The organism is Streptomyces sp. NBC_00252 (assembly GCF_036187565.1).
GTDB lineage: Bacteria > Actinomycetota > Actinomycetes > Streptomycetales > Streptomycetaceae > Streptomyces.
In genome coordinates this window covers 10,060,465-10,118,135 of sequence record NZ_CP108087.1, presented here as the reverse complement: position 1 = coordinate 10,118,135, position 57,671 = coordinate 10,060,465, and the positions used below count along the sequence as shown (strand labels likewise).

Sequence of the window (57,671 nt, the reverse complement as noted above, 5' to 3'; positions counted from 1 at the left end):
ATCACCGCGGGCGGAACACGGCCGGACGGCGAGAGTGCGGGAGGGAGCGGGAAGGGGGCGGGCGCCGGTGACGCGGCGTCAGGCAGGCCGGGCCTGGGCGCGGGCGTGGGCGTGGTCGGTGAACGCCTTCAGCAGCGGCGGCGAGATCTGGTGGTACACCGCGAGGTCGAGATGGTCCCCGTCCGGCGACCACTTGACCGCCGAGGCGTTCACCGGCTCACCCGCATACGTGTAGGGGGCGCTGCGGACGAAGTGCTCCAGCCGCGGGTCCAGCCGGGCCGGCAGCGCCGCCGGGTCCAGGCCCGGGGAGGGCACCGGGGCGAAGGAGATCCGCCGGATGTCCGGGGAGTCCCAGCCGAGGGTCGCGTAGACCCGGTAGGACGTGCACGCGTACGCCAGCATCCGCTCGTCGGGCTCGGGCAGCCCCATCTCCTTCAGCAGCGACAGCACCGTGCGCGGGTCGAGGTCGCCGGCCACCTCGGCGGGCAGCTGGAAGTACAGGTTCAGCGTCCTGCTGCGGTAGTTGATGCCGACCAGCGCCACCTCCTCCAGGCCGTGGCGGGCGAAGAGCGCGGCGTTGTCGGCCACCGAGCGCGGCACCGACGGGATCCGGGCCAGCTCCGACACCTTCTGCAGGTCGCCGGGGAACTGCGCGTAGATCTTCTTGAACCCGCCGGCGACCCCGCAGTCGATGAAATAGTCCTCGACGGCGACCCGCTCCTCGATGTCGGAGAGCAGACCCGCCACGGGATGGTCCTGCCGGGGCAGGAGACCGCCGGCCAGCGCCCGCGCGTACGGGCCCTCGGACCCCGGCGACACCTGCACGGTGTATTCGAGTTCGCCCACCCGGCCCGCGTTGACCTGCGCGCTGAAAATGATCGCCCCGTCCGTCAGCGCGTCACGGAACGCCTCCAGGACCGGCCACACCATGTCACGCGAGAACGACGCCCCCACCAGCCGGGCCGCCTCCTCGATCGCTGAGTACAGCTTTTCCGCCTCAGTGCCTTCGGACATCAACACTCCAAGTAGTCTGCGCCGGTCATTGATTCCGCGGGAATCCGTACTCCGCCGCCTTCGGGAACATAGCGCGGGGCCGCTCGGGAACCGCCGGAGAATTCACTGACGCCAGGGCCGGTGACAAGCGTGAGAATGCGCGAGCAGATGGTGAACGGCCCCTCTCCTGAATCGGAGGGCCGGTGAATTGCGGGGTGATCCGCGTGCAGTGCGGGGTGACCCGCGGGGTGGCGACGGTGCACGCGGACGGTGGTGGAGTCCGCGGCGGGAGGGACGCCCCGGCGGGCCCGGCAGCACGCGGGCCCGGCAGCACGTGGGCTACGGCGTCCCCCGGGCCGCGCCACTCCCCCGGCGGGCCGGGAACCGGCCCGCCCGCCACGGGCGTTCGCGTCCGCCTCGTCGTCCGCGCCGGGGATTTCCCCCCGGGGTGCGGCCGTGCCGGGCGGCCCGCATCTCGTGACCTCCCCCGGGCCGGCCCGTCCGCCGGCCCGGCCGGGGCGCGCGCAGCGGGAGGGCTGCGGCTCCCCGGGCGGGGCCGGTGCGCGGAACGGGTGCGGAGCGGGTGCGGAGGCGGGGGCTACGGCGCGGCGGCTCCCCCGCGCCTTCGGGGCGGCGAGGGGACCGATCCCGTCTCCGGTCCCGCCTCCGGGCCCGGTTCTAGGCGGGGGTGCCCACGGTTCCCGCCGCGTGCTCGGTCCCGGTCCCGGTCGCGGGCGCGGTGGTCGTCGCGGACGGGGTGGTCGCCGTGGGGTGTGCGGGCGGGCGGGGTGCGTCGGGGTCGGTGGGGCGGCCGATGATCCAGCTCAGCAGGGGGCCCGCCATCGCGGTGGTGACCACGGCCATGACGACCATCAGCGAGTACAGGTCCCGGTCCAGGAAGCCCAGTTGGAGACCCACGTTCAGGACGATCAGCTCGGTCAGGCCGCGGGTGTTCATCAGCGTCGCCAGCGCGGCCGACTGCCGCAGCGGCATCCGGTTGAGGCGGGCCGCGGCGAACGCGCCGGTGAACTTGCCGCCGACGGCCACCAGCAGGATCAGCCCCAGCGCGCCCAGCCCGCCCGCGTCCAGCCCGGACAGGTCGACCTGCAGACCTGCGACCAGGAAGAACACCGGCAGCAGCAGCGTCCCGCTCAGGTGGCCCAGCCGCTCGTGGACGTCCGCGCGCAGCCGCTCGCTGCCCTCGCGCGGCAGGATCACGCCGAAGAGGAACGCGCCGAAGATGTAGTGCAGGCCCACCCACTCGGTGGCGGCGGCCGACAGCAGCAGACCCACCAGGACGGCCGCGAACACGGTCGGGGTGAGCGTCAGCGCCGGGCGGCGCGCGACGAAACGGCGCAGCAGGGGGCGTACGACGAAGAGCATGGCCAGCAGGTAGGGGACGGCCAGCAGGATGCGCCACTGGTCGGGGCCCGCCGAACCGCTGACGGCGATCACGGCGGCCAGCAGCGACCAGGCCAGCACGTCGTCGATGGAGGCGCAGGCCAGGGCCACCACACCGAGCGGGGAGCGGGACATGCGCCGGTCGGTGAGGATGCGGGCCAGGACCGGGAAGGCGGTGATCGACATGGCGATGCCCATGAACAGCATGAACGCCGTCCGGTCACCGGTGCCGTAGTCGTCCATCAGATACAGGGCCAGCAGCATGCCCAGGCCGAACGGCAGCAGGACGGAGCTGAAGGAGACGGTGGCGGCGAGGCTGCCGCTGCCGCGGATCATCGCGGCGTCCCACTCCAGGCCGACCAGGAACATGAAGGCCGCCACCCCGACCGCGGCCAGCGCGGCCAGCAGCGGGCGGATGCCGGCGGGGAAGAGGGCGTCGGAGAGCGCGCCGTGGAAGAGGGTCGGCCCCAGGGCGATGCCGGCGAGGACCTCGCCGATCACCGCCGGCTGGTTCAGGCGCCGGGCCAGCATGCCCAGCACACGGGCCAGGAACACGACGGCGGCGAGACCGACGAGCAGGGACGAGGTCTGATGAGTGGTCATGGCGAGGGGTCTTTCGTCGGTGGGATCCGGCCCGGGAGCGGAGCAAGGGGCGATGCCGCGGCGCACCGGCGGAAGAGAAGCGGCCGCACCGGCGCGGGAAGGTGCGCGGAGCCCGGCGGCCGCTGCGCGCGGCCGCCGGGCTCCCGAAAGGGGGGTGTGTTCAGTGCGGGTAGCCGCCGAAGCGGCGTTCGCGGCCCTTCAGGTCGGCGAGGGCGGCGTCGAAGTCGGCGCGGGTCATGTCGGGGAACAGGCACGGCGAGAAGTGCAGTTCGGCGTAGGGCGACATCAGCGGGAAGAACGACGACATGCGGGTCGCGCCGCCGGTGCGGATGAGGTGGTCGACCTGGGCCGGGACGTAGGCGTGGCGGGCCAGGATCTCCTCGGTCAGCTCCGGGATCTTCCCGTTGAGCCGGTTGAAGATGCCGATGACCTCGTGGGTGAGGGACATGCCCAGGATGTAGTGGAGCGTGAAGCCCGTGTCCTTGGCCGACTTCTCGCGCAGTTCCTCCAGTTCGGCCAGGTGCGGGGCGGACACCAGGTCGAGGGAGCCGGAGAAGTCGAAGGCACAGCTGTCGTGGACGCGGCGCACCACGTCGGTGAACGCGTTCATGAACGTGGTCACCGCGGGCTGGGGACGGCTGTGGTTGGCGGCGGAGGAGGCCGTGATGTAGAGGGTCGTCACGCCCTCCTCGCGGGCCCAGTCCATGAACTCGACGATCTTGTCCCCCATCGCCGCGTAGCCGTCGTCGAGGGAGACGCCGTTCGCCTGGGACCAGCGGCGCATTCCGTCCGGCAAAAGCATCAGGGTGGTCACCGGGATCTCCTTGTCGTTGCGGGTGAGAACGGGACGGGAAAAGTGATGGCGGTGGCGCGGGGCGGAAACAGGGGCGGGGGCGGGGGTCAGCGGGCGCCGTCCGCCCGGCTGCCGCTCGGCGAGGGCGAGGCGAGCAGGTGCGCCACCGAGGCCCACGCCCGTACGCCGTGCAGGGCGCCGCTGATCTCGGCCGTGCGCCAGGTGCCGGACGCGGAACGCAGCAGCCGGGCCCGGTCCAGACGGGCCGTCACCTCACCGCCCGCCCCCTCCGGCACACCGGTGCCGGCAGCGTCGCCGGCGCCGGTGGTGCGGGGGTCGTCGGTGGTGACGCGGGTGCGGCGCATCCACAGGTTGTTGCTGTCGGCGCGCTCGACGCCGTCCAGGGTGTAGAGCAGGACCTGGCCCAGCTGCATGGCCGCGACGAACGCGTCGATCATGGTGGCCGGGGTGCCGTCCCGGGGCGCCTGCGCACCGTCGGGGACCAGTGCGGCCCGGGCCGAGGCGTACGGCTCCTGCGTGCCGGCCGTGATCCGTACGCCGGTCAGCAGCTGGCTGCGGGCGCCGTGCGGAACGCCGTAGGGGGCGTCGTTCCAGGGGCCGGGCAGCTCCTCCGCCAGGTAGTACGAACGGGGGGCGGCGGGCGGGCGGCGGGCGGGGCTGTGGCGGGCGTGCACCCGGGCCGACAGCGAGCCGACCCGGCAGTCCAGGGTCGTCGACCACAGCGGCCCGGTGTCCTCGGCGGCGGCGAGCCGGCCGGTGACCGGGAAACTCTCCAGCCCCTCCTCGTCCGGGCGGGCGCCCGCCTTGATGTCGACGGAACACACCTCGAAGCGGTCACCGGGCCCCAGCGAGCAGGCATGGGCCGCGTACAGGCCGGTGAGGCGGGCGGCGAAGAGCATCACGTCGAGGGAGCTGAGATGCGGGGTCGGATACCGGTCGCCCTTGCGGGACCAGGCGGCGGGCAGGGCGAGGTGGGCGGTGGCACGGATGCAGGCGGTCCCGCCGGGGGCGTGGGCTCTGCCGGGGCCGCCCGCGGGGGCGGGGGCCGGGGTGATCGTGAGGTCGGTCAGCGAGTGGGCGACCCGTTTGAATCCCTCGCCGAGGAACCGGCCCTCGCGCGGGCCGAGGAAGTCGTCGATGGACGCGAGGTGCAGGGATGACACAGGTACTCCTGTTCCCGCCGCGTCCGCGGTGACGGGAACGGCGACGACACGGCCGTCCTGGAGGGGGCCGGCCTGATGCGGGTGCGGGGCGGCGCGGGGACGGGGGCCTGTGATGGCCGGGCATGCCGGACGGGGCCGCCCGTATGTTCCCCGGCAGCCCGGCGGGCGGGCGGTCGGGGTGGATGCCGTGGCACCTGTCGGGAGAAGGGCGCCGCGGAGCGCGGGGGGACTCCCCCGGGCGGGGCAGGTGTCCGTGCCCTCGCCGCCAAAGGCCGGGCGGCGGGGAAGCCGCGAGGAACCTGACTGCGGCTGCGCCGGTACTCCCCGGGCCGGCCCTCTGCGCTGGCCCGCGGCCCGGGGCCTGGTAGCCGGGGCGGTGCGGCGGGCGGACCGGAAAGGCCTCCCGGCCAGTGGCGGGGAGCGTGAAGAACGTGGCCTCTATCGTGCCGGTACTGCCCCGGGCCGCCCTCGGGTCGGCTCTCCGTGCGGACCGGCCGGCCGACGGGCCAGCGGGCGGGCCCGGCGGTGGGGCTGCCCGTGCGGGGTGTGGCCGGGGCTGTGCTCCGCCCCGGCCGCGCACTCCTGGCCCCGGGTCAGCTCTCCGTGCCGGGGCGCTGGCCTGCGGTCAGGAGGGCGCGGCCGGTGAGGTGGATCGCTGTCAGGTGGGTGACGCGTTCGCCGAGGTGTTCGGCGGTGGCGATGTCGGCCTTGTGGACGGCGTCGGGGGGCAGGTCGCCCGGTGCGGTGGCGGCGGCGCCGTTGAAGTAGCCCAGGCGGTTGAGGTCGTTGTCGCTCTCATGGCTGAGGTGCCAGCCCGGGAGGAGGCCGAGGCTGACCCAGATCATGCCGTGCTGGGCGCCCAGGGTCTGGAAGTAGCCGAGGGTGGAGTCCTTGTCGCCCGCCTTGCAGGCGCCGATGGTGAACCCCGAGCCGAGTTTGTCCTTCCAGGCCTGGCGCGCCCAGCGCCTGCTGGTCGACTCGGCGAAGGTGTGGAAGGCGCCCGACGCCGAGCCCATGTAGGTGGGCGATCCGAAGACGATCGCGTCGGCCGCGTCCAGGCTCTCCCACGCGGCGTCGTCCATGGCGCCGACCCCGACCATGGTCACCTCGGCGCCCGCCGAGACGGCGCCCGCCCGCACGGCGTGCGCCAGGACGTCGGTGTGGCCCCGGCCGGAGTGGTAGGCGACCGCCACGGCCGGCGGGCGCTGCAGTGGTCGTGGTGGTGTCTGCATCGGGTGTCCTCCTGCGGACGCGGAGCTGCTCACGGGGGTTCAGGGGTGGGCCGGGAGGCGTTCGTGCTCCATGCGGAAGTCCTGGCGGCCGTACTCCCGCCGGGCCCGTTCGATGGCCTCGGCCGTGGTCATGACCGGGGTCCAGCCGAAGAGGCCCGCGATGGTCTCCAGGCGCTGGGCCATGGGGCCGCCGACCACGTGGCAGGGGATCTGCAGTTCCTCCAGGGTGGCCAGCAGCATCCGGTCCACGCTCGCGCGGAAGGCGTCGTTCATCGGCCGGTGGCCGTCCGCGGCGAGCGGCAGTTCGTGGCGCAGGTGGACGTAGGCGTCGTAGGTGGCCTTGACGTGCTGTTTGAAGGCGTGCCCGTACTGCTCGACGACCTCGCCGAAGAACACCATCTGCGGCGAGGCCGGCGCGGTGGGCAGGCCGTCCGCGGGGGCGGCGCTGGGGTTCATGCCGTAGCGGCGGCGGCCCTCGCCGTAGAGCCACTCCTGCAGGGAGGAGCCGTCGGAGACGAAGTCGTCGCCGAGCAGGGCCTCCTGCACCGCGCGGCCGGTGTGGCGGCGCAGGGTGAGCTGGAGGAACTGTGCCGGTGTCACATCGGCCAGCCGCACCCCGGGCAGGGCCTGCGGCATGATCTCCCGGACGGTGCGGGCCAGTGAGCGCGGGATGCCGGTGTAGTGCGACAGCGCCATCACCGTCGAGGTCTTGCCCGAGGAGTAGGTCCCGGACACGGCTATCTTCATTGGCTCCTCCAGCCCCCTGTGCGGGTGGGCTCATGGCGTACGGGAACAGTCCCTCAGGCGGTCTTCACCGCGGTCAGGACGGCCTGGACGGGGATGACGTCGGGCGGGATCTCCGCGGCGTCCTTGGTGAGCGCCTTGGTCACCTCGAAGCCGCACTCGCGCAGCCAGCGCTCGTAGACCGACAGCTTCTGCGGGCCGCCCTGGCCCATGGCGGCGCCGATGAAGAAGGCCGGGAAGAAGTCGACGTTGTAGTTGTCGCGGTCGGTGATGTCCTCGGGGTAGACCGGCACCAGGATGTTCACCGTGCCGCCGGGCTTGAGTGCCTTGTGGACGCCCTGCAGGATCCTGACCACGTCGGCCCTGTCGAACATGTCCAGGAAGTGCTTGACCAGGACGACGTCGTAGCCCTGGGGGATCTCGTCGAAGACGTTGCCGCCGATGAACGACAGATGCTCCTCGAGGCCCGCGGCACGGAAGTTGGCCAGCGCCTCGCTCTCCTTGCCGGGCAGGTCGAAGGTGGTGACCGTCAGGCCCTCGGAGGCCTTGTGGCGGTAGGTGTGGATCGCGCCCAGGCCGGTGTTGCCGGCCACGTCCAGGACGCGGGAGCCGGCCGGGATGTCGATGTTGGCGAAGAACCAGGGGTCGATGTTGGCCGTGACGTTGTTCATCAGCTTCAGCCAGGAGTCATTGAGGTCCTGGTGGTCGGCGACCGCGTCGTAGAGGGTGCCCTCGGCGCCGTAGAGCTCCTTGAGGCCGACGACGGTGCCGGTGCGGGCGGACTCGGTGAGGTAGAACAGCTGGCGCAGCGCGGTGACCTTGATCAGGTTCATGTAGGCCAGGGCCCGGTCCAGGTCGGCGACGGGGACGTCGCCCAGCGCGTCCAGGGTGTAGGTGCCCGCCTCCTCGTCGTGGGCGACGAAGCCCTCCTTGACCAGGAGGAACAGAAGCTGTTCCACGGCGTCGGGGCGGGCGCCTGCGGCCTCGCCGAGCTGGACGGCGCTGGAGCCGGGGCGGGCGCGCAGGGTGTCGACCAGGCCGAGTTCGAAGGCGGAGAGCAGGCTCATGAACCGCGAGGGTCCGACCATGTACTCGCGCAGTCGGGCGAGCGTGGCGTCAGGTGTCACGGTGTCAGCCTTTCGAGTCGGTGGGGCCGGCCGCGGGGGTGTGTGCCGGCGGCTGGGTGAAACGGCGGGCCAGCTCCAGGCGCTGCACCTTGAGCGTGGCGGTGCGGGGCAGTTCGGCCTGCGGGATCTGGACGGGGTCGGCGAGCTGCGGGAAGGCGGTGGTGGCCGCCCGCCAGCGGGCCGGGTCCAGGGGGGCGTCGTCGTGGGTGCAGACCACCGGGACCGCTTCGCCGTTCGGGCCCTGGACGACGACCAGTTCGCTCAGTTCCGCCAGGCCGCCCAGGACGACGTCCTCGATCTCCAGGGAGCTGTGCACCCCGGGGATCATGTCGACCTCCCGGTCGAGCATGTGCAGGCAGCCCAGCCGGGTGCGGTAGCCGACGTCGCCGGTCCCCCACCACTGGCCGGTGCGGTTGCCGTCGTAGCGGTCCTGCTCGCCGTGGTAGGTCTTGGCCAGACCCGGCCAGGCGACCTCGATACGGCCGGGGTGGCGCCGGGTGGGGCGGCGGCCGTCGATGCCGACGACGCGGATACGGGCGGCGCCCCGGGGCATGGCCCAGCCCACGCAGCGGCCGTTGGCCTTGTGGGCGAAGGGACGGAAGTAGGCGCGGCCGACGGCCGGCCCGACCTCGCTCTGGCCGTAGATCTGGAAGAACAGGGCGCCGCGCCGGGTGGAGGACTTCAGCAGCCGGCTCATGGTGGCGGGGTGGATGGCGTCGAAGGTGCTGGAGAAGACCTTCACCGAGGCGAACGGCATCCGGGGGTCGTCGGTGAGCTGTTCCCATTCCATGAGGGAGTTGGGCAGCGCCTCCACGAACGCGGGGCGGTGGGCGAGGAAGTGCTCGGCGACGACGGCCGGGTCCGTCTCACGCAGCAGCAGCACCGGGTACTGCTTGAGCAGGGCCAGGGACATCGCGGCGACCATCCGGGAGTGCACGAACGGCACGTGGATGGCGACGGTCTCCTTCCTGCGCTTGAGGGCCAGCAGCCGCCACTGCGGCACCAGGCGTATCGCCTGGGTGCGGGGGGTGTGGACGACGAGCTTGGGGATGCCGGTGGTGCCGGAGGTGTGGGTGATGACGGCGGCCTCGTCCAGCGGCCGCAGCACCGGCCGTACCCGGGGCGCGCCGGCGAGTTCGGCCAGCGAGACGGCGCCGGGCCGGTCGGCGGCGGAGGTGATGACCCGGCGGGTGAGGTCGGCCAGCGGCACGCCGTCCAAGAGGTCGAGCTTGTGGCCGTCGGTGAGCAGGGTGGGGCGGCCGACCCGCTCCAGCAGGACGCCGACGGTCGTGGCGTCCAGGGCCGGGGAGAGGTTGACGACGACCGCGCCAATCCGGGAGATCGCGGCGGCGAGCATCCAGTGGTCGGCGTTGGCCGTCTTGTAGATCACGACGTGTTCGCCGGGCCGTACGCCGGCCGCGTGGAGGCGGCCGGCGAGGTCGTCGACGTGGCCGGCGTACTGGCGGACCGTCAGCTGCCGTCCCGCCTCGGGCAGGACGTCCAGGTCGTGGTCCAGGGTGATCGGCGTCGAGGGGTCGACGGCCGCGGCCATCTCGGGCAGCAGGCCGATGTGCAGGCCGCGGCGCTGGATCGATCGGTAGGCGGTGGAGCCCTTCATGGGGATGTGTCTCCTTCGGGGGCACGCTGCGGGACGGGCAGGACACGTGAGGGGTGCCGGGAGGGGTCCGGGGGTGAGGTGCCCGGTGGGGTGCGGGGGTGGGTCATGCGGCCCGGCGGGCGGTGCCCGCGTGGGCGTGTACCGCCTCGCGCAGGGTGTGGGCGACGCGGGTGACCTGGTCCTGGGTCAGTTCGGCGTGCATGGGGATCGCGAGCTGGCGGGTGGCCAGGTCGAGGGAGATGGGGCAGGTCTGCTTCGCGTCGAAGACGGGCTGGGTGTGGCCGGCGAACGTGCCGTGTCCGCAGCCGATGCCCTGGGCGCGCAGCGCGGTGGCCACCGCGCCGCGGTCCACCGTCTCGTCGAGGGTGACCATGTAGGTCTGCCAGGCGTGGGTGCGGTCGGCCGGCACGTGCGGCAGGGTCAGCAGGTCCTCGCCGGCCAGGAGTTCGCCGTACTGCGCGGCGACCGCGCTGCGGCGGGCCAGGAGTTCACCGATGCGGCCCAGCTGCACCTGGAGGATCGCCGCGGCGATGTCGGACAGCTTGAAGTTGTAGCCGATCTCGGTGAACACCGGGATCGGCAGGCCGACCACGTTGCCCATGTCGAAGATGCTGCCGATGCCGAAGGAGGAGCGCAGCCGGGCGTCCTTGCCTATCTCCGGGTCGGAGGCCAGCAGCGCGCCGCCCTCGCCGCTGCTGGCGCCCTTGCGGCCGTGGAAGGACAGGCAGCCCACCTCCGCCAGCGCCCCCGCCTTGCCGCCCTGGTAGGTGGCGCCGACCGCGCAGGCCGCGTCCTCGACGAGGAACAGGCCGTGCCGGTCGGCGATCTCCTGCAGTTCGGTGTAGTCGGCGGGCAGGCCGACCGTGTCGACCGCGATGATCCCCGCGGTGCGGGGGGTGACCAGGTCGGCCACCGCCTGCGGGTCGACGGTGTAGGTGTCGGGGCGTACGTCGGCGAAGACGGGGGTGGCTCCGACGTAGCGGGCGGCCTGGGCGGGCGCCGGGAAACCGTAGTCGGCGACGATGACCTCGTCGCCGGGCCCCACCCCCAGGGCGAGCATCGCCAGGTGCAGGGCGGCACCGCAGTTGCTCACCGCGACCGCGTCACCGACCATGTACTCCGCCGCCAGCCGGGCCTCCAGCGCCTTGCCCTGCGGGCCCTGGCCGGCCGGCCAGCCGGAGGCGAACACCTCGGCGACGGCGGCCAGTTCCCGCTCGCCCAGACTCGCGTGCACCAGGGGAATCGCGTCCATCGTGGTCAACTCCGTTCACGCTCCGCGCCCGGCGGCCCGGGGGGAAGAAACAGGGGAAGAGACAGGGGAGGGAACAACAGGGGCAACGGCAGGCGCCGTTGCGAGGGCCGGAGCCGATCCGGGTCCGGGTCCGGGTCCGGCCGCAGGGGCGGTCGCGGGCACGGATCCGGGCGCAGCCGCGGGTTCGGGCGCAGCGGCAACCGCGGGTTCAGGCGCAGCCGCGGGTGCGGGTGCGGGCGCCGGTTCGCGGGCGGGGGGCTCGTAGCGCAGCGGGGTCAGCTGGTGGACGTCGTAGCGGCGCCGCATGCGTTCCACGGCTTCCTGGTCGATCGTGCCGCCCGCCTGCCAGATCTCGGCGATCTCCTCGAAGTAGAACTCGTGGTACGGCGAGGGATAGCACTGGAAGAGCATGCGGGCGGGCGTATCGGAGGCGTTGCGGAAGGCGTGCGGGGTGCCCGGGGGGACGAACATGAAGGCGCCCTCGGTCGCGGCGGTGATCCGGTCGCCGTCCGGGGAGGTCCACCGGTGCCAGGAGTCCTCGGTGCGCCGCTCCGGCTCGAACGCCAGGAGCTCCAGCTCGCCCTCGAGGACGTAGAAGAACTCCTGCGCGTCGTGGTGGACGTGCGCCCCGACGTCGAAGCCGGGCGGGACGACCACCTCGAAGACCGACAGGGAGGAGCCGTGGTCCTTGGTGGCCTTGAAGGTGACTTCCTGCGCCTTGGTGATCAGTTTCCGGCCCTGGCCGGGCGGGACGATGAGGCCAGTCATCCGATTCGGTTCCTTCGGCAGAGACGGCGGCGGAAGAAAGCAAGAAGGGGTCAGTCGACGTCGGCACGGGCGCCGTCGCTCCAGCGGCCCAGCGCCATCTCGGCGGTGATGCCGGGACCGAAGCCCGCGATCAGGCCGGTCGCGTCGGGGGCCGGGGTGTCCTCCTCGAACAGGCGGCGGGCCGCCTCCAGGACCACCGCGCTGGCGATGTTGCCGTACTCGCTGAGCGTGGCCCAGCTGTGCCGGAACACGCTGCGGTCGACCTCGAGGAACTTGGCGAGGTCGTCCAGGATGCGCGGGCCGCCGGCGTGGACGATGTAGAAGTCGAGGCTGCCCGCGTCCCAGCTGTGGTCCTTGGCGAACTCCCGCAGCACCGGCGCCAGCGGCTCCATCGTGCCCGGCACCCGCCGGTCCAGCTGGAAGTGGAAGCCCGTCTCGCGCACCGCGTAGGAGATCCAGTCCTCGGTGTGCGGGATGAGGTAGGAGGCGTTGCGCTCCAGCTCGATGCCGGTGCCGCCGTTGCCGCGCACCACGGCGGCCGCGACCGCGTCCCCGAACAGGCCGTCGGAGAGCAGCGAGCCGATGTCGTCCATGTCGGGCTGGTAGCACAGCGAGCAGAACTCGGCCGACACGATCAGGACGTTGCTGCCGGGGTGGGCGACGCAGAAGTCGTGGGCGCGGTTGACGGCGGCGCCGCCGGCCGCGCAGCCGAGCTGGGCGATGGGGATCTGACGGGTGTCGGGGCGCAGCCCCATCGTGTTGATGAGCCACGCCGTCAGCGACGGCATCAGGAAGCCGGTGCACGACACGTAGATGATCGCGTCGATGTCCCGGGCGGCGACGTCGGCGTTCTTCAGCGCCTCCTCGACGACCTGGGGAGTGCGCTTCTTGGACTCGACCTCGTAGATGCGGTTGCGTTCGGTCAGGCCCGGGTGGCGCAGGGTCTGCTCGATGGGCTGGACGAGGTGGCGCTTCTGCACGCCGGTGTTGCGTATCAGGCGCAGCGCGAGCGGCAGTTGCTCCTTCCCCTCGTGGACACGCCGGGCGAAGTCCAGCGTCTCCTCCATCGTGATGACGTGCTCGGGCGCCTGCACCGCGGGCTTGCACAGCCTGGCCATGTCTGGTCCGCCTTCTCTAGGTCTGCCGGGGAAAAAGTGCACGTACGTGCGTGGGGCGTGCGCCGGATACGGCGCGTGGGGCCGGGGGCCGGGGGGTTACGCCGCCGCGGGGTGCGGGGCGAGGTCCATCAGGGCGGAGAGGACCGGCGGCCTGCTCCAGTCGGGCGCGCTCAGGGTGATCTCCAGGCGGCGCGCGGTGTCGTCCTTGACCCGTACCGGGCCGATCGCCGCCGTCAGCCGCGCCGGTGACATGCCGTCAGTTCCGGTTTCCGCGACATCGGTTGGGCGGGGGCGGGTCACCGCGTGGACGTACCAGACGCCTGCGGGGATGTGCTCCAGCGTGAAGGGGCCGGGCGCGGACGCGTGGGCGAGCCGGACGGGGGCGCCCTGCAGCAGGGGGCTGGCGAAGACACCCACCCGCACCGCCCGCGTGCTCCCGCCGGTGGTGCGCAGCAGGCCCGTGACCGTGCCGGTGCCGGTGGGCCGGGCCGCCTCCGGCGTCGTCACCGGCGCGGGTGCGGCCGGGGTCGACTCGGGTGCGGGCGGGGCCTGTCGGGGGCCGGCCGGGGTGAGGGAGAGCGCGCGGTAGCCGGTGGGCGACAGGCCCACCAGCTCGGTGAAGCGGCGGGTGAAACTGCCGGTGCTGCTGTAGCCGACGCGCGCCCCGATGTCCGCGACGGTCAACTGGGTGCTCAGCAGCAGGACTTTGGCCTCCTGCAGCCGTACCGCGCACAGGAACCGTCCCGGGGTGACACCGGTGACCCGGGTGAACACCCGCAGGAAGTGGTACTTGCTGACCATCGCGCCACGCGCCAGCTCCTCCAGGCTCAGGGGCTCCCAGAAGCGTTCGCGGATCGTGGTGACGGCATGCCGCACGAGGTGCTCCATGAGGGCTCCTGACGAAGAACCGCCGGCCGGCGGGGAGTTGACCGGCACCGGCCCCGCCCGGACGAACCGCACAGCCACACGGTCACCGGGTCACCGGGTCACCGGGCATCGGGGCGCTGGGTCGGGGCCGCCGCCGCGCGACGGACGCTTGACGCGGCCGGCGCATGAGCCGGCCGGCGCTTGACGCGACCGGCGCACGGCACGGCCGGCGGGCAGCGCGAGTGACGGGTGGCGCGATGGACGGGGGGCGCAACGGGCGCATGAAAAAAGGGAGTCGGGACGCTCGGTCCCCGACTCCCTGCCAACTCCCCGCCGCCTGAACCATTTTCGGGCAGGGGAGGTGTGCCGAAATAGTGACACGGTCGCCACCCGCCCGCCAAGACTCCCCCGAAGTGACGTAGGTCACGTCAACTGCGTTCGGGGGCCGCGGAGTTGGCGTACGGATCACGCCACCGGCACCCGACCGGTTCTGTAGCGGCCTGCTGCCACCATCGGCCCAGACCCACACGACCGGACACGGAGGGCGAATGTCTCGCGCCGAGGAAGCCACCGTCAGGACCAAACGGTCGACCGCACCACCGGCGCGGGCCGGCGACGCCGGCCGGCTGAAGGGGCTGCGCCGGACCGGAGCGCTGATCACCTTCATGCTCGGCGCGCTGTCCGCGGTGCCGCCGCTGTCGATGGACATGTACCTGCCCGCACTGCCCGACGTCACCCGCACCCTGCACTCCTCCGCCACCAGCGGCCAGCTCACCCTGACCGCCTGCCTGACCGGCATGGCGCTGGGCCAGCTCGTCGTCGGCCCGATGAGCGACCGCTGGGGCCGGCGCAAACCGCTGCTGATCGGCCTGCTCGTCTACGTCCTGGCCTCCGTGTGCTGCGCGGTCGCGCCCGACGCCGGGCTGCTGATCGGCTGCCGGCTGCTGCAGGGCCTGGCCGGGGCGGCGGGCATCGTCATCGCCCGCGCCGTCGTGCGCGACCTCTACGACGGCCTGGAGATGGCCCGGTTCTTCTCCACCCTGCTGCTGGTCTCCAGCCTCGCCCCGGTCGTCGCACCGATCCTGGGCGGGCAGGTGCTGCGCTTCACCGCCTGGCGGGGCGTCTTCCTCGTGCTGGCCGTGATCGGCGTCGCGCTGACCGCGCTGGTGTGGCGCCGGCTGCCCGAGACGCTGCCTCCCGAGCGGCGGCGCGGCGGGGGTGTGCTGGGCGCCCTGTTCATCATGCGCGGCCTGCTCGCCGACCGGGTCTTCGCCGGCTACGTGATGGTCAACGGCTTCGCCTACGGCGCCCTGTTCTCCTACATCGCCGCCTCCCCCTTCGTCATCCAGGGCATCTACGGCGCCTCCCCGCAGACCTTCTCCCTGCTCTACGGCCTCAACTCGCTCGGCATGATGATCGTCGGCCGCGTCAACGGGAAACTCCTGGTCGGCCGGGTGCGCCTGGACCGGGCGCTCGGCGCCGGGCTGAGTGTCATCGCGGTGGCCGGGACCGTGCTGCTGCTGGTCGCGCAGGGCGTCTTCGGGGACGCCGGCACCGTCCCGGTGGCCTGCTGCCTGTTCGTCATGATCTCCGCGCTGGGCCTGGTGCTGCCCAACACCAACGCGCTCGCCCTGATGCGCACCCCGCACGCCGCGGGCTCCGCCTCCGCCCTGGTGGGCACCTCCTGCTTCGCCATGGGCGCCGTCGCCACCCTCCTGGTCGGCATCGCCGGCAAGGGAACGGCCGTCCCCATGGCCGCCGTCCAGACCGGCAGCGCCCTCGCCGCCGTCACCTCCCTCCTGCTCATGTGCCGCCCCTGGCGCAGCCTGCCCGCCGAGGAGATCCGGCACTAGTGCTCAGGCCGTGGACCGTGATCATGGATACGGAGGCTGCTCGCCGGTAGCCTGCCCGCGTGACTGAGTCCTGGAGCGAGGAGCAGTTGACCGCGGACGGCTTCGAGCGGGTGTACGTCGAGTCGGACTGGAACGGCGAACCGGTGACCGGCCTTGCCGACATCGACGGGAAGCCTCACCACTTCGAGATAGAGCGCTACGACCCCACCCATGAAGTCAGTGAGTACCAGGTCTGGCCCGCGAGCGAGACGGTGGCGGAGCTGGAGCGCGAGCAGTGGGCGATCTACGCCAGGTGGTACGAGCGCAGTCAGGCGGGCGAGGTCGGACACGAGAGCCATCCGGGCCACGGCGGGATCGACGCCCGCTATGACGAGTTGGAGCTGCTGTTGGCGCCGCACCGCTTGGCGCCGGACGGCGCCCGTCGGCTCGTGTGCGAGCTGCGGTTCATTGCCGGTGTCGACGTCCGCTACCGGGTCGAGGGGCCCGACTACTGGCTTCGGTGGCGTCCGAGCAGCTGAGACCGCCGTTGACCACCGGAGCGGCGCCACGACGAAACCCCGCGCGAGACCGTCCTCGCGCGGGGTTTCGTCGCGACCGGGACCCCCCCTCCTCTCCCTGCCTCTCCCCCGCACATACAGAGCAGCTCCCGCGGACCGTCTCGACGGGCTGCGGAAGCTGCTCGGTGTGTCCTGGGTGGGGGCCGGTTCAGGCGGCCGTGTCGGGCTCCGGGGGCAGGATCAGGGTGGGTTCCAGGACGACCCGGACGGCGGGCTCCTCCCGTACCGCGCGGACCACCGGGTGGCGTGGGCCGCGCTGCTGGCGCCAGTGGGCCTGCGCGAGGACCACCGCGACATACGGGATGACCACCGCCCCGGCCAGCGCGCAGCCGGCGAGGACGGGCCAGCGGTTCCAGGTCGCGGCCATCAGCACCACGCACACGGTGCGCACCACCATCGCCATGAGGTAACGGCGCTGCCGCCCGCGCACATCACGCGTCAGCCCGGCCCGCGCCCGGGTGATGGACTCGGCCGGGACCACGTCCCGGCGCCAGCGAACTCTGCTCATCGGGCCTCCGAGGACGAGGAATTGGGCTGTGGCGGCAACGGCGCGGCCCGGAGGGACGCAGCCTGAAAGGACCTGGTCCGAAGGGACTGGCCTGAAGGGGCGTGGCCTGACGGTGAGTTGGGTCGGTGGCACGTCAACCGGGCCGCATGCGACGGATGGTGACGGTCCGTCAGGCGGTGTGACCGGGGAACGGCGGCGGCGCGGGTGGCCGTCCCCCGGTCACCCGCGCCGCCCGCACCGGCCCCGCCCCCGGGGTCAGTGCGTTTCCCGGTCCGCCTCCCGGCCTGCGGAGTGGCGGCCCGCGCCGGAGTCCGCGGACACCGGTTCGGAGGGGCCGTGCCCGTTGGAGGCGGCGTGGCCGTTGGAGGCCGCGTGCCCGTTGGCGGAGGGCCCCTCGAGTGCGGCGGGTTCGGCGTGGGCGAAGTGGGCCAGGGCCTCGCGCATCTCGGCCGGGGTGGGCTTGGGGATCTGGTTGCCGTAGAGCCAGCGGCTGAGGCGGTGGCGCAGGGCCTGCCGGCGCCGGTCGGGGTTGGGCACGCCGTTGTGCTCGGCGGCGGGGGCGGGCAGCGGGGCGTAGGTCTTGCGGGCCAGCAGCGCGTACTCCCGCTGGCGGTCCACGCGCTGGTGGACCTCGACGAACTCGCCGTGCGGCAGTCTCCTGATCCGGCCGGTCTCCCGGCCGTGCAGCAAGGTGTCGCGTTCACGGCGCTGCAGGCCCAGGCAGATCCGCCGGGTGACGACGTAGGTCAGCGCCGGGACGACGAACACGCCGATCCGTACCGACCAGGTGATCTGGTTGAGGGAGAGGTGGAACTCCTGGGCCAGCACGTCGTTGGCGCCGCCGAAGAACAGCACCAGGTACAGGGCGACGAAGCCGATGCCGAACGCGGTGCGGGTGGGGTGGTCGCGCGGCCGGTCCAGGAGATGGTGCTCACGGCGGTCGCCGGTCACCCACGCCTCCAGGAACGGCCACAGCGCGATCACGGCCATCATCAGGGTGGGCACGATCACCGCGGGGATCAGGATGCCGAGGTTGACGGTGTAGCCGGCGAGGCTGAACTCCCAGGCGGGCATGGCCCGCAGGGCGCCTTCCAGGAAGCCCATGTACCAGTCGGGCTGGGAGCCCTGGGAGATCTGGTCGGGCCGGTAGGGGCCGTAGGTCCACACGGGGTTGATCTGCGCGATGCCCGCCAGCAGGGACAGGAACCCGGCGATGATGAAGAAGAAGCCGCCGGCCTTGGCCGTGTAGTGCGGGAACAGGGGCTGGCCCACCACGTTCTTCTCGGTGCGGGCGGGACCCCTGAACTGGGTGTGCTTGTGGTAGAAGACCAGGATCAGGTGGACGGTCAGCAGCGCCACGACGATGCCCGGGATCAGCAGGATGTGGAAGCCGTAGAACCGGCCGATCACGTTGTGGCCGGGGAACTCGCCGCCGAACAGGAACATCGACAGGTACGTGCCCACCAGCGGGATGGCCAGGGTGACGCCCTCGGCGATGCGCAGGCCGGTGCCGGAGAGCAGGTCGTCGGGCAGCGAGTAGCCCACGAAGCCCTCCAGGGTGACCAGCACCAGCAGCGTGAACCCGAACAGCCAGTTGACCTCGCGCGGCTTGCGGAACGAGCCGGTCAGGAAGTGGCGCAGGGTGTGCAGGCACAGAGCGCCGATCATCGTCAGCGCCGACCAGTGGTGCAGCTGGCGGATGAACAGCCCGCCGCGGACCTCGAAGCTGATGTGGACGGTGGAGGCGTAGGCCTGGGACATCCGCACGCCGTGCAGCGGCCCGTAGGAGCCGTGGTAGACGGTCTCGGACATGCTCGGGTCGAAGAAGAGGGTGAGCCAGATCCCGGTCACCAGCAGCACGACGAAGCTGTAGAGGGCGATCTCGCCGAACATGAACGACCAGTGCTCGGGGAACACCTTGCGCACCAGGAAGCGGAAGTTGTAGATCCCCAGCCGGCCATCGGTCCAGTCGGCGATGCGTTCGCCGCGCGGCGCGGTGGTGCGGCCGGCGCGTGCGGGTGTGTCGGTGTCGGTCATGCCCGGGCCCCTTCCCCTCGCCGCCGGACGGTGGGGGCGGTCTGCCGCGGCGAGGGCCGGACCACCGTGTGCGACGGGACTGCGCCGGGTGCGGGTCGGGGGGCGCCCGGAGGTGTGCCGGGGGTGGCTTCCGGGGCGGCTGGTCGGTTCACTTTCTCCACTCTCGTCATGCGGGACACCTCGTGGGGCCGGGTGGGGGGCGGGGTGTTCACGGCCGCCTCCGTTCACCGGCGGGGGCCGGCGCCGGTGTGGGCGGCGGCAGGTCTGCGGGCCGCGCGGGCACGGCACCGGCGATGCGCACCGGGGCCGCTGCGGGGGCTGCGGGGGTGCGGCGGCGGGGGGTGTCCGGGCCGTGGGTGGTGCTGGGCGGCGCGAAGGGCGCCGGACCGGGCAGAGGTCGCAGGGCGGCCCGCAGGACGCGCGGGCGCAGCGCCGCCAGCGCCGCGGCGGCGGGGCGGGGTGCAGGGGGTGCAGCAGCAGGGCGGCCGCGTGCGGGTCGCTGGTCGCGGCCGCCGCGATCCGGGCCGCGTAACGGGCGCGCAGGCCGCTGGCCGGGCGGGGGGCGGGGTGGGCCTGGCGCCAGGCGGGGGCCACCTGGCGGGCCAGGGCGTGGCGCAGCCGGTGGCTGATGCCGACGGCGGTGCCGTGGCCGGTGAGGACCTGGTCCAGGGCCAGCGCGCACTGCACCGCCAGGGCCATGCCGTGGCCGTGGGCCGCGTCCAGGTCCGCGAGCGCGTCGCCGACGACGAGGAACTGGTCGGGCCAGCGGCGGAGTTTCTCGTAGCGGTGCCAGCGGGCGCCGGTGCGGGTGCAGCCGTAGACCGGGCCCAGCGGGCTGGCGGCGGTCAGCAGGTCGTGGAGCAGGGGGTGGCGCAGGGTGCGGGCGGCGTGCAGCAGGGCGGGATGCCCGGCCGGGGGGCGGGCGGTGCCGGGGAGGGTGAGGGTCACCGACCAGCGGCCGCCCTCGACCGGGTGCAGGACGCCCTGGCGGGGCAGGCCGGGCGCTGCCGTCACCAGGAGGCTCTTCCAGTCGGCGACATGGCCCACCGGCGGGGCGAAGGCGGCGGTGGCGAAGGCGGCCGGGGCGGCGGCGAGGGTCTGCGGGGGTGCGGGGTAGCCGAGTTCGGCCAGCCAGCGCGGGGCGTGGGAGCCGCGCCCGGAAGCATCGACCACGAACTCCGCCGGCAACAGCCGTGGCACACCCCGGCCGTCCGCGGCGGCGCGCTCGCGGGCGCGCACCCACACACCGGTGACGGTGTCGTGGCGGCCCCCGCGCAGGCCGACGGCCTCGTGCCCGGGCAGGAAGGTCACTTTCGGGTCGGTGCGCAGCCGGGTGCGGACCGCCGCGTCGATCAGGTCGCGGCCCGCGGAAAGCAGGGACAGGCCGGCGTCGAAACGGGGCAGCCAGCCGGCCGGGCCCAGCACCAGCAGGTCCCGGGGCACGGTGAGCCGGACCGCCCCGGCGCCGGCCAGGTCCTGGCCGATCCCGGGGAAGAGCCGCTCCAGCCCCTGATGCGCGGCCGGCGCCAGCGTGTGGGTGTGCCGGGCCTGGGGCACCCCCGGACGCCGTCCCGGCCCGGAGGGCACCCAGTCGCGCTCGATCACCGTGACGTGGTCCATGAAGTTGGCCAGGGCCCGTGCCGCCGTGAGCCCGGCGAGCCCGGCGCCGACGACCACGGCACGCCCGTGGCCACCACCCGCGCCGGCCCCCGCGTATGCACTCAACTCGGCTGCCCTCCCTGCTCGTTGTGCCTTCATCATGCGGCGCCCGGACGACCCCGCACGGCCCCTTCCACCCGTCGAGGACCACCCCTCCAGCGCCCTTCGAGTCCCCCTCCACCGGGCCTCCGCCCAGACTCGAGGAAGACTCCGGCGGGACTCGAGGCGCAGGGGCGTGAGCTGGGCGGGGGCGGGGTGAGGGGGTGTTTTCCGGGAGGGGCGGGGGTGTTCCGGCGGGGGGCGCCGATCTTGTTCTGAGGGGCGGTGGAGCGGGGGCCGGGGGACGGACCCCGGGGGGGTGCGCTTGAGCACCGGCCCGACGCGTACCGGGAGTTGGCCCGCGTGACCCCGGGGCCGGGGGCCACGGGCCGCGGTACGGCGACGGGTGAGGTGTCGTCAGACACCGGGCCCGGACCCCGCCGCCACCGCCACCGCCGGGGTCAGGACCGGCGCCATGGCCCGGGCACGGGCCGGGACCGCCGGCCGCCGGGGCCGGGGCCTGGGCCCGTGTCGGGTCCGTGGCCGGCGCCGGGGTCAGGGCCGGGGCCGGGGGCCGTGGGGGGTGTCGCGGCGAGGGCCCGGTCCACCAGGGCGGGGGCCGCGCCCGTGTAGGCGGACGGGGTCAGGAGGGCGGCTGCTTCCTCCTTGGTGAGGATGCCGGCCAGTTCGGGCAGGCCGGCCAGGGTGTCGGAGAGGGGAAGGCCCGTGCGGGTGGCCAGGAGGGAGGCCCGGGTGAGGAGTTCCCTGGCCGCGGTGCGGCCCAGGCGGGGGGTCAGGACGGCGGAGAGGCGTTCGGAGACGAGCTGTCCGCCGGTGGCCTCCAGGTTGGCGCGCATCCGGTCGGGGCGGACGGTCAGACCGCGGGCGAGTTCGACGGCCGTGTGCGCGGCGCCGCCGGTCAGCCGCAGGCACTCGCGCAGCGGCTGCCATTCCGCGTGCCACACCCCGGCCGAGCGTTCGTCCTCGGCCACCAGACACTGCGTCAGCACACCCGCCTGCGCGGGCACCTGCAGCGCGGCCGAGCGGATCAGGGTGGCCAGCACGGGATTGCGTTTGTGGGGCATCGCCGAGGACGCCCCCCGCCCCGCGACGGCCGGCTCGGCCACCTCCCCGATCTCGGTGCGGGCCAGCACCAGCACGTCCGCGGCGATCTTCCCCAGTGCCCCGGCCGCATGCGCCAGGCCGGCCGCCAGGTCGGCGACCGGGGTGCGCAGCGCGTGCCAGGGCAGCACCGGCGCCGCAAGTCCCGTCTCCCGTGCGAACGCCTCCGTCAGCTCCTCGCACAGGGCGGCCGGGTCGGTGCCGGGGCCGGCGTACTGCAGGTAGCCGGCCAGGGTGCCGGCCGCGCCGCCGAGCGCCACCGGCAGGCCGCCCGAGGCCAGCCGCTCGAGGCGGTCGGCGGCGTCCAGGACCAGCTGGCGCCAGCCGGCCGCCTTGAGGCCGAAGGTGGTGGGCACGGCGTGCAGGGCCAGGGTGCGGCCGGCCATCACCGTGTCCCGGTGCCCGGCCGCCAGCACCGCGAGCGCGTCGGCGACCGAGCGCAGGTCCGCCACGATCAGGCGCAGCGCGCGGGCGGCCACCAGCATCGCGCCGGTGTCCAGGACGTCCTGGCTGGTGGAGCCGCGGTGCACGTACTCGGCGGCGCCCGGGCAGTCCTGGGCGACCCGCGCGGTCAGCGCCGCGACCAGGCCCACCACCGGGTTCGCGGTCTCCCGCGCGGCCAGGGCCAGTTCGCGTACGTCGAAGAACTCCGCGCGGGCCGCGGCGGTGACGGCCGCCGCCGCCGAGGCCGGCACCGTGCCCAGGCGGGCCTGTGCCCGGGCCAGCGCCGCCTCCGCGTCCAGCATCGCCTGCAACCACGCGACATCGCCGACGGCCGCCTCGACGGGGGTGCCCGCCCGCACCGGGGACAGCAGCCCCGCGTCCAGATGCGCCGACAGCTCCACCGGCGGCGGAGACAGCGGGGACGGCGGGGTCGGCGGGGTCGGGTCGGGGGAGGTCATGCGCCCGCCTTCACACTCGGGGCCGCAACCGGGCCCGGGGACACGGGAGTTGCCGCGTGCCGCACCGGACGGCGGGCGGCGGCGGGTGCCTCGTGGGCCTGGGGCACGGCCAGGACCGCGGCGGCGATGGCGTCGGAGTCCTCCAGGGTGACCGAGCCGACACCGGGCCGGATGCCCGCGGCCGTCACCCAGTGCACGGACTCGGTGGGCACCCCGTAGGCGAAACGCCGCGGATGGGGCACCCCGTGCGCGTCGATCAGACGGTAGGGGCGCCCGGTCACCGCCAGTCCCCCGGTCTCGTACCCGCCGCCGTCGTCCTCGTCGTGGAGGGCGGGGATGCGGTAGGGGCGGCACTGGCCGGTGCGCAGCAGCTGGCTCATCAGCGGGTCGGCGGTGCGCCGCAGGTCGGTGCCGGGCAGGCGGGCCTCGATCAGGACGGTGGCCCGGATGCGTACCCCCGGGATCGTCTCGGAGGTGGCCACGAAGCAGGGGCCGGACGCGTCGTGCTCCTGCGCGCCCACCCGCAGCCCGGGGCCGGTCACCTCCAGGATGCCGGCGTCGATGAGCGCGGCCATCTCCTCGATGCGGGAGGCCGGCGGGCCGATGGAGAGGTAGGCGTTGAGCGGGGTGTACCAGCGCTCCAGGTCGTCGCGGTGGGAGGCGGCGCTCAGGCCGGCGTGGTCGACGGCGAGGCGGACCTCGTTGCGAAGGTCGCGCAGCACGTCCAGGGCCGCCTTGACCGGGCCGCTGACATTGCCCTGCCGGGCCAGGCGGAGGTCCTCGTCGAGATGCCCGCGCAGCCAGGTCCGGAAGGCGGCCAGGTCGGGGAAGGCACGGGCGCCGTAGGGGCGGGCGATGCGCTCCCAGTCCCAGTGCTGCGCGGCGGTGATCCCGGCCTCCTCCAGCAGAAGGTCCTCGGCCGGGCCGGGCTCGGCGTGCAGATAGCGCTCGGTGAACTCCTCGGCCACGGCGGCCGGTTCACCGCGCCGGGCCAGCAGCGCCGCGTAGTAGACGGCGCACACCTCCTTGGAGATCAGCGGCCACAGATCGGCGGCGAAGTCGACGGCCGTGCTGCGCCGGTCGGCGGCCCGCAGCGCCGCGACGTACTCCGCCGTCAGCAGCCGCGGCCGGTGGCGGCCGTGGGCGCCCTTCTCGTTCTCGCCGCGCGCCTGGTAGGGCACCCCGCGCCGCGACCCGGCGTACAGGCGCGGCTCACGGCCCGAGGGCCGGTAGACCAGACGCCCCCCGGTACGGGTGAAGACGCCGCCGCGCCCGCGGGTGAACAGCGCCATGTGGTCGAAGAAGTTCAGGCCCAGCCCGCGCAGCAGCACGCTCTCGCCCGGCCGTACGGCGGAGAGGTCCACGTCGGCCGGGTTGGCGGGCGCCACATAGGTCAGACCGTGCCGGGCCGCGAAGGCCGCCAGCCGCCGCTCGGTGCGGGAGGGCCGTACCGGGACGTGCCCCTGCGCCAGGACCACCGCCGACAGGCCCTCCAGCCGGGTGCCGTCCTCCAGCACCACGCTCTGGCGGCCCGCCCGGACACCGTCGGCATCCGTGAGGGCGACGGCGCGCAGCGCGTGGGTGCGCACCCGGACATGGGCGGCGGCGTTGGCGACGACCCGCCCGAACGCCCAGGTGAGATAGGAGCCGTAGAGGGCGCGGGTGGGATACGTGTCGGGGCCCAGGACGCGCGCCTCGGCAAGAACCTCCGCGCCGAGGCCGGCACCGGCATCGGGGGCGCCCTCCAGGGTGCCCGACTCCAGGGCGCGCGCCCACTCGTACAGGCTCGGGCCCTCCTCCAGCGGGCCGTCGATGCGGACACTCGCATCGGTGTAGACCGTCACCTGCGAGGCGACGGTGTTCATCAGCAGCTGCCGCGACTGGGTGGGGCGCCACACCCGCCCGGAGCCCGGCGGGCCGGGATCGACGACGTGCACGGTGACGGTGTCCCAGCGGGGCGACTTCCGTTCCTGCGCACACAGCCGTTCCAGCACGGAAAGGCCCCGGGGGCCGGCACCGACCAGGCACACCTCCAGATGGGCCGCGGTCGCGTCGCCGGGCGGCGGCGCGGCGGCGCGGGGATCCGGGTCCCCGGGGGGAAAGACTCCGCCCGGGGGAAACCGATCGGCCGTCATGACGAGCGGCCCTGCGAGGAGTCCGGCGTCTACTGCGCGTTCGCCTGCGTGCGTACCGTCCACAGTTCCTCCCTTCCTGCCGCCACCGTCGGTGCAGACGCTCGACCAGGGCTCGGCTCCGGGTGGAAAAGACCTCGAGAAATCCGGCACGCCATTTCACCGGCCTGTTCCCGAACGGGGCTGTATCGGGACTCGAGTCACCGGGCGGGTAATGGAAGGACCCCCGCGGACGAAAACCCCGCCGGGTCAACCACCGTGACCGGCACGGCACATACGGCCACCCGCACAAAAGACACACGCGCAAAAGACACATCCGCAAAAGGCACACGCGTAACGGCACACACGTAAACGGATTCACGGAGTCACGGAGTCACAGATTCACGGAGTTACGGAGTCACGGATTCGCGGGATGGATGCACGGGATATCCGACAGCACAGTTGTGGACAGCGGTTGCGGGGCCCCAGACGCCTCGTGAAGGAGTTTCGATGAATTCCCAGTCATGCCCCAGGAGTCACCCCCAGGAAAGCGTCGCCGCCGCCGGGTCCGTCCTCTGCGCCCCGTGCGTGCGAAGGGCGGCGCAGCATCTGCGGGTGCTTCCCGCACTGCACCAGGAATGCCTGCACCAGGCCTCCCCCACCGGCCGGCGCACGAATCCCACCAAGGTCTCCGGCAGCCGCAAGAGGGACCACCTCGACATCGCCGTGCTCGACGCCCGGCACAACATCCTGACCATTCTCGAGTCCTGGTCGTCACTGGTCGCGGAGAAGCGCGGGACCCCCGCCCCGGCGCGCAGCGTCCCCTCGCTGGCACGGTTCCTGGTCCGGCATCTGGAGTGGCTCGCCGGCCAGCCCCCGGCGGACGACTTCGCCGACGAGATCGAACGCCTCGTCGGCGAACTCCGCCAGACCATCGACCCCGACCCGCACCCCCTGCACGCCCTCATCCGCAGCTGCGTCGTGGACGGCTGTCCGGGGACGATCAGCGCGCTCCCGCAGCGCGGCACCGGAAGCGGCAGCACCGGTTCGGGTTCGGGTTCGGGTTCGGGTTCGGGTTCGGGTTCGGGGGGCAGCATCCGGTGCTCCTCGGGGCACGCGTGGGACGTGGGCGAGTGGCTGGGGCTGCGCACCCTCATGGAACGGCAGCGGAAGGGCGTCAGCGCATGATCAAGCCACCCAGCCACCGGCTCGTCCCCACCAAGGTGGCCGCCCTCGCCGTGGGGGTCTCCGAGGCGACGATCCGCAAGTGGGTCAGCCGCGGGAAGATCACCCGCTACGGCGCCCCGCACCGCCGCTCCGAGTTCGACATCGAGGAACTCACCGAGATCGCCCTGCACCGGCGGCCCTGACTTCGTCCTCAACTCCGGGCGGGCGGGCGCCGGTTGCTCCCCGAAGCGGGCGGCGGCCCGGGGGGCCGTAGGGCCGGCGGTACGTCTGCGACGCGGAGCCCCGCGCCCGCACACCCCCCGGGGACTCTCCACTCCCCCGGCTCCCGCCGCCCCCCAACTCCGGCTCCCGACAACGAGGTTCATCAACTCCGACTCCCGACGACCGAGTTCACCAACTCCGGCCCCGGACACCCGGGTTCACCAACTCCCGCTTCAACAAATGTTCCTGACGGTTTCTCAACTCCCTTGCCCCACAGGCCCGAAGAGCCCGACCATGCCCGCCGCGACTGCCCTGGCAGCCGCGGCTGCGCCGGTTGCGCGGGCGGGTTTCCGCACCTCCGGGCGAGTGACCCACGTCACTTCCGCGCGGTGTTGGCGGGGGGCCTGACCCCGTGTCACTATCTCCCTACATCTCCCCTGCCCAAAAGCCGCCGCGAGGCCGTGCTGCGGCAGGGAGCGCGTGCCGCGGTCGCCCCTCTCATGGGGTGCGCGGCACTTTTTCTTTCCCGGTTCCGCCGGTTCCGTCGGTTGCGTCGGTCCGCCGGTTCATCGGTGCACCGCTTCACCGTTCGGGCTGCGTCCGGCGCGTCCGCGCCGCGGATGAAGTCCCCTGCGGTGTACGGCGGTTGGCGCCGTGTCTTCTTCGCGGGCCCCTGGCCCCCACGGCCGCCGTGCGGCCCCCGCGCCACCGGCGTCTGCGACACCCCCGGCATTTCCGGGATCTCTGACATCTCCGTGCACGACAGACATAGGGAGCTGAGTGCGTTGACTCTACCGACCTCGGCGGAGGGGGTGCCGGACAGCCGCCGGACCCGCTCGGTCGGCATCGGCCGCGCCCACGCCAAGGCGATCCTGCTGGGCGAGCACGCGGTCGTCTACGGCGCCCCGGCGCTCGCCCTGCCGATCCCGCAGCTCACCGTCACGGCCAGCGCCGGATGGTCCGCCCAGCCCGGCGACGGGCAGGGCGACCTCTCCTACACGATGACCGGTTCCCCCTCGCGGGCGATGGTGACGCAGGCCTCCGACGGGCTGCGCCGGCTGACCGCGGAGTTCAAGGCGCGGATGGGCGTGAGCGGGCGGCCGCATCTGGACGTGATCCTCGACGGTGCGATCCCGCACGGGCGGGGGCTGGGCTCCAGCGCGGCCAGTTCGCGGGCGATCGCGTTCGCGCTGGCCGACCTCTTCGGCCGGGAGCTGGACGAGACCACCGCGTTCGAACTGGTGCAGACGGCCGAGAACATGGCGCACGGCAGGGCCAGCGGCGTCGATGCCATGACCGTCGGCGCGCTGCGCCCGCTGCTGTTCCGGGCGGGCCGTACCCGGGAGGTGCGGGTGGGCTGCGACGGGCTGTTCATCGTCGCGGACAGCGGCCGGCCGGGCAGCACGCGGGAGGCGGTCGAGCTGCTGCGGGAGGGCTTCGACCGCCGGCCCGGGGCGCGCACACGGTTCGTGGGGCGGGCCACGCAGCTGACCGAGGAGGCCCTGCTCGCGCTCGCCGAGGGCCGGGCCGGGGACCTGGGCCGGCGGATGACGGACTATCACGCGCTGCTGCGGGCGGCCCGCCTGAGCACCGGCGCCATCGAGCGGCTGGTGGAGGCCGCGCTGGCGGCGGGCAGCCTCGGCGCCAAGATCACCGGCGGTGGTCTGGGCGGCTGCATGATCGCGCTGGCCCCGCCGGAGCGGGCCCGCGAGGTCACCCGGCGCCTGCACGAGGCAGGCGCCGTACAGACGTGGCTCATACCGCTGAAGGGGCTCGACAACCATGCGCCGTGAACCCACACCGACCACCGCACCCGGCCCCACCCAGACCCTGCCGGGCCCCACCCAGAGCGTGCCGGGCCTGACGCAGACCGTGCCGCGGCCTGCGGGGGCGGACGCCTCCGCCGGTGTCACCGCCGTCGCGCATCCCAACATCGCGCTGGTCAAGTACTGGGGCAAGCGCGACGAGGGGCTGATCCTGCCCTGGACGGACAGTCTGTCGATGACGCTGGACGTCTTCCCAACCACCACCCGGGTCCGGCTGGACGCCGCGGCCGGCCATGACGAGGTGACGCTCGACGGGCAGCCCGCCAGGGGCGAGGCCGCGCGGCGGGTCACCGCGTTCCTTCAGTTGGTGCGGGAGCGGGCCGGTTCCACGCGGCGGGCGGTGGTGGACAGCCGTAACACCGTGCCCACCGGGGCGGGGCTCGCGTCCTCGGCCAGCGGGTTCGCCGCGCTGGCCGTCGCCGCCGCGGCCGCCTACGGGCTGGAGCTGAACGCCACCGGGCTGTCCCGGCTGGCCCGGCGCGGTTCGGGCTCGGCCTCGCGGTCGGTGTTCGGCGGCTTCGCCGTCTGGCACGCCGGACCGGCCGGCGCCACCGGCGCGGCGGCGGACGCGGGTTCCTACGCCGAGCCGGTGCCCGCGGCCGGCCTGGACCCGGCGCTGGTCGTCGCGGTCCTGGACGCGGGCCCCAAGACGGTCTCCAGCCGGGAGGCGATGCGCCGCACCGTGGACACCTCGCCGCTGTACCGGCCCTGGGCCGACTCCAGCCGTGCCGACCTCGCGGACATGCGGGCGGCGCTGGGGCGCGGGGACCTGGAGGCGGTGGGCGAGATCGCCGAGCGCAACGCGCTGGGGATGCACGCCACGATGCTCGCCGCGCGGCCCGCGGTGCGCTACCTCTCGCCGGCCACGGTCACCGTCCTGGACCGGGTCCTGCAGCTGCGGCGGGAGGGGATCGCGGCCCACGCGACGATGGACGCCGGACCGAACGTCAAGGTGCTGTGCCGGCGCGCGGACGCGCGCCGGGTGGCCGCCACTCTCGCCGAGACCGTGCCCTCGGCACGGGTGCTGGTGGCGGGCCCCGGGCCCGGTGCCCGGCTGCTGGACGAGACGGACGGGGCCGCACGATGACCGCCCCGGCCGAGGTGGCCGCCGCCCGCACGGTGGTGCGCCGGGCACCGGGCAAGCTGTTCGTCGCGGGCGAGTACGCGGTGGTGGACGCGGGCAACCCGGCGATCCTGGTCGCCGTCGACCGCTACATCACCGTCACGGTCACCGGCACACCCGGCACACCCGGCGGGCTCGACCCGCTCGCCACATCCCGCTCCCCCGCCCCCGGCGTCACCATCTCCAGCGACCTCACCCCCCGCCCCACCGCCTGGCGCTGGCACGAAGGCCGTCTGGTCCTGCACGGGCCCGGTGACGGCGCGCAGGCGCGGGCCGGGCTCGCGCATGTGGTGGGGGCCGTGGAGACGGTGGGGGCGCTGCTGGCCGAACGGGGCCTGCCGGTACCGGAGTTGGGGATCGCGGTGAGCAGCCGGCTGCACGAGGGGGGCCGGAAGTACGGGCTGGGGTCCTCCGGTGCGGTGACCGTGGCCGCGGTGGACGCCGTGGCCGCGTTCTGCGGGGTGGAGCTGTCGGCCGGTGAGCGCTACCGGCTGGCGATGCTGGCGTCCGCGCGGATCGACCCGAAGGGCTCGGGGGGTGATCTGGCCGCCAGTGCCTGGGGCGGCTGGATCCTCTACCGGGCGCCGGATCGGGCCTTCGTCCTCGACCTGGCCCGGCGGGTGGGCATCGCCCGGACGCTGGCCGCGCCCTGGCCCGGACACGAGGTGCGGCGGCTGCCGCCGCCGGCCGGGCTGCGGCTGGAGGTCGGCTGGACCGGGGAGCCCGTCTCCACCGCCTCCCAGGTCGCCGGCCTCCAGCGGCGCGGCGGCCGCCCGGACACCGCCGCACGCCGGCGGTTCACCCAGGCCAGCAACCGGCTGGTGGAGGCGGCGGCCGGCGCGCTGGAGCGCGGCGAGGACGCCGGGCTGCTGGCCCAGATCCGCATCGCAGCGGCGGAGTTGGCGCGGCTGGACGAGGCGGTCGGGCTGGGCATCTTCACGCCCCGGCTGAGGCGGCTGTGCGAGGCGGCCGAGGCCGTCGGCGCCGCCGCCAAACCCTCGGGGGCGGGCGGCGGCGACTGCGGCATCGCCCTGCTGGACGCGGCCGCCTCCCGGCACATCTGTCAGGTACGGCGGCACTGGACGGCGGCCGGGGTGCATCCCCTGCCCGTGCGCCCCGCCGCGCAACGGCCCGAAAGGACCTCGCAATCATGAGTGCTCAACGCAAGGACGACCACGTCCGGCTCGCCATCGAGCAGCAGGACACCCCCCGCGGACCCCACCCCTTCGACGAGGTGTCGTTCGTCCACCACGCCCTGGCCGGCCTGGACCGCGAGGAGGTGTCCCTGGGCACCTCGTTCGCGGGCCTGTCCTGGCCGGTGCCGCTGTACGTCAACGCGATGACCGGCGGCAGTGCGCGCACCGGCGCCATCAACCGCGACCTGGCGATCGCCGCCCGCGAGACGGGGGTGCCGATCGCGTCGGGGTCGATGAACGCCTACTTCAAGGACCCCGCCTGCGCGGGCACGTTCAGTGTGCTGCGCGAGGAGAACCCGGACGGGTTCGTGCTGGCCAACGTGAACGCGACGGCGTCGGTGGACAACGTGTGGCGTGCGGTCGAGCTGCTGCGGGCCGACGCGCTGCAGATCCACGTCAACACCGCGCAGGAGACCGCGATGCCGGAGGGCGACCGCTCCTTCGGCGCCTGGCCGGGCCAGATCGAGAAGATCGCCGCGGCGGTCGACATCCCGGTGATCGTCAAGGAGGTCGGCAACGGCCTGAGCCGGCAGACCGTCCAGCTGCTGGGCACGCTGGGGGTGGCCGCGGCCGACGTCAGCGGCCGCGGCGGCACCGACTTCGCCCGCATCGAGAACGGCCGCCGCCAGGAGGGCGAGTACGCCTTCCTGCACGGCTGGGGGCAGTCCGCGCCCGCCTGTCTGCTGGACGCCTCCGGCACCGCGCTGCCGCTGCTGGCCTCCGGCGGGGTGCGCGGCCCCCTGGACGCCGCCCGCGCCCTGGCGCTGGGCGCGGTCGCGGTCGGCGCGTCCGGGATCTTCCTGCGCACCCTCCTGGACGGCGGCGTCCCCGCCCTGACCGCACAGCTCACCCGCTGGCTGGACCAGCTGGCCGCGCTGCAGACCATGCTCGGCGCGCCCACGCCGGCCGACCTGGCCGCCTGCGACCTGCTCCTGCACGGCTCCCTGCGCGACTTCTGCGCGGACCGCGGCATCGATACCGCCACCCTGGCCCGCCGCTCCAGCTCCGGCTCCGGCGCGCCGAGCGCCCCGACGACAGGAAGCACCCGATGACCGAGCAGCACGCCATCGCCGGAATCCCGATGCGCTGGGTGGGACCCGTGCGTATCTCCGGGAACGTGGCCCGCACCGAGACCCACATCCCGCTGGCCACCTACGAGTCGCCGCTGTGGCCCTCGGTGGGCCGCGGCGCGAAGGTGTCCATGCTCGCCCAGGAGGGCATCGTCGCCACCCTCGTGGACGAGCGGATGACCCGTTCCGTCCTGGTCGAGGCCACCGACGCGCAGGCCGCCCTCACCGCCGCCCGCACCGTCGAGGCAAGGATCGAGGAGCTGCGGGAGGTGGTGCGCGGCTGCAGCCGCTACGCCCGTCTGATCGGGGTGCGCCACGAGATCAACGCCAACCTGCTGTTTTTGCGGTTCGAGTTCTCCACCGGCGACGCGTCGGGCCACAACATGGCCACCCTCGCCTCCGACGCCCTCCTGGCCCACCTGCTGGCCACCGTCCCGGACATCTCCTACGGCTCGATCTCCGGGAACTACTGCACCGACAAGAAGGCCAGCGCCGTCAACGGCATCCTGGGGCGCGGCAAGAACGTCGTCACCGAACTCCTCGTCCCCCGCGACGTGGTGCACGGTGTCCTGCACACCACCGCCGCGAAGATCGCCCAGCTGAACCTGCGCAAGAACCTGCTGGGCACCCTGCTGGCCGGCGGGGTGCGCTCCGCCAACGCCCACTACGCCAACATGCTGCTGGGCTTCTACCTCGCCACCGGCCAGGACGCCGCGAACATCGTCGAGGGCTCGCAGGGCGTGACGATGGCCGAGGACCGCGACGGCGACCTCTACTTCGCCTGCACCCTGCCCAACCTGATCGTCGGCACCGTCGGCAACGGCAAGGGCCTGGGCTTCGTGGAGACGAACCTGACCCGCCTGGGCTGCCGCGCCGACCGCCCGGCCGGCGACAACGCCCGCCGCCTGGCCGTCATCGCCGCCGCGAGCGTGCTGTGCGGGGAGCTGTCCCTGCTCGCCGCGCAGACCAACCCCGGCGAACTGATGCGCGCGCACGTCCAGCTGGAACGCGACCCCAAGACCGCAAAGGTTGGTGCCTGACCATGTCCCTGTCCATCGGAATCCACGACCTGTCCATCGCCACCGGCGAGTTCGTGCTCCCGCACACCGCGCTCGCCGCCCACAACGGCACCGACATCGGCAAGTACCACGTCGGCATCGGCCAGGAGTCGATGAGCGTGACCGCCGCCGACGAGGACATCGTCACCCTCGCCGCCACCGCCGCCGCCCCCCTCATAGCCCGCCACGGCACCGACCGCATCCGCACCCTGGTCCTGGCCACCGAGTCCTCCATCGACCAGGCCAAGGCGGCCGGCATCTACGTCCACTCCCTCATCGGCCTGCCCTCCGCCACCCGCGTCGTCGAACTCAAACAGGCCTGCTACGGCGCCACCGCCGCCCTGCAGTTCGCCATCGGCCTGGTCCGCCGCGACCCCGCCCAGCAGGTCCTGGTCATCGCCAGCGACGTCTCCCGCTACGACCTCGACAGCCCCGGCGAGGCCACCCAGGGCGCCGCCGCCGTCGCCATGCTCGTCGGCGTCGACCCCGCGCTGGTGCGCATCGAGGACCCCTCCGGGCTGTACACCGCCGACGTCATGGACTTCTGGCGGCCCAACTACCGCGACACCGCCCTGGTCGACGGCCAGGAATCGGTCGGCGCCTACCTGCAGGCCGTCGAGGGCACCTGGAAGGACTACACCGAGCAGGGCGGGCGCACCCTGGAGGAGTTCGCCGCGTTCTGCTACCACCAGCCCTTCACCAAGATGGCCTACAAGGCCCACCGCCACCTGCTCAACTACTGCGGCCGCGACACCGACCCCGACACCGTCACCGCCGCCCTGGGCGAGACCACCGCCTACAACCGGGTCATCGGCAACAGCTACACCGCCTCCGTCTACCTCGCCCTGGCCGCCCTCCTGGACCAGGCCGACGACCTCACCGGCAAGAGCGTCGGCTTCCTCAGCTACGGCTCCGGCTCGGTCGCCGAGTTCTTCGCCGGCACCGTCGTCGCCGGCTACCGCGACCACCTGCGCACCGGCGCCCACCACGAGGCGATCAACCGGCGCACCGAGGTCGACTACGACGCCTACCGCGCCCTGCACGAACACCGCCTCCCGGCCGACGGCGGCGACCACGCCACCCCCGCCCAGACCACCGGCCCCTACCGGCTGGCCGGCATCAGCGGCCACAAGCGCCTCTACGCCACCCGCTGAACCCGCCCCCCGGCGACCGTCCGGGCCGCGCCCCCTGCACAGGGGGCGCGGCCCGGGGCACCCCGCCGGCGCACCACTTCACCCACTTCACTCATTTCATTCATTCATCCACGCACCATGCGAAGGGAGGGCAGCCGCATGGACGACGCGACGATCCTCGGTACGGGCAGCCCGATCAGGGACGTCAGGATTCTCGGCACCGGCGCCTACGTGCCCGAGCGGATCGTCTCCAACGACGAGGCCGGCGCGCCCGCCGGGGTCGACGACGCCTGGATCACCCGCAAGACCGCGATCCGTGAACGCCGCTGGGCCGCCCCCGGCCAGGCCACCTCCGACCTGGCCACCGCCGCCGCCCGGGCCGCCATGCAGGCCGCCGGCATCACCGCCGAGCAGCTGTCCGTGATCGCGGTCGCCACCTCCACCCCCGACCACCCCCAGCCGCCGACCGCCGCCTACGTCCAGCACAACCTCGGCGCCTCGGGCACCGCCGCCTTCGACGTCAACGCCGTCTGCTCGGGCACCGTCTTCGCGCTCTCCGCCGTCGGCAGCGTCATCCTGCGCCGCGGCGGCCACGCCCTGGTCATCGGCGCCGACGTCTACTCCCGCATCCTGGACCCCGCCGACCGCAGGACCGTCGTCCTGTTCGGCGACGGCGCCGGCGCGATGGTGCTGGGCCCCTCCGAACACGGCCACACCGTCCGCCACGTCGCCCTGCACACCTTCGGCGAACTCACCGGCCTCATCCAGGTCCCCGCCGGCGGCAGCCGCCGCCCCCTCGACGCGGCCGCCCTGGACGCCGGACTGCACTACTTCGCGATGGAGGGCCGCGCCGTGCGCCGCTTCGTCGTCGAGGAACTCCCCCAGCTGACCAAGGCGTTCCTCCACGAGGCCGGCGTCGAGCCCGCCGACATCCACCACGTCATCCCCCACCAGGCCAACGGCGTCATGCTCGACGACGTCTTCACCCACCTCGCCCTCCCCCACGCCCGCATGCACCGCACCGTGACCCACTACGGCAACACCGGCGCCGCCTCCATCCCCATCACCCTGGACGCCGCCGTCCGCGCCGGCGAGATCAACCCCGGCGAACTCGTCCTGCTCGCCGGCTTCGGCGGCGGCATGGCCGCCAGCTTCGCCCTCGTCGAGTGGTGAGCAGACCCCCGCGACGACAACCGCACAGAAGAACAAGAAAAGGAGGGGGGCGGCCTGTGGCCGCCCCCCTCCTTTTTCTGTTTACGGCCTCAACAGGCCGCCGTCCGGGCGCAGCCGGCCACGTTGCGGGGTCCGCGCAACGGGTCAGGTGCGGCGGCCGGGAGCCCGGTGCCCGGCATAGCCGGCCGGCCACAGCTCCCGCAGGATCCGTACCTCCTGCTCGGACAGCGCGACGTCCTCCCGCAGCCGCTCGGGATGCGCCGGCGGCGGACCGCCGGGACGCTGCACCGGCCTGTGCCCCGGCTGGGCGGCCTGCTGCGCGAGCGGCTCGTAGGAGGCGCCGAAGGCCACCAGGGACAGCCACAGCCGCCGTACGACATAGTCCGCCAGCGCCCGCCGGCCGCCCCGCGGTACCCGTCCCATACCCGCCCCCTCCGCCTCGTGGTCCGTCTGTGCCTTCACAGGCTGCCAAGAGCGGCTCGCGGATGACTTGAGAACGGCACGGGCGCGGTTGCGGCGGCGGCCGTCAGTCGATACCGCGCACCACGTGCGGCTCCCCCCACTCCTCCTCGTCGATCCCCGCCAGCAGCAGCGGCGGCGCGGACGGCAGAGACAGCGGCAGGGGCAGGGGCAGCGGGGGCTGCGTCGTGCCCGGGGACGGGCGGGTGTCCACCTCGGTGATGTCGTACACCTGGTCCTCCTCGACTCGGTGCTGATCGGTGACGGGTGGTGCTCCGCGCCCGGGGCCTCAGAGGCCGGCGGCCGCCCTCAGCTGCCGGGCGCGGTCGGTGCGCTCCCACGTGAAGTCGGGGATCTCACGGCCGAAGTGGCCGTAGGCGGCGGTCTGGGCGTAGATCGGCCGCAGCAGGTCCAGGTCGCGGATGATGGCGGCCGGGCGCAGGTCGAAGACCTCGTCGATGGCCTTCTCGATCCGCTCCGTGCCCACGGTGTGGGTGTTGAACGTCTCGACGAACAGGCCCACCGGCTCGGCCTTGCCGATCGCGTACGCCACCTGCACCTCGCAGCGCGAGGCGAGCCCTGCGGCGACGACGTTCTTGGCGACCCAGCGCATCGCGTACGCCGCCGAACGGTCCACCTTGGAGGGGTCCTTGCCCGAGAACGCGCCGCCGCCGTGACGGGCCATCCCGCCGTACGTGTCGATGATGATCTTGCGGCCGGTCAGGCCGGCGTCGCCCATCGGGCCGCCGATCTCGAAGCGGCCGGTCGGGTTGACCAGGAGGCGGTAGCCGTCGGTGTCGAGCTTGATGCCCTCTTCCACCAGCGCCTTCAGCTCGGCCTCGACGACGAACTCGCGGATGTCGGGGGCGAGCAGCGACTCCAGGTCGATGTCGGAGGCGTGCTGCGAGGACACCACGACCGTGTCCAGGCGGACGGCCTTGTCGCCGTCGTACTCGATGGTGACCTGGGTCTTGCCGTCCGGGCGCAGGTAGGGGATGGTGCCGTTCTTGCGGACCTCGGAGAGGCGCTTCGACAGGCGGTGCGCGAGGAAGATCGGCAGCGGCATCAGCGTCGGCGTCTCGTCCGTCGCGTAGCCGAACATCAGGCCCTGGTCGCCCGCACCCTGCTTGTCGAGCTCGTCCTCCTCGTCGCCTGCGGCAGAGCCCTCGACCCGTTTCTCGTACGCCGTGTCGACACCCTGCGCGATGTCCGGGGACTGCGCGCCGATCGACACCGACACACCGCAGGAGGCGCCGTCGAAGCCCTTCTTGGAGGAGTCGTAGCCGATCTCCAGGACGGCCTCGCGCACCAGCTGGGCGATGGGGGCGTAGGCGCGGGTGGTGACCTCGCCGGCGATGTGGACCTGGCCGGTGGTGATCAGCGTCTCGACGGCGACCCGGGAACCCGGGTCCTGGCGCAGCAGGGCGTCCAGGACGGTGTCGCTGATCCGGTCGGCGATCTTGTCGGGGTGCCCTTCGGTCACGGACTCCGAGGTGAACAGGCGACGGGACATGACTCTCCAGAAGGTTGCGGCCCGGACGCGGACGGCGCCGGCGGCCGGGCCGGATCGCCCACGCCGTCGTCATCGTCACGGTGCCCGGGTACGGACGAGGCGGAGTCGAAGCGGGGCGGAACAGGAGTGGAGGCGAGGCGGTCAGGGGGCGGCGTGTTCCGGGTCGGGGGGCGGGGCGGCGGCGTCCTGGAGGGCCCGGGCCAGGAGGCGGGCGCGTTCGTGTGCGCCGGGCGGGGCGGGGGTGAGGACGACCCGGGGCGCGCGGCGTCCGCCGTCGGTGGTGGTGGTCAGGCGGTGGGCGAGGTCGCAGGCGGCGGCGCCGGCTCCGGAGAACCCGGCGAGCAGCAGCGGCCGGCCGGCGGTGCGCGCGGCCAGCGCCGCGGCGCCGGTGTCCGTGACACCGGTGCCGTTGCCGTTGCCGGTGTCGGTGTCGGTGTCGGTGTCGGTGAGGAGGAGGAGTTCCTGGGGGCCGGAATAGGCAGGGGGCAGCTGGTCGTAGCAGGTGGGCGGGGCGCCGGGGGGCGAAAGGAGGCAGATCGTGCCCGCCCGGTCGTCGCGGGCCGCGCGCAGGAGGGTCAGCGGGCCGCCCGTCCCGGCGGGACCGGAGGCAGCGGAAGCGGTGGGGGCGGTGCGGGCGGCGGGGGTGTCGTCGGCCATGGGGGGGATGTCGCGGCCTTCGAGGAGTTCGAGGGCCTGGGCGACGGTGGTGGACTCGTCCGCGGTCAGGGGAAGTTCACGCAGCAGCAGGGCGCTCTGTACGAGAAGTTCGGCGGCGGCGTCCTCGTCGAGGAGGGCGCGGTCGTGGACGCCGGTGAGGACGAGACCCCCGGTGTCGTCGTGGTGGGCGAGCAGGGCCAGAGGCAGGGCGGAGCGGGCGGGCACGGTGCCGGGGAACTCGGCGCGGATGCCGTGGGCGGCCAGTTCGCTCTCCAGGCCGTGCACCGGGTGCGGCACGTCCTCGAAGACCAGGACGGTCTCGGCACGGCCGGGCTGCGGCTCCCCGTCCGTGCCGGGGGGCGGCTCGGCGGGGAGCCATTCGCAGGCGGCCATGTCCAGGGCGCGGTCGCGCAGGTGGCGCAGCAGGCGGGGCAGGGTGTGGGCGGGGTCGATGTCCAGGGACATCGGCAGCAGGTTGCGCAGCGGGCCCGGCAGCCAGGCCGCGCCGTCCAGTGCGATGCCGCGGCCCGGGACGGTCACCGCGAAGCACACCGGGGCCGCTCCGGTGGCGCCGGACGCGCGGTAGATCAGCAGCGCCCAGACGGCCTGCAGCACACTGCTCTCCGCGGTGCCCCAGGTGCCGGCCCAGCGGGCGAGACGGACGGTCTCCGCCGCGTCCAGGCGCAGCCGGGCGCGGCCGACGCCGCTCCCGCCGGTGGCCGCGCCCCGGCGGCCGGGGCGGGAGGCCGCGGCGGTGACGGCGGGGGGTGTCAGGCGTGCCCACAGGGCGCGGGCGGGGCGCGGGTCCTGGGCGGCGATCCAGGCGGTGTAGTCGCGCAGGTCGGGGCGGCGCTGGCCGCCGGGCAGGGTGCCGCCGGCGAGGTAGGCCCGGTAGAAGGTGCGCAGCAGGAGGTGCGCGGACCAGGTGTCCAGCAGGGCCCGGTGGTAGGTGAGCACGATGCGGGTGGACGTGCCGGGGCCGGCCGGCGGGGCCTGTTCGGGCTCCAGCAGCGTCAGGCGCAGCGGGCCGGGACGGCGCAGGTCGAAACCGCGCAGCCGGTCGCGCTCCAGGAAGGGGGCCCGGTCCGCGCCGGAGGGGATGCGGCGGGTGATGTCCGGGGTGACCCGGCCGTGCACGATCAGCCGCGGCGGACTCGTCCCGGTGAACGCCGTACGCAGCACCGCCTCCCGGTCGAACACCGACTGCCACGCCGCCTCGAACCGTCCCGCGTCCAACGGCCCGCGCCACACCCACACCACCTGCTCCACATGCCGCCCGGTTCCCGGCCTTCCCTCTCCCCCGGCATAGAGGGCCGCCTGCTGCGCGGTGGGCGCGAACACGCCCGGGACGGGGGCGGTGGCGGAGCCGGCGAGCTCTTCCAGGACGTCTTGGAGCAGGGCGGCGAGGGCGGCGGGCGTGGGCGTGGGCGTGGGGGTGGGGGGTGTGGCCGCCGGGGGCTCGGTGGTGTCGGGGGATGCCGAGGGGACGGTACGGCCGGGGGGCGCCGGGGGGCCGTCGGACACAGGCGCAAAACCGGCGGGGGCCGCCGAGGGGGCCGTGCGACCGGTGGCCGCTGCAGCGTCGGCGGACGGCGGGAGGTCGGAAACACCGGCGGTGGCCGAAGGAGCCGTAGAAGCGGCAGTGGCCGGAGCGTCGGCGCGGTCGACGGTGGCCGGAGGGGCGGCGCGGTCGACGCGGTCGGCGGCGGCCGGAGGGGGCGTGGCCGCTGGGGGGCGGGGGAAGTCGGCGGGCACCGTGAGGGCGGCGCCGACGGTGGACGTCGACGGAACGGAAGGGCCGCCGGTCCCCGGGGCGCCGTTCGCGGCGGCGTGGCCGGCCGCTGCCGGGGTGCCGGCGGGCCGGGCGGGTGGCCGGTCGAGGGTGAAGTGCAGTCGGCCGCTGGTGATCCGGGCGTGTGCCTGGAGGCAGTGGGTGCGGGGTTGCGGTAGGCCGGGGACCGGGTGAGCGGTTGCGGATGGTGTTTCGTGCGGGGCGTGCAGGACCAGGCAGGCGGGGGCGGCGGGCAGTGCGCGCAGGGTGGCGCGCAGCAGCGGGTCGGGGCTGAACTCGCGGCAGGCACCGAAGCCGGCGCCGCCCGCGGCCCGTCCGGCGCCGGCCGCCAGGAAACCGGCCGCGGCGGCGAGTTGGCCCAAGGCGTCGGGGCCGGGATCCAGGGTGAGCTGGACCGGGTGCACGTCGGTGAGCCGGCCGGCGTGGCGGCGCAGACCCGGATGACCGCTCCTGGGATCGCTGCGGACGTCGAACCCGACCTCGTCGGTGCGCTGCCACCGGGCCAGCGCCAGCGCGAACACGCCGGTCAGCACCTGCTCCGCGGTGAGCGCGAGACGCCGGGCCAGGTGCCGGGTGATCCGCTCGGTCTGCTCCTCGTCCAGGATGAAGCCGGCCTGGTGCAGGGGGTGTTGGGGGTGTGGGGGTGTTTCCGGGGCGGAGGCCGGGCCGGTCTCCGGGACGGACGGTGAGCCGGTGGTGCCCGGCCTGGTCCCCGGGCCGGCATCCGGCCTGCCGTCCGGCCCGGAGCCCGCACCGGTGTCCGGGTCGGCGTACGCACCGGCGTCCGGGCCGTTCTCCGGGGTCGGCAGCACGGCAGTGCTGTCCGGGGCGATGCAGGGGGTGGTGCCCGAGCCCACGTCCGGTCCGGTGCCCGCCGTGGGCAGCGGGACGGTGCCGGCCGGCGCGCCCGTGTCGGCCGGCGCACCCGTGTCGGCCGGCGCGGCGGTGTCGGCCTCCCCGCCCGGCCGGGGCATCCCGGCGGCGCTGGAGGTGACCGAGCGGGACCTTCGCTCGGCGACCAGGCTCCAGTGACGGGCCTCGGCGGGGTCGCGGGCCAGCTCGCGCAAGCCCGCGACCCAGTCGGCCAGGCCGTCGCCCGCGCACCGCGCCCGTACTGCGGCGGAGGCCGGGGCCGGGGCCAGGGACAAGCCCGCGCTCCGACCGGGTTCCGAGGCTGGGGACAAGCCTGCGGCCAGACCAGGTTCCGAGGCCGAGGGCGAGCCTGCGGCCGGACCGGGTTCCAAGGCCGGGGACAAGCCCGCGCCCCGACCAGGTTCCGAGGCCGGGGGCAAGCCCGCAGCCAGACCAGGTTCCAAGGCCGAGGGCAAGCCCGCGGCCGGACCGGGTTCCGAGGCCGGGGAGAGGCCCGCGGCAGCAGCGACGGCCGGGGCCGAATCGCCCGGCGTGAGCGGGTCCGGAGGTGTCGGGCCGATGACCGTGGCCGGTCCCAGGGCTCTGGTCAGGTCGGTGAGGAGGAGGTCGCGGGTGGTGGGGTCGGTGGCGAGGGGGTGGATGAGGAGCGTGAGGCGGTCGGGGCGGGCGGGGCGGTGGTCGCGGGCGAGGAGGGCGCGGAGGTGGATGCCGGCAGACGGGTCGAGGGTGCGGGACAGCGCGGTGACCGCGGCGGTGTGGCCGGGCTCGTCGGTGAACTGCCCCTCCGTCAGCAGGTCCTGGCCGCCCGGACCGGGCGGGCCGGTCAGGTGGCCGGCCGCCGTGTCGAGGCGGTGGCGCAGCTGCGGGTGGGCGGCCACGACGGTGTGCAGGGCCCGGCGCACCGTCTCCGTGTCCGTTGCGGCGGCGGTCTCCAGGAAGAACGCCTCACAGCCGTAGCCGGGGGCGCGGGTGCCGTCCGGGGCGAGCAGTGCGCGCTGCGCGGGGGTGAGCGGGTGGACGGTCGCCGTGGTGGTGAGGAGGTCGGCGATGCGGCCCGCCACGGCGGCGGCCGGGATGTCCCCCTGCGCCGTGCACCGCAGGGTGTGGTGGCCGGGGCCGTGCCGCAGCAGCCGGTGCCCGCCGCCGGCGGCCGGATCCTGTCCGTCGGCGGCAAGGCGGTGCAGGAGGTCTTCCAGTGCGGCGGCATCGAGCGGGCCGCGCAGTTCGAGGTCCCACGGCGCGGAACCGGCATCAGAGCCGGAGCCGGAGGCAGGGGCGGGGGCGGGGGCCAGGATCAGCGCGGTCGGCGCGTACGGGAAACGGTTGGCAGTCATGGTGTGGTCCGGGGGTGCGCGGGCCGGTACGGGAACCGGATCCCCTCTGTCTCCTCTCGGCGCACGCGGGAGGAACCCGCGGAACTCCTCCCGGCCGGCCGCTCCCCCACCGCACACGGACCCGTCGTAGTACGGGGAGCCGTCGTACGGGGAGCGGCCGGCCGGCAACCCGGCGTACGGAGGCCCGGCATGCACGGGCCCGGTGGGACGCCGGCCGCGGAGGGGGCCGCGGTGCGGGCGGTGCCGGGTTGGGTGCACGGGGGCCGGTGCTGGCCGTACTGCCTCTCTGCCATGACGCCCTCCTGGCCTGCCTGCGTGCACAACGGTCGAGATGAGCACGTTAATGGCCCTACGCGCCCCGAGCCCGTTTCCCCGAGCGGATGTGCAGCGGGGTGCGAGCAGCCCCCGAGAACGGCCGACGGCCGCCTGCGGGAGCAGGGGTGCGGAGGGCACGGAAGGCTCGGAGGGCGCCGGGGACCGCCTGCGGGGGCAGGGTGCGGAGGGCGTGGAGGGCGGCGGGGAGGGAGAGGGGGACGTAGGGCAGGGCGCGGCGGTACGGCCGCCCGCGGGGCCGGCCGGGCGGCCGTCACGATACCGGCGCCCGGCACCCGGCGGGCGCGTGCCGGGGCCGGCTCGAGGGGTTCTCTAGCAGACGGGGCGGGCGGGGGGTACCAGCATGCGGACGGCGCTGTCCGCGTGCTGCTGGGCCAGGGTGAGCAGGACCTGGCTCTCGCGTGTGACGGCGGCGCGCACCTGGCGGCGGGCGTCGGCGAGGGTGGCGCCCTCGCCGAGGACGGCGGGGATGTCCTCCTCGCACAGCACGAGGGTCTGGCGCGAGGTGAGGGTCGCCCCGTGTTCGTCCTCGGTGAGGGACCATTCGCCGGTGTGGGCGGCCAGCAGCGGGGCGAGCGTGGTCTGTTTGTGGACGATGCGGCCCGCGTGCGGGAAGCAGATCCGTACCGACTCGCTGGTGTGCACGCCCTGGCCGGCCGCGCTGCGCAGGGTCAGGCGCTGGATGCCGGGGCTCTCCTCGCTCACCCGGGCCCCGCTGATGTGGGCGATGTGCTCGGGCCAGTCGCCCGCGCGGTAGAGGAAGTCGTAGGCGAGTTCGGCCGGGCCCTGGACGCGGACGGAGTCCTCGCAGTACAGGACCAGGTCGTCGAGGCGGCTCCACTGTTCGGCGAACCGTTTCAGCTGGGTGAGCTGGGTGCGGATGTTCAGGTCGGCGACCTGCCCCGGCCACCGGTCGGCGATCCGCCCCGGCCACCGCACGCCCGCCCCGGCACCGGGGCCGTCGTGGGTGTCGTGGCCGTAGCCGTAGCGCAGTTCCAGTTCGCTGGCGTGCGGGCCGCGGTCGCGGATGCCGACCACGCCGCGCATCGGCTCCAGCGGGGAGCCGGGCGCCTCCGGACGGACCTCGATACGGCGCTCCACCGGGTCCAGATGGCGCCACGAGGTCCATGACTCCAGCCGGCCGCCCACCCAGAACCACATCCGCAGGCGTTCGCGCCCGCCGTCGACGCCGTCGGTGTCCAGGCGCTCCACATGGATGCTCGGGGCGAAGTAGAGCGGCAGTTTCGGCGCATCGGCCAACACGGCGTAGACCACACCGGCGGGTGCGGCCACCTGTATGCGGTGGACCACCCCGCCGTCCCGCTCACCAGCCATCCCGGAACACCTCTCTCTGTCTCTTCGGCTCTTCGGCTCTTCGCCGCTCTCTTCAGGTTTGTGCGCGACGCCTGTAGGTGGCGTCCGTGCGCGCTGTCTGTTCGCGTCTGCCGGCCCCGGCCTCCGGGGCCCCGGAGGCCGGGGCGGGCGGTGTGCCGGGCAGGCGCGGCGGGCGGGTCAGCCGACGGGGGCGGGCTCGGGGGTGAGCCGGCGTACGACGCGGCAGGCCCGGCCCACCAGGCGGGGCAGTTCACGGCCGCCGCGGACGAAGAAGTGCCGGCCCGGTACGGTCCGCGAGCGCACGGGGCCGCGGGTCCATCGCTGCCAGCCCTCGGTCCCCCGGGGCGCGGCCAGCGGGTTGTCCTGCGAGGCGACGACGAGGACCGGGGTGGTGAGGGGGCCCTGCGGGCCGGGCAGGCGGGCCGCCTCGTGCAGGGACTGGGCCAGCGCCAGGTCGGCGCGCAGCACCGGCAGGACGGCCCGCAGCCAGATGCCCTCGTCGCTGCCGGCCGGGACCGCGCCGCGGCCGCCCAGCACGTGCAGCAGTTCGGCGTCGGTGGCGCGGCGGACGTCGGGCAGGGCGGCCGGCAGGCGCGGCGGCGGCCACGCGCCGACGGCCAGCAGCGCGGGCCCCGGCAGGCCCGCCTCGTGCAGGGCGCGGGCGACGGTGAGCGCGATCATCGCGCCGAAGCCGTGCCCGTACAGCACGAAGGGTCCCTGGTCGGGGCCGGTGAAGCGGGGCAGGACGTCGGCCAGCAGCGCCCGCTGGGTGGTCACCCGCGGCTCGCCGCGGCGCGGGGCGCAGCCCGGCAGGAGGACCGGGAGCGGCCGTACGCCGGGTCCCACGCTCGCGGCCCAGTGGTCGAAGACGGAGACGCCCTCAGCGGAGTGGGCGAAACAGTGCAGCCGCACTGGCTGTTCGTCCGGCATGGCATCCTCCTGTGTGTCCGCTCCCGGCACCACGCGGCGGCGGGGCGACGGGGCGGATTCCGAGCATCGCCACCCGCCCTCGAACCCCACTCGAGAACACACCGAGCCGGTATGGAGACGGAGGCGGTGGCGGAGGATGCGTGGGCGTGCCCGGGGTGTTGCGGGGCGGGCGGGGGCGGGGAGTTGCGCGCACGGGGCGACTGCGGGAGGTCAACTGGCGGCCGGGGTAGGGGACTTGCCCGACTGCCGGCGCTGCGGGCCGCGGTACGGGGCTTACCCGACGGGGCGAGTACGGGCCGCAGTACAGGACTTCCCCAACGGGGGCCGGTGCAGGCCGGGTTGAGGCCCGCGGGCCCGGCGGCGGCACAGGACGGGCCGGGCCAGGCGGGCGTTTTCTCCGGGCCGGGCGGGGCGGGGCCTGCCTCTGGCCCGGTGCCCGCCCCTGACCCCGGACCCGCCCCGGTGCTGGACTCCGACCCGGTGCCGCATCCTGGCCCTGGCCCGCGTCCTGGCCCGGTACTGGACCCTGGCCCTGGCCTGCATTCGGACCCGGTGTTGGGCCTGGCCCGGTGTTCCGGCGGAGCTCTACGCGGCGTAGCGGTCGAAGGTGGAGCCTCGGCGGGGGCCGGCCATCACGTCGAGTTCGGGGTCGACGGCGAGCATCGCCTGGTGCAGGCGCTGGAGTTGCGGGGTGGGTTCCACGCCGAGTTCGTCTATGAGGCGTCTGCGCAGCCGGCGGTAGATGTCGAGGGCGGAGGCCTGCCGGCCGGAGCGGTACAGGGCGAGCATCGCCTGCGCGTGCAGGCCCTCGTGCTGGGGGTGACGGGCGACCAGGTCGGTGAGTTCGGCGATGAGTTCGGCGTGCCGGCCCAGCCGCAGGTCGGCGTCGATGCGCCGCTCGACGGTCACCAGCCGTGACTCCTCCAGCCGCAGCACCTCGATCTCCAGGACGGGCCCCAGGCGTACGTCCACCAGGGCGGGTCCCTGCCACAGGGCCAGGGCCTGGCGGAAGCAGCGGGCGGCGCGTTCGTCCTCGCCCTGCTCGAAGGCCTCCTGGCCCTCGGTGATGAGGCGTTCGTAGGTGTGCACGTCCACGGACTGGGGCGGCACCTGCAGGAGGTAGCCGCCGTGCCGGGTGGCCAGAACGTTCTTCGCGCCGCCCGGGGCGCCTGGTCCCATGGCCGTGCCGAGGCTGCGGCGCAGCTGCATGATGTAGGTCTGCAGCGTCGTCACCGCGCTCTGGGGCAGTTCCGTCCCCCAGATCTCCTCCATCAGCGTCGACACCGGCACGACGCGGCCCGGATACAGCGCGAGCAGGGCGAGCACCTGCCGGGGTTTTCCGGCAGTCGGGACGATCGAGTCCCCGTTCACGGCGGCACACAGCGGACCCAGAACCTGAATCTCCATGGTTTCCTCCGTTCGTCGTGGGGCACTCCCGATGGCGGAAATGCGTCGGTGAAATGGCACGCTAGTCCGACCCGGACCGGAGGCGCGGGTTCCTTCAGTGGCCTTCGAGCGGTCCTCAACGGCCTTGCCGCGGACGGGGCGTGGGCGGCGTGCGGGCAGGGCGCGAACGGGGCGCGTCGCCATGTGCTCCGGGCGGGAACATGCGGGCCAACCGGCCGAAATCCGCCCCCGTCACCCGCCGGCATCGCTCCGCCCGGCACCGGCCCGCACCGGCCGGCGCTCCGGCGGTCCTCCGGTGACTCTCCGGCCGGCTGCACGCGCCCCTCCCCCGCGCACACCCGTCCTCCTCGCGTCCGCATCCCGCCCCTCTCCCGTATCCGCATCCGCATCCGCGCCCGCGCCCCGCCTGCCGGGGGCCGCCTGCTGGGGCCGGAGGCCAGAGGCCGGGCCGGAGGCCGGGGGGCCCGGGCCGGAGACCGCGCCCGCGCCCTGCCTGCCGGGGGCCGGAGGGCGGGGCCGGAGACCGGAGCCTGCCTACCGAAGGCCGGGGACCGGGGCTGGGGCCGGGGGCCCGAGCCAGAGCCGGGGCCGGAGGCCGGAGCCGGAGGCCGGAGCCAGAGCCGGGGCCGGAGGCCGGGAGACCCGGGCCGGAGACCGCGCCCGCGCCCTGCCTGCCGAAGGCCGGAGGGCGGGGCCGGAGACCGGAGGCCGCCTGCCGAAGGCCGGGGACCGGGGCCGGAGACCGCGCCCGGGCCCTGCCTGCCGGAGGCCGGGGGCCCGGGCCGGGGGCCGGAAGGGAAGAGGGGGGCGGAGGCCGGTGTCAGCGGTCGGCCGACGGGTGCTGTGGGCGGTCGCGGGGCGGTGTGGCGGGCGGGCGGGTGCCGGAGGTCACCAGGGCGGTCAGGTCGCGGCGGCTGGCCAGGCGGGGCAGCAGTACGTCCCACAGGCGGGTGACGTTGTGGCGGCGCAGCCAGGAGGCGTCGGTGGCGCCGAGGACCTGCAGGCCCACGGTCGCGGCGACGACGACGCGGGCGGCGTCCGTCCAGGACAGGCCCGGTGCGAGCGCGCCTCGGTGTCCGGCGCGGCGCAGGCTGTCCTCGACCCAGTGCCGCCACCGCACCCGCGGCCCCGGGTCGAGGGGCGGGGTGGCGCGGGCGGCGCTGTCGGCGGCGAGCTGGAAGCCGGCGCGGACCACGATGTCCCGGGCCAGGGTGTCCATCAGGTCGTGGGTGGCGTCCACCACCGCCTGCAGGGAGTCGCCCTGCCGCTCGCGGGCCGCCCCGGTGATGCGGGCCACCGTCTCGGCGGCCTGGGCCTCGACCGCCTCGGCGAGCATGTTCTTGTTGGCGAAGTGGAAGTGCAGCGCCCCGTTGCTGACCCCGGCCCGTGCGCTGATGGCGCCCAGCGACGCGGGCGCGAAACCGGCCTCGGCGAACACCTCGGACGCGGCCTCGATCAGCGAACGCCGCGTGCGTGCGGCCCGCTCCTGCTTGACCATGTGCTGCCTCCTGGGGCACCGGAACGTCTGCGTTTCCCGCCCCTCACGCGCACGGACACCCGTACGGGAGGGCGCCCCGCCCGGGGAGCCGCTGGCCGGCACGGGCACGGCAGGGCAGGAACCGCACCCGACACACTAACAAACCGCATGAGCGGTTTCATATATGCGGGGACGAAGCAGAAACGAACATCGCTGGTCAACGACTAGGGGGCCGCCCCAGGCGGCCCCCTGCTCCCCCGCGCACTCCCCCGCCACCGCTACACGGCGGACTCCGGCTCCGCCGCGCCCTCCGCGACACCCTCCACACCGCTCCTGGAGACCGACTCGAGGAGCAGCTGGGCCACGTCGACCACCTGGACCGACTCCCTCACTGCGCCGTCGTTCTTCTTGCCGTTGACGGAGTCGGTGAGCATGACGAGGCAGAAGGGGCAGGCCGTGGAGACGATGTCGGGGTTCAGGGAGAGTGCTTCGTCGACGCGTTCGTTGTTGATGCGCTTGCCGATGCGTTCTTCCATCCACATCCGCGCGCCGCCGGCGCCGCAGCAGAAGCCGCGTTCCTTGTGGCGGTGCATCTCCTCGTTGCGCAGGCCGGGGACGCTGGCGATGATCTCGCGCGGGGGTGTGTAGATCTTGTTGTGGCGGCCCAGGTAGCAGGGGTCGTGGTAGGTGATGATGCCCTCGACCGGCGTCACCGGCACCAGCTTGCCCGCATCCACCAAATGCTGGAGGAGCTGGGTGTGGTGGATGACCTCGTAGTCGCCGCCGAGCTGCGGGTACTCGTTGCCGATGGTGTTGAGGCAGTGCGGGCAGGTCGCGACGATCTTCTTCGCCGACCTCGGCTTCGCCGACTGGGCGACGACCTTGCCGTCGTCGTCCAGCTCCTCACCGAACGCCGTGTTCAGCGCCATCACGTTGTCCATGCCGAGTTCCTGGAACAGGGGCTCGTTGCCCAGGCGGCGGGCCGAGTCGCCGGTGCACTTCTCGTCACCGCCCATGATCGCGAACTTGACGCCCGCGATGTGCAGGAGTTCGGCGAAGGCCTTCGTGGTCTTCTTCGCCCGGTCCTCCAGGGCGCCCGCGCAGCCCACCCAGTACAGGTACTCGACCTCGGTGAGGTCTTCGATGTCCCGGCCGACGACGGGGACCTCGAAGTCGACCTCCTTGAGCCACTCCAGGCGCTGCTTCTTCGCCAGGCCCCAGGGATTGCCCTTCTTCTCCAGGTTCTTCAGCATCGTCCCGGCCTCGGAGGGGAACGCGCTCTCGATCATCACCTGGTAGCGGCGCATGTCGACGATGTGGTCGACGTGCTCGATGTCGACCGGGCACTGCTCGACGCAGGCGCCGCAGGTGGTGCAGGACCACAGGACGTCCGGGTCGATCACCCCGTTCTCCTCCGCCGTCCCGATCAGGGGGCGTTCCGCCTCCGCCAGGGCCGCGGCGGGGACGCCGGCGAGCTGCTCCGCGGATGCTTTCTCCTCGCCCTCCATCGACTTGCCGCCGCCCGCCAGCAGGTAGGGCGCCTTGGCGTGGGCGTGGTCCCGCAGGGACATGATCAGGAGCTTCGGGGAGAGCGGCTTGCCGGTGTTCCAGGCGGGGCACTGCGACTGGCAGCGCCCGCACTCCGTGCAGGTGGAGAAGTCCAGCAGGCCCTTCCAGGAGAACTGCTCGACCTGGGAGACGCCGAAGACGTCGTCGTCGCCCGGGTCGGTGAAGTCGATCGGCTTCCCGCCCGACGTCATCGGCAGCAGCCCACCGAGAGAGGTCTCACCCGTCGCGTTGCGCTTGAACCAGATGTTCGGGAACGCCAGGAAACGGTGCCAGGCGATCCCCATGTCGGTCTTCAGCGAGACGGTGATCATCCAGACGTAGGAGGTGGTGATCTTCACGCAGGCGACGAGGTAGACGAGGTCGTGCAGGGTGGCGGTGTCCAGCTGCCGGAAGCGGGCGACCAGCGGGTAGGAGACGAAGAAGGAGGCCTGGTAGCCGTCGGCGTGGTGCAGGGCGCCCTCCAGGGCGTGCAGCACCACGATGCAGACGCTCACGATGACGATGACGGCCTCGACGAAGTAGGCCTGGCCCGAACGCGATCCGGCGAAGCGGGACTTGCGGCCCGGCCGGTCGGGCCTGCTGAGCTGGCGGATGGCGATGAGGACCAGGATGCCCAGGGCCGTGCCCGTGGCGAGGAACTCGACGAAGACGTTGTAGGGGGTCCAGTCGCCGATGACCGGCAGCAGCCAGTCGGGGCGGAAGAGCTGGCCGGTGGCGTTGACGAGGGTGATGAGCAGGGCGTAGAAGCCGACCGCCACGAACCAGTGCGCGACGCCGACGGCGCCCCAGCGGTTCATCCGGGTGTGGGCGGCGAACTCCCTGCCCAGCATGGCGGTGCGCCGCCAGGCAGAGGCGGTGCGCAGGCCGTCGGGGGCGGGGGCGCCCAGGCGCAGGAAGCGGAGGATGCGTAAGAGGGCGCGGCCGAACAGGGCGAAGCCGGCCGCAGTCAGGGCCAGCGACACGGTGATCGCGACGAGTTGCATGTGTGGGCTCCTCGAACCGGCGAAAAACCGGTTACCAATCGGTAACTTGGTGTTCCGTCCGAGGCTACCCACTCCCCGTGCCGCACCGCAGCCCCGTCTGCGGCATCCCGCCGCGCCGGCAACTCCCGTCGCCGGCGGGCGGGTTCACACGGGGCGGACGCCGACGCGGGCGCGGGCGGCGGGCAGCACGGGGACGGCGGGCACCGCCTGGCGCGGGGCGGGCGGGGTCTCGGGCGCGGCCACCAGGATCGACTGCTGCAGGCGGCGCAGCCGGGGCGAGGGCTCCAGGCCCAGGTCCCGCACCAGGGTGGCGCGCAGCCGGTGGTAGACGTCCAGGGCCTCGCCGCGCCGGCCGGAGCGGTGCAGGGCGAGCATGAACTGGGCGTGCAGGTTCTCGTGGGTGGCGTAACGGCTGGTCAGGACGGTCAGTTCGGCCAGGAGTTCGCGGTGGCGGCCCAGCCGTAGGTCGGCCTCGATGCGCTGGTCGAGGGCGCACAGGCGGCTCTCCTCCAGCCGGCGGGCCTCCGTCTCCAGGCGGGCGCCGGCCGGCACGCCGGCGAAGGCGGGCCCGGTCCACAGCAGGAGGGCCTCGCGCAGCAGGCGGGAGGCGTCCTTGTGGTCGCCGGCGTCCATCGCCCGGTAGCCCAGTCCAGCGAGGCGTTCGAACTCCCGCACGTCGCTGCCGCCGCCGCCGGAGACCAGCAGGTAGCCGCCGGGCACGGTGGCCAGGACGTCCTTGGCGCTGCGCCCCGCGCACGAGGCGGGAGCGTCCGCGGGGGCGGCGGGCTGGTGCAGGGCGAGGGTGATCAGCTCGCGCAGCTGCAGGACGTAGGTCTGCAGGGTGGTGCGGACGCTGCGCGGGGGGCGGCCCGACCACAGTTCGTCGACCAGGGCGGCCACCGGGACCACCCGGTCGGCGTGCAGGGCCAGCAGCGCGAGGACCTGGCGGGGTTTGGGCGCGGTGGGCGCGATCGACACCCCGTTCTCCCTGACATCCAATGTGCCCAGTACGTCGATCTGCACGCCGTCGCCCCCTCGGTGGGTGTGTGCCGTCCTTCGGTACCCCGAGTACAAAACAGGCCGGACGGTTTGTCAATACCAAACCGTGCATGCTGTTTTGATGCATCGTGCAGCCGGACCCCCGCCCCTCCCCCGCCCGCGCCCCTGGCCTGCGGATACGCCCGTTTCCGGGGCGGCCGGCCGGAAAATGCGGAGCCGGCCGGTCCGGCGGGCGCGGGGCGGGGCGGGGGCCGGGCGGGGCGGCCGGGCGGCTGCGGCGGGGGTCCTGGACGCCGTAAACAGACCGATCGTGCTGTTCAGGGGGGCGGCCGGCCCGGGAAGGGCGCCGGTCTCACTGCGGGGGGTTGCCGTGTTTGCGGGAGGGGAGGTCGGCGTGCTTGCGCTGGAGCATCGCGAGCGAGCGGATGAGGACCTCGCGGGTGGCGGCGGGGTCGATGACGTCGTCGACCAGGCCGCGCTCGGCCGCGTAGTAGGGGTGCATCAGCTCCGCCCGGTACTCCTTGACCAGCTTCTGCCGCATCGCCTCGGGGTCGGCGGCCTCGGCGATACGGCGGCGGAAGATGACGCCCGCGGCGCCCTCCGCGCCCATCACCGCGATCTCGTTGGCGGGCCAGGCGTAGGTGAGGTCGGCGCCGATGGACTGGCTGTCCATCACGATGTAGGCGCCGCCGTAGGCCTTGCGCAGGACGAGCGAGATGCGCGGCACGGTGGCGCTGCAGTAGGCGTAGAGGAGTTTCGCGCCGTGGCGGATGATCCCGCCGTGCTCCTGGCCGACGCCGGGCAGGAAGCCGGGCACGTCCAGGAGGGTGACCAGGGGGATGTTGAAGGCGTCGCACATCTGCACGAACCGGGCGGCCTTCTCGCTGGCGTGGATGTCCAGCACCCCGGCCAGGGTGCGCGGCTGGTTGGCGACGATCCCCACCACCTGGCCGTCCAGACGGGCCAGCGCGCACACGATGTTGCGCGCCCAGTGCTCGTGGACCTCCAGGTACTCGCCGTCGTCGACGATCTCCCCGATGACGGCCGTCATGTCGTAGGGGCGGCTGCCGTCGGCCGGCACATGGTCCAGCAGCATCTCCCCGCGCCGCGAGGCCGGGTCCGCGGTGCGCACCGCCGGCGGCGCCTCGCGGTTGTTCTGCGGGAGCATCGACAGCAGGTAGCGCACCTCCGCCAGGCACGTCTCCTCGTCGTCGTAGGCGAAGTGGCACACCCCCGACGTCTCCGCGTGCACGTCCGCGCCGCCCAGGCCGTTCTGGGTGATCTCCTCGCCGGTGACCGCCCTGACGACGTCCGGGCCGGTGATGAACATCTGCGAGGTGTCACGGACCATGAACACGAAGTCCGTCAGCGCCGGGCTGTAGGCGGCGCCGCCCGCGCAGGGGCCCAGGATCACGGAGATCTGCGGGATCACCCCCGACGCACGGGTGTTGCGCTGGAAGATGCCGCCGTAGCCGGCCAGCGCGCTGACCCCCTCCTGGATCCGGGCGCCCGCGCCGTCGTTCAGCGACACCAGCGGCGCGCCGGCCGCCAGCGCCATGTCCATGATCTTGTGGATCTTCGTGGCATGGGCCTCGCCCAGCGCCCCGCCGAAGATCCGGAAATCGTGCGCGTACACGAACACGGTGCGGCCCTCGACCGTCCCCCAGCCCGTGATCACACCGTCGGTGTACGGCTTTCTCGTCTCCAGGCCGAACCCGGTCGCCCGGTGCCGGCGCAGCTGCTCGACCTCCTGGAAGGAGCCCTCGTCCAGCAGCAGCCCGATGCGCTCACGGGCCGTCAGCTTGCCCTTGGCGTGCTGCGCCGCCGTCGCCTGCTCGCTCGGCCCCGCCATCGCCTGGGCCCGGATCGCGTGCAGCTCCGCCACATGCGAATGAGTGCCGCCCGTCCCCGCCGTGAGCGGTGCCGGCGCCGTCGTCGTCGTCATCCCTGGTCCGTTTCCGGGACGGCCGGGAGGAGGTGAGGAGATCCGCCCCGGTCCCGTCCGTCCCATCGAGAGCAAAAGTAGACAGCCATGAGATTTCCTCTCCTGCGGGCGGACAGCGCCTGCAGGACCGGTGGAGCGTCCACCGGTGCGCGCCGCGCCGTGCAGTCCGGGTGCGGCGGCGTGCGGCCCGGGTGCAGCGGCGGATGCCGTGCAGCACCGGGCGCCGTCCCACCCGCCGGGACATACCGGCCGGGCGCCGTCCCGCAGCGGCCGCCGCCCCCGGTGTGCCCGGGGGTGCGGTGCGCGGGAGTGCGGGCGGCGGCCGGCCCTGCCGGGCGGGTGCAGGGAGGGGTGGTGACCGGCGGCAAAAGCCACCGGTCCGGGGTGCCGGGCCCGGGTACGTGTGCCGCCCGCGCGGTGTCCGCCGGCGCCGCGTCCGGCGCCCGCTTCCCTCCGCCCGGCCCGTCCGGCGCCTGCCTCCCCTCTCCGCCCGCCGCGCCCGGTTGATCCGGTCCGCTCCGTCCTGCCGGCCCTTGCGGCCCACGGCCATCGTCGGGCCGGGTGGTGGAGAAGTGCTGAGGGATCGCTTGAGGATCGGTCGGCGGGGGCTCGCGGGCGGGGACGGGGTGGTAGCGGGCGGGGGGTGGGTGTGCGTGCGGGGTGGGTGTGCGTGTGGGGTGGGGGGCGGGTGTCCGTGCGGGGTGAGTGGCGGGCGGGTGTGCGGGGTGGGTGTGCGTGTGGGGTGGGGGGCGGGTGTCCGTGCGGGGTGAGTGGCGGGCGGGTGTGCGGGGTGGGTGTGCGTGTGGGGTGGGGGGCGGGTGTCCGTGCGGGGTGAGTGGCGGGCGGGTGTGCGGGGTGGGTGTGCGTGTGGGGTGGGGGGCGGGTGTCCGTGCGGGGTGAGTGGCGGGCGGGTGTGCGGGGTGGGTGTGCGTGTGGGGTGGGGGGCGGGTGTCCGTGCGGGGTGAGTGGCGGGCGGGTGTGCGGGGTGGGTGACGGGTCGTGAGCGGTGAGCGGCCGGGGCTGGACCGTGGCCGCGTGGGCGTGGGCGTGGCCGCGTGGGCGTCGAGGTCGGGGTCGGGGGGCGTGGGCGTCGGGGGGCTTCGGAGTCGTAGGCGCGTGGCGGCCCGTCCCGGGGAGGCTGGTGCCAACTGGCGTCACCGCAGGCCGACATCGCGCACCCGGCCGGGGGGCGAGGACGTCCGCTGTCGTCGCGAAGCGACTCCCTCGGCGCTGCTCGGCCGGAAGGGGGGCGCCAGTTGGGTCCCTCACCGTGCCATACCGCCGTGGTGGTGCGGGAGTTGGCCCGCCGGGCCGGTGCCGGCGGGCGGGAAGGCCGTAGACCGCCCCGAGGGGCAGGGCGCGTTACGGCGGGCGCCGGTCCCGGCCGAAGCCGGGGCCGGGGTCAAGGTCGGGGTTGATGTCGGCGCCAGGGTCGGCTCCGGCGGGTGGGGAAGGCCGTGGACCGCAGGGCGGGGGTCAGGGCGTGGGACGGCGGGCGCCGATCCCGGCCGGTGCCGAGGCCAGGGTCAATGCCGAGGCCGGGGCCGTCGGAAGGGGTCAGGGCCGAGGCCATCGGGCGAGGAAGGCCGTAGACCACGGGGGTGGGGGTCAGAGTGTGGGACGGCGGGTGCCGGTCCCGGCAGGATCCGAGGTCGCAGCCGGGGCCGGCGCCCATGCCGGATCCGGTTCCGGGGCTGCAGTGAAGGCCTTGATGTGGTCGCGGGCCCAGTCGTGGAAGGTGCGGGCCGGGTGGCCGGTCAGGGTGTGGACGGTGTCGTCCACGTGGGCTTTGGCGCCGGCTCTCTGGCGTTCGGCGCTTACCAGGAGGGCCTCGACGAGCGGGGGCGGGAAGCGTCCGGCCAGCGCGGTGCGGGCCTGGGCGAGGGTCAGTTCCTCGAAACGCAGCGGGATGTCCAGGAGGCGGCCCAGTTCGCGGGTCTGTTCGACGGCGGTCAGGGCCTGCGGGCCGGTCAGGGTGTAGGCGTGGCCGGCGTGGCCCTCCTCGGTCAGGGCCCGTGCCGCGACCTCGGCGATGTCGCGGGGGTCCACGCACGCGTTGGGCGCGCTCCCGTACAGCGCGCGGACGGTGCGCTCGCGGCGCACGGAGGCGGCCCAGGACAGGGAGTTGGACATGAACGCGCGCGGGCGCAGCAGGGTCCATTCCAGTCCGCAGCCGCGCAGCGTCTCCTCGCCGGCCCGCTGGCGGCGGGTGATGAGGTCGTCCGCGCCGGGATCCAGGACGGCCGCCGCGGACAGCTTCACCACCCGCCGCACCCCGGCGGCGCGGGCGGCCGCGACGAACGCCGCGTCGTCGTCCCCCTCGACGCGCGCGGTCACCAAAAACGCCGTCCGCACTCCCCGCAGGGCCGAGGCCAGCGACGGCGGGTCCGTGTAGTCGCCGGCCACCGCCTCCACCCCGGGGAACATCGCCGCGGCCCTCGCCGGGTCCCGGGCCATGACCCGCACCCCCAGCCCTGCGGGCAGCCGGGCCGGCAGCGCGCGGACCACTTCCCCGCCCACCGTCCCCGTCGCCCCCGTCACCAGCACCACCGGCCCCTGCCCCAGCCCCAGCCCCTGTCCGTGCCCGTGCCCGTGCCCGCGGACCACCGGCTCCGGCCCGGCCCCGGCGTCGGTCCGGGCGTCGGCCCCGGCGCCGGCCCCGGTCCGGGCGTCGGTCCGGGCGTCGGTCCCGGTATCGGTCCCGGTTCGCGGTACCGCCCGCCGCCCGTCACCGCCGCTGCCGCTGCCGTCGTAGTCCTCTGTGTGCATTGCTCCGCGCCTCCGTCCCTTCCGCTGTCCGGTGCATCGCTCCTGGTACGCCGTTCCCTCTGTTCCCGGTGTGTCGTTGCCTTTTACGCCGATTGCCCGCCGGTTCCTCCGATCCCCGTCCCCCAGCCCTGCCGGCTCTCACGGTTCGTCCGGTGTTGCCGGTTCTCGCGGGTCCGGGATGGCCGGAAACAGACCGGGCGGACGGGTTGGCGGGGATCGGGGCAAGGTGTGCCGTGTCCGGTCTGCCCTGGCGGGGCCTGGCGCGGTAAGATCCGGACTGGACGGTTTTTATTGGGTCTTCGGGCTCATCGGACACGGGAGACCGGGGGCGGCGATGCAGGACCGGGCGATCCTCACCCGTCAGGCGATCCTCACGGCGGCGGCCGGGGTGTTCGAGGAGCGCGGCTACCGGGCCGCGACGATCAGCGAGATCCTCGCCCGGGCGGGGGTGACGCGGGGCGCGCTCTACTTCCATTTCCCCTCCAAGGAGGATCTGGCGGAGGGGGTGATCCGTGAGCAGGACGGCCGGCTGCCCGCGGCGGGCCGCCAGTGCGCGGTCCAGCAGCTGGTGGACACGGTGGTGCTGCACGCCCACCGGCTGCGCACCGACCCGGTGGTCCGGGCCGGGGTGCGGCTCGCGCTGGACCAGCAGGCCGAGGGGCTGGACCGGGGCGGTTCCTTCCGGCGCTGGCGCGAGGTCGGCGCGGAGCTGCTGGAGCTGGCGCGGGAGCGGGGCGAGCTGCTGCCGCACGTGGTGCCGGCCGAGACCGCGGGCGTCCTGGTGGGGGCCTTCGCCGGGGTGCAGGCCATCTCCCGGTCGCTGTCGGGCTACCAGGACCTGCCGCGCCGGGTGACCGGCCTGCTGCGGCACGTGCTGCCGTCCGTGGTCATCCCCCCGGTACTGGCCTCGGTGGACCTCTCCGAGACCCGGGGCGCCTGGGTCCAGGAACAGCTCACCGCCGCCGGCGCCGCGCCGAATCCCGCGCCCCTCACCTGACCCCGCCCGGGACCGCATCCCCCACCCCCGCCCCGGCCCCAGCCCCGGCCATCACTTCTACGTCCGCGCCCGCGCCCGTACCGGTGCTGGTGCTGGTGCCGGTGGTGGTGGTGTCGGGGTGCCGTTGTCCGTGTTCCCAGCTGCCGCCCTCGCGGAAGTAGGCGCCCAGGGCGGCGGTGAGGGGGCCGGCGCCGGCCGCCCAGCCGACGTAGCCGTCGGGGCGGAGAAGGACCGCGCCGCCGGGCAGGGCGGAATCCGCCCCGGTGCGCACCACCCGCAGCAGCCCCGACCACGGCCGGGCCTGGGCCTGCCAGCGGGCACTGTCGGCGCCGTCGGCGCCGTCGGAGAGCAGCAGCAGCGGGCGGCCGGCGGCCAGCAGGCGGATGACGTCGGTGCGGCCCTGGGCGGTGGTGAGTTCGGTGTTGGCCAGGAAGCGTCCCTCCCAGGGGGAGGGATCGGCCGCCCGCGGGGGCAGCACCGTGTCCTGGGCGCTGACCATGGAGGCCAGCACGCCGTTCTCCCCGCCGCCCCCGCCGCGGGCCAGCAGTTCGCCGAACAGGGTGCGCAGCGGGTCCAGGCCGGTGTCGGGGCGCATCAGGGCGAGCTGGGCGCGGGTGTTGTCGATGACGCGCTGCGCGGCCGGGCGGCGCTCGAGGTCGTAGGTGTCCAGCAGGCCGGGGGCGGCGGCGCCGCGGACGGCCAGGGCGAGTTTCCAGCCAAGGTTGAGGGCATCCAGCACACCGGCGCTCAACCCCTGGCCGCCGACGGGGAAGTGCACGTGGGCGGCGTCGCCCGCCAGCAGGACCCGTCCCGCACGGTAGGAGAGGGTGATCCGGCTGAAGTCGCTGAACCGGCTCAGCCAGCGCGCCTGCCCCATCGGCACGTCCCGCCCGGTGATCCGGGCGACCTCGGCGCGCAGCTCCTCCAGGGTGGGCGGCAGGTGCCGGCCGCGGTGCGCGCCGGTGCAGTCCAGGGTCCGCAGCCGCACCCCGCCCGGCACGTCCGGGATGTCCTTGGCGACGATCCAGCCGGTGGCGGTGCGGTGCCAGCCCGGGCGCAGCGCGCCGGGCTGCGCCAGGCGGACGTCGCCCGCCAGCGCGGAGACGGTGGCCGGATAGGTGCGGCAGGCGAAGGCCGCCAGCCCGCGGACCGTGCTGCGGGCCCCGTCCGCGCCCACCGCGTAGCGGGCCGTAAAGGTCACCTGCCCCTGCCGGCCCCCCGCGGTGACCTGGACCCCGTCGGGGCCCTGGCGCACCCCCGTCACCCGCAGACCGCGCAGGACCACCACACCCGCCGCCCGCGCCCGCGCCTCGAAATGCCGCTCCAGCTGCTCCTGCTCGCACTTGAGGACCGGCGGCGGCTCCAGCGCCGGCGCACACACCGCCAGCCCCGGCATCCCCGCGAAATGGAACGCGCACCGCGTCGCCACCGGCGCCGAGGACCCCCCGGCCACCCCGGCCAGATACCCCCGCCGCACCAGGCACTGCACCGCCCGGGCATGCAGCGTGGTCGCCTTCGGCCGCGCCGAGATCCCCTCCCGCTCCTCCACCACCACCGTCCGCACCCCGAACCCCGCCAGCTCACACGCCACCAGCAGCCCCACCGGCCCCCCGCCCACGACCACCACCTGCGCCCGCACCACACCCACCGCACCCGGTTCGCCCGGCACACCCGCCGTGCCGGACACACCGGGCGCGGTGAGTGCACCGGATGCACTGGACGTGGGGGGCGCGCTGGGCGCGGCGGGTGCGGCGGGCGCGGCGGGCGCGGCGGGCGCGGCGGGCGCGCTGGGCATGGCGGGCGTGGCGGGTGTGGCCGCCGCGTCCGGCACACCGCGTGCGGC

General features: G+C 74.3%; 39 protein-coding genes and 3 pseudogenes (1 of these 42 running past the window's edge). 12 read left to right on the top strand and 30 right to left on the bottom strand.

Annotated elements, in window-relative coordinates:
- Positions 1-78 precede the first annotated feature (78 nt).
- From OHT77_RS44845 to OHT77_RS44790, 12 genes and pseudogenes are all read right to left on the bottom strand, one after another.
- Complete coding sequence (locus OHT77_RS44845; RefSeq protein WP_328825775.1) at positions 79-1,014, bottom strand: aromatic prenyltransferase; 936 nt, start codon at positions 1,012-1,014, stop codon at positions 79-81.
- A gap of 657 nt (positions 1,015-1,671) precedes the next feature.
- The gene (locus tag OHT77_RS44840) at positions 1,672-2,997 is read right to left on the bottom strand and encodes a cation:proton antiporter (RefSeq protein WP_328825776.1); all 1,326 of its coding nucleotides are present in this window, start codon (positions 2,995-2,997) and stop codon (positions 1,672-1,674) included.
- A 160-nt stretch (positions 2,998-3,157) separates the two neighbouring features.
- Positions 3,158-3,811 (bottom strand): undecaprenyl diphosphate synthase family protein, encoded by a 654-nt coding sequence (locus OHT77_RS44835; protein ID WP_328825777.1) that lies wholly within the window; start codon positions 3,809-3,811, stop codon positions 3,158-3,160.
- Between the two features lie 86 nt (positions 3,812-3,897).
- On the bottom strand, positions 3,898-4,974 hold the full coding sequence (locus OHT77_RS44830; protein WP_328825778.1) for an AvrD family protein: 1,077 nt from the start codon (positions 4,972-4,974) through the stop codon (positions 3,898-3,900).
- A gap of 593 nt (positions 4,975-5,567) precedes the next feature.
- A complete protein-coding gene (locus OHT77_RS44825) occupies positions 5,568-6,206 on the bottom strand; it encodes a flavodoxin family protein (protein ID WP_328825779.1) in 639 nt (212 codons plus the stop codon).
- Between the two features lie 39 nt (positions 6,207-6,245).
- Positions 6,246-6,953: an AAA family ATPase gene (locus tag OHT77_RS44820; RefSeq protein WP_328825780.1), complete on the bottom strand. Its 708-nt coding sequence runs from the start codon at positions 6,951-6,953 to the stop codon at positions 6,246-6,248.
- A gap of 53 nt (positions 6,954-7,006) precedes the next feature.
- A complete protein-coding gene (locus OHT77_RS44815) occupies positions 7,007-8,077 on the bottom strand; it encodes a methyltransferase (RefSeq protein WP_328825781.1) in 1,071 nt (356 codons plus the stop codon).
- 4 nt (positions 8,078-8,081) lie between these two features.
- The gene (locus tag OHT77_RS44810) at positions 8,082-9,695 is read right to left on the bottom strand and encodes a class I adenylate-forming enzyme family protein (protein WP_328825782.1); all 1,614 of its coding nucleotides are present in this window, start codon (positions 9,693-9,695) and stop codon (positions 8,082-8,084) included.
- 103 nt (positions 9,696-9,798) lie between these two features.
- Positions 9,799-10,947 (bottom strand): DegT/DnrJ/EryC1/StrS family aminotransferase, encoded by a 1,149-nt coding sequence (locus OHT77_RS44805; protein WP_328825783.1) that lies wholly within the window; start codon positions 10,945-10,947, stop codon positions 9,799-9,801.
- 234 nt (positions 10,948-11,181) lie between these two features.
- Positions 11,182-11,715 (bottom strand): annotated as a pseudogene (locus OHT77_RS44800) (cupin domain-containing protein); the annotation flags it as partial.
- A gap of 50 nt (positions 11,716-11,765) precedes the next feature.
- Entirely contained in the window at positions 11,766-12,833 is a 1,068-nt protein-coding gene (locus OHT77_RS44795; RefSeq protein WP_328825784.1) for a type III polyketide synthase, read from the bottom strand.
- Between the two features lie 96 nt (positions 12,834-12,929).
- Positions 12,930-13,721 (bottom strand): helix-turn-helix transcriptional regulator, encoded by a 792-nt coding sequence (locus OHT77_RS44790; RefSeq protein WP_328825785.1) that lies wholly within the window; start codon positions 13,719-13,721, stop codon positions 12,930-12,932.
- 527 nt (positions 13,722-14,248) lie between these two features.
- Between OHT77_RS44790 and OHT77_RS44785 the strand changes: the two genes are divergently transcribed.
- Both OHT77_RS44785 and OHT77_RS44780 read left to right on the top strand, forming a co-directional pair.
- Positions 14,249-15,553, top strand: coding sequence for a multidrug effflux MFS transporter (locus OHT77_RS44785; protein WP_328825787.1), 1,305 nt, complete (start codon positions 14,249-14,251; stop codon positions 15,551-15,553).
- Between the two features lie 59 nt (positions 15,554-15,612).
- Positions 15,613-16,071: a hypothetical protein gene (locus OHT77_RS44780; protein ID WP_328825788.1), complete on the top strand. Its 459-nt coding sequence runs from the start codon at positions 15,613-15,615 to the stop codon at positions 16,069-16,071.
- 187 nt (positions 16,072-16,258) lie between these two features.
- On the opposite strand, the gene OHT77_RS44775 is transcribed toward OHT77_RS44780, so the two are convergent.
- The 5 genes and pseudogenes from OHT77_RS44775 to OHT77_RS44755 all read right to left on the bottom strand — a co-directional run bounded on the left by OHT77_RS44775 (position 16,259) and on the right by OHT77_RS44755 (position 24,512).
- Positions 16,259-16,618 carry a DUF3099 domain-containing protein gene (locus tag OHT77_RS44775; RefSeq protein WP_328825789.1) on the bottom strand — a complete coding sequence of 120 codons (360 nt, stop codon included), beginning with the start codon at positions 16,616-16,618 and terminating at the stop codon, positions 16,259-16,261.
- A 414-nt stretch (positions 16,619-17,032) separates the two neighbouring features.
- A pseudogene (gene qcrB, locus OHT77_RS44770) lies at positions 17,033-18,655 on the bottom strand (cytochrome bc1 complex cytochrome b subunit); the annotation flags it as partial.
- Between the two features lie 1,524 nt (positions 18,656-20,179).
- Positions 20,180-20,413: pseudogene (locus OHT77_RS44765) on the bottom strand (NAD(P)-binding protein); the annotation flags it as partial.
- Between the two features lie 401 nt (positions 20,414-20,814).
- Positions 20,815-22,377, bottom strand: a complete 1,563-nt coding sequence (gene pcaB, locus OHT77_RS44760) for a 3-carboxy-cis,cis-muconate cycloisomerase (RefSeq protein WP_328825792.1) — start codon at positions 22,375-22,377, stop codon at positions 20,815-20,817.
- Positions 22,374-24,512: an FAD/NAD(P)-binding protein gene (locus tag OHT77_RS44755; RefSeq protein WP_328825793.1), complete on the bottom strand. Its 2,139-nt coding sequence runs from the start codon at positions 24,510-24,512 to the stop codon at positions 22,374-22,376. Before OHT77_RS44755 ends, pcaB begins: the two co-directional genes overlap by 4 nt.
- A 591-nt stretch (positions 24,513-25,103) precedes the next feature.
- On the opposite strand from OHT77_RS44755, the gene OHT77_RS44750 reads away from it, so the two are divergent.
- The 9 genes from OHT77_RS44750 to OHT77_RS44710 all read left to right on the top strand — a co-directional run bounded on the left by OHT77_RS44750 (position 25,104) and on the right by OHT77_RS44710 (position 34,456).
- Complete coding sequence (locus OHT77_RS44750; protein WP_328825794.1) at positions 25,104-25,676, top strand: hypothetical protein; 573 nt, start codon at positions 25,104-25,106, stop codon at positions 25,674-25,676.
- Complete coding sequence (locus tag OHT77_RS44745) at positions 25,673-25,858, top strand: hypothetical protein (protein WP_327740976.1); 186 nt, start codon at positions 25,673-25,675, stop codon at positions 25,856-25,858. The genes OHT77_RS44750 and OHT77_RS44745 overlap by 4 nt, the downstream gene beginning before the upstream one ends.
- Before the next feature lie 804 nt (positions 25,859-26,662).
- A complete protein-coding gene (gene mvk, locus OHT77_RS44740) occupies positions 26,663-27,670 on the top strand; it encodes a mevalonate kinase (protein WP_328825795.1) in 1,008 nt (335 codons plus the stop codon).
- A complete protein-coding gene (gene mvaD, locus OHT77_RS44735) occupies positions 27,660-28,790 on the top strand; it encodes a diphosphomevalonate decarboxylase (protein ID WP_328825796.1) in 1,131 nt (376 codons plus the stop codon). Before mvk ends, mvaD begins: the two co-directional genes overlap by 11 nt.
- On the top strand, positions 28,787-29,980 hold the full coding sequence (locus tag OHT77_RS44730) for a phosphomevalonate kinase (protein ID WP_328825797.1): 1,194 nt from the start codon (positions 28,787-28,789) through the stop codon (positions 29,978-29,980). The genes mvaD and OHT77_RS44730 overlap by 4 nt, the downstream gene beginning before the upstream one ends.
- A complete protein-coding gene (gene fni / locus OHT77_RS44725; RefSeq protein ID WP_328825799.1) occupies positions 29,977-31,074 on the top strand; it encodes a type 2 isopentenyl-diphosphate Delta-isomerase in 1,098 nt (365 codons plus the stop codon). The genes OHT77_RS44730 and fni overlap by 4 nt, the downstream gene beginning before the upstream one ends.
- On the top strand, positions 31,071-32,132 hold the full coding sequence (locus OHT77_RS44720) for a hydroxymethylglutaryl-CoA reductase (RefSeq protein ID WP_328825801.1): 1,062 nt from the start codon (positions 31,071-31,073) through the stop codon (positions 32,130-32,132). Before fni ends, OHT77_RS44720 begins: the two co-directional genes overlap by 4 nt.
- A 2-nt stretch (positions 32,133-32,134) precedes the next feature.
- Positions 32,135-33,304, top strand: a complete 1,170-nt coding sequence (locus tag OHT77_RS44715; protein ID WP_328825802.1) for a hydroxymethylglutaryl-CoA synthase — start codon at positions 32,135-32,137, stop codon at positions 33,302-33,304.
- 138 nt (positions 33,305-33,442) lie between these two features.
- A complete protein-coding gene (locus OHT77_RS44710; protein ID WP_328825803.1) occupies positions 33,443-34,456 on the top strand; it encodes a 3-oxoacyl-ACP synthase III family protein in 1,014 nt (337 codons plus the stop codon).
- A gap of 144 nt (positions 34,457-34,600) precedes the next feature.
- On the opposite strand, the gene OHT77_RS44705 is transcribed toward OHT77_RS44710, so the two are convergent.
- From OHT77_RS44705 to OHT77_RS44650, 12 genes are all read right to left on the bottom strand, one after another.
- Positions 34,601-34,879 (bottom strand): DUF6059 family protein, encoded by a 279-nt coding sequence (locus tag OHT77_RS44705; RefSeq protein WP_328825804.1) that lies wholly within the window; start codon positions 34,877-34,879, stop codon positions 34,601-34,603.
- Between the two features lie 103 nt (positions 34,880-34,982).
- The gene (locus tag OHT77_RS44700; protein ID WP_328825805.1) at positions 34,983-35,147 is read right to left on the bottom strand and encodes a surface protein; all 165 of its coding nucleotides are present in this window, start codon (positions 35,145-35,147) and stop codon (positions 34,983-34,985) included.
- A 57-nt stretch (positions 35,148-35,204) separates the two neighbouring features.
- Entirely contained in the window at positions 35,205-36,428 is a 1,224-nt protein-coding gene (metK, locus tag OHT77_RS44695) for a methionine adenosyltransferase (RefSeq protein ID WP_328825807.1), read from the bottom strand.
- 141 nt (positions 36,429-36,569) lie between these two features.
- On the bottom strand, positions 36,570-41,084 hold the full coding sequence (locus tag OHT77_RS44690) for a condensation domain-containing protein (protein WP_328834106.1): 4,515 nt from the start codon (positions 41,082-41,084) through the stop codon (positions 36,570-36,572).
- 645 nt (positions 41,085-41,729) lie between these two features.
- On the bottom strand, positions 41,730-42,752 hold the full coding sequence (locus OHT77_RS44685) for a cyclase (RefSeq protein WP_328825811.1): 1,023 nt from the start codon (positions 42,750-42,752) through the stop codon (positions 41,730-41,732).
- Positions 42,753-42,929: 177 nt separating this feature from the next.
- The gene (locus OHT77_RS44680; RefSeq protein ID WP_328825812.1) at positions 42,930-43,682 is read right to left on the bottom strand and encodes a thioesterase II family protein; all 753 of its coding nucleotides are present in this window, start codon (positions 43,680-43,682) and stop codon (positions 42,930-42,932) included.
- 585 nt (positions 43,683-44,267) lie between these two features.
- Positions 44,268-45,089, bottom strand: coding sequence for an AfsR/SARP family transcriptional regulator (locus tag OHT77_RS44675; RefSeq protein ID WP_328825813.1), 822 nt, complete (start codon positions 45,087-45,089; stop codon positions 44,268-44,270).
- A gap of 820 nt (positions 45,090-45,909) precedes the next feature.
- Positions 45,910-46,587, bottom strand: a complete 678-nt coding sequence (locus OHT77_RS44670; protein ID WP_328825814.1) for a ScbR family autoregulator-binding transcription factor — start codon at positions 46,585-46,587, stop codon at positions 45,910-45,912.
- A gap of 257 nt (positions 46,588-46,844) precedes the next feature.
- A complete protein-coding gene (locus OHT77_RS44665) occupies positions 46,845-49,118 on the bottom strand; it encodes a (Fe-S)-binding protein (protein WP_328825816.1) in 2,274 nt (757 codons plus the stop codon).
- 144 nt (positions 49,119-49,262) lie between these two features.
- Entirely contained in the window at positions 49,263-50,141 is an 879-nt protein-coding gene (locus OHT77_RS44660) for an AfsR/SARP family transcriptional regulator (RefSeq protein WP_328825817.1), read from the bottom strand.
- Positions 50,142-50,469: 328 nt separating this feature from the next.
- Entirely contained in the window at positions 50,470-52,062 is a 1,593-nt protein-coding gene (locus tag OHT77_RS44655; protein WP_328825818.1) for an acyl-CoA carboxylase subunit beta, read from the bottom strand.
- A gap of 1,608 nt (positions 52,063-53,670) precedes the next feature.
- Positions 53,671-54,612 (bottom strand): NAD(P)H-binding protein, encoded by a 942-nt coding sequence (locus tag OHT77_RS44650; RefSeq protein ID WP_328834107.1) that lies wholly within the window; start codon positions 54,610-54,612, stop codon positions 53,671-53,673.
- 553 nt (positions 54,613-55,165) lie between these two features.
- On the opposite strand from OHT77_RS44650, the gene OHT77_RS44645 reads away from it, so the two are divergent.
- On the top strand, positions 55,166-55,828 hold the full coding sequence (locus tag OHT77_RS44645) for a ScbR family autoregulator-binding transcription factor (protein WP_328825819.1): 663 nt from the start codon (positions 55,166-55,168) through the stop codon (positions 55,826-55,828).
- Here the strand turns inward: OHT77_RS44645 and OHT77_RS44640 are convergent.
- On the bottom strand, positions 55,821-57,671 hold the 3' portion of the coding sequence (locus OHT77_RS44640; RefSeq protein WP_328825820.1) for an FAD-dependent monooxygenase. 87 nt of this gene lie beyond the right edge of the window; the window shows 1,851 of its 1,938 coding nt (coding positions 88-1,938); the start codon falls outside the window, past its right edge; its stop codon occupies positions 55,821-55,823. The genes OHT77_RS44645 and OHT77_RS44640 overlap by 8 nt on opposite strands.

Excerpts from the sequence above, each read along its gene's own strand:
- OHT77_RS44845 (WP_328825775.1), bottom strand. The coding sequence starts at position 1,014 with ATGTCCGAAGGCACTGAGGCGGAAAAGCTGTACTCAGCGATCGAGGAG.
- OHT77_RS44840 (WP_328825776.1), bottom strand. The coding sequence starts at position 2,997 with ATGACCACTCATCAGACCTCGTCCCTGCTCGTCGGTCTCGCCGCCGTC.
- OHT77_RS44825 (WP_328825779.1), bottom strand. The coding sequence starts at position 6,206 with ATGCAGACACCACCACGACCACTGCAGCGCCCGCCGGCCGTGGCGGTC.
- OHT77_RS44820 (WP_328825780.1), bottom strand. The coding sequence starts at position 6,953 with ATGAAGATAGCCGTGTCCGGGACCTACTCCTCGGGCAAGACCTCGACG.
- OHT77_RS44810 (WP_328825782.1), bottom strand. The coding sequence starts at position 9,695 with ATGAAGGGCTCCACCGCCTACCGATCGATCCAGCGCCGCGGCCTGCAC.
- OHT77_RS44805 (WP_328825783.1), bottom strand. The coding sequence starts at position 10,947 with ATGGACGCGATTCCCCTGGTGCACGCGAGTCTGGGCGAGCGGGAACTG.
- OHT77_RS44795 (WP_328825784.1), bottom strand. The coding sequence starts at position 12,833 with ATGGCCAGGCTGTGCAAGCCCGCGGTGCAGGCGCCCGAGCACGTCATC.
- OHT77_RS44790 (WP_328825785.1), bottom strand. The coding sequence starts at position 13,721 with ATGGAGCACCTCGTGCGGCATGCCGTCACCACGATCCGCGAACGCTTC.
- OHT77_RS44785 (WP_328825787.1), top strand. The coding sequence starts at position 14,249 with ATGTCTCGCGCCGAGGAAGCCACCGTCAGGACCAAACGGTCGACCGCA.
- OHT77_RS44775 (WP_328825789.1), bottom strand. The coding sequence starts at position 16,618 with ATGAGCAGAGTTCGCTGGCGCCGGGACGTGGTCCCGGCCGAGTCCATC.
- pcaB (WP_328825792.1), bottom strand. The coding sequence starts at position 22,377 with ATGACCTCCCCCGACCCGACCCCGCCGACCCCGCCGTCCCCGCTGTCT.
- OHT77_RS44755 (WP_328825793.1), bottom strand. The coding sequence starts at position 24,512 with ATGACGGCCGATCGGTTTCCCCCGGGCGGAGTCTTTCCCCCCGGGGAC.
- OHT77_RS44745 (WP_327740976.1), top strand. The coding sequence starts at position 25,673 with ATGATCAAGCCACCCAGCCACCGGCTCGTCCCCACCAAGGTGGCCGCC.
- mvaD (WP_328825796.1), top strand. The coding sequence starts at position 27,660 with ATGCGCCGTGAACCCACACCGACCACCGCACCCGGCCCCACCCAGACC.
- OHT77_RS44730 (WP_328825797.1), top strand. The coding sequence starts at position 28,787 with ATGACCGCCCCGGCCGAGGTGGCCGCCGCCCGCACGGTGGTGCGCCGG.
- fni (WP_328825799.1), top strand. The coding sequence starts at position 29,977 with ATGAGTGCTCAACGCAAGGACGACCACGTCCGGCTCGCCATCGAGCAG.
- OHT77_RS44720 (WP_328825801.1), top strand. The coding sequence starts at position 31,071 with ATGACCGAGCAGCACGCCATCGCCGGAATCCCGATGCGCTGGGTGGGA.
- OHT77_RS44715 (WP_328825802.1), top strand. The coding sequence starts at position 32,135 with ATGTCCCTGTCCATCGGAATCCACGACCTGTCCATCGCCACCGGCGAG.
- OHT77_RS44710 (WP_328825803.1), top strand. The coding sequence starts at position 33,443 with ATGGACGACGCGACGATCCTCGGTACGGGCAGCCCGATCAGGGACGTC.
- OHT77_RS44705 (WP_328825804.1), bottom strand. The coding sequence starts at position 34,879 with ATGGGACGGGTACCGCGGGGCGGCCGGCGGGCGCTGGCGGACTATGTC.
- metK (WP_328825807.1), bottom strand. The coding sequence starts at position 36,428 with ATGTCCCGTCGCCTGTTCACCTCGGAGTCCGTGACCGAAGGGCACCCC.
- OHT77_RS44690 (WP_328834106.1), bottom strand. The coding sequence starts at position 41,084 with ATGACTGCCAACCGTTTCCCGTACGCGCCGACCGCGCTGATCCTGGCC.
- OHT77_RS44685 (WP_328825811.1), bottom strand. The coding sequence starts at position 42,752 with ATGGCTGGTGAGCGGGACGGCGGGGTGGTCCACCGCATACAGGTGGCC.
- OHT77_RS44680 (WP_328825812.1), bottom strand. The coding sequence starts at position 43,682 with ATGCCGGACGAACAGCCAGTGCGGCTGCACTGTTTCGCCCACTCCGCT.
- OHT77_RS44675 (WP_328825813.1), bottom strand. The coding sequence starts at position 45,089 with ATGGAGATTCAGGTTCTGGGTCCGCTGTGTGCCGCCGTGAACGGGGAC.
- OHT77_RS44670 (WP_328825814.1), bottom strand. The coding sequence starts at position 46,587 with ATGGTCAAGCAGGAGCGGGCCGCACGCACGCGGCGTTCGCTGATCGAG.
- OHT77_RS44665 (WP_328825816.1), bottom strand. The coding sequence starts at position 49,118 with ATGCAACTCGTCGCGATCACCGTGTCGCTGGCCCTGACTGCGGCCGGC.
- OHT77_RS44655 (WP_328825818.1), bottom strand. The coding sequence starts at position 52,062 with ATGACGACGACGACGGCGCCGGCACCGCTCACGGCGGGGACGGGCGGC.
- OHT77_RS44645 (WP_328825819.1), top strand. The coding sequence starts at position 55,166 with ATGCAGGACCGGGCGATCCTCACCCGTCAGGCGATCCTCACGGCGGCG.